At 46.1% G+C, this 57,671-nt stretch carries 49 protein-coding genes, 3 pseudogenes and 1 riboswitch (2 of these 53 only partly in view); of the genes and pseudogenes, 25 read left to right on the forward strand and 27 right to left on the reverse strand.

The window, feature by feature from the left end; genetic code table 11:
* From MHH76_RS21100 to glpT, 3 genes are all read left to right on the forward strand, one after another.
* Positions 1 to 630, forward strand: the 3' portion of a protein-coding gene (locus MHH76_RS21100) for an aldo/keto reductase (protein ID WP_020453549.1). It extends 306 nt beyond the left edge of the window; only the last 630 of its 936 coding nucleotides appear in the window; the start codon falls outside the window, past its left edge; the stop codon is at positions 628 to 630.
* Between the two features lie 244 nt (positions 631 to 874).
* Positions 875 to 1,768, forward strand: a complete 894-nt coding sequence (locus MHH76_RS21105; protein ID WP_020453550.1) for a glycerophosphodiester phosphodiesterase — start codon at positions 875 to 877, stop codon at positions 1,766 to 1,768.
* A gap of 22 nt (positions 1,769 to 1,790) precedes the next feature.
* The gene (gene glpT / locus MHH76_RS21110) at positions 1,791 to 3,149 is read left to right on the forward strand and encodes a glycerol-3-phosphate transporter (RefSeq protein WP_020453551.1); all 1,359 of its coding nucleotides are present in this window, start codon (positions 1,791 to 1,793) and stop codon (positions 3,147 to 3,149) included.
* A 51-nt stretch (positions 3,150 to 3,200) separates the two neighbouring features.
* Here glpT and htpG read toward each other — a convergent pair whose 3' ends face one another.
* Positions 3,201 to 5,081 carry a molecular chaperone HtpG gene (gene htpG / locus MHH76_RS21115; protein ID WP_020453552.1) on the reverse strand — a complete coding sequence of 627 codons (1,881 nt, stop codon included), beginning with the start codon at positions 5,079 to 5,081 and terminating at the stop codon, positions 3,201 to 3,203.
* A gap of 430 nt (positions 5,082 to 5,511) precedes the next feature.
* Here htpG and MHH76_RS21120 point away from each other — a divergent pair, with 430 nt between their 5' ends.
* Complete coding sequence (locus MHH76_RS21120) at positions 5,512 to 7,050, forward strand: ABC-F family ATP-binding cassette domain-containing protein (protein ID WP_020453553.1); 1,539 nt, start codon at positions 5,512 to 5,514, stop codon at positions 7,048 to 7,050.
* Between the two features lie 32 nt (positions 7,051 to 7,082).
* On the opposite strand, the gene yidA is transcribed toward MHH76_RS21120, so the two are convergent.
* The 4 genes from yidA to MHH76_RS21140 all read right to left on the reverse strand — a co-directional run bounded on the left by yidA (position 7,083) and on the right by MHH76_RS21140 (position 10,359).
* Complete coding sequence (gene yidA, locus MHH76_RS21125; RefSeq protein ID WP_020453554.1) at positions 7,083 to 7,895, reverse strand: sugar-phosphatase; 813 nt, start codon at positions 7,893 to 7,895, stop codon at positions 7,083 to 7,085.
* Between the two features lie 155 nt (positions 7,896 to 8,050).
* Positions 8,051 to 9,100 carry an iron-containing alcohol dehydrogenase family protein gene (locus MHH76_RS21130; RefSeq protein WP_020453555.1) on the reverse strand — a complete coding sequence of 350 codons (1,050 nt, stop codon included), beginning with the start codon at positions 9,098 to 9,100 and terminating at the stop codon, positions 8,051 to 8,053.
* Positions 9,100 to 9,750, reverse strand: coding sequence for an MtnX-like HAD-IB family phosphatase (locus MHH76_RS21135; RefSeq protein WP_020453556.1), 651 nt, complete (start codon positions 9,748 to 9,750; stop codon positions 9,100 to 9,102). Before MHH76_RS21135 ends, MHH76_RS21130 begins: the two co-directional genes overlap by 1 nt.
* A 147-nt stretch (positions 9,751 to 9,897) precedes the next feature.
* Positions 9,898 to 10,359 carry a hypothetical protein gene (locus MHH76_RS21140; protein ID WP_026580382.1) on the reverse strand — a complete coding sequence of 154 codons (462 nt, stop codon included), beginning with the start codon at positions 10,357 to 10,359 and terminating at the stop codon, positions 9,898 to 9,900.
* Between the two features lie 173 nt (positions 10,360 to 10,532).
* On the opposite strand from MHH76_RS21140, the gene MHH76_RS21145 reads away from it, so the two are divergent.
* The gene (locus tag MHH76_RS21145) at positions 10,533 to 11,492 is read left to right on the forward strand and encodes an iron-hydroxamate ABC transporter substrate-binding protein (RefSeq protein WP_043054517.1); all 960 of its coding nucleotides are present in this window, start codon (positions 10,533 to 10,535) and stop codon (positions 11,490 to 11,492) included.
* Between the two features lie 24 nt (positions 11,493 to 11,516).
* Here the strand turns inward: MHH76_RS21145 and MHH76_RS21150 are convergent, their stop codons facing one another.
* Positions 11,517 to 11,918, reverse strand: a complete 402-nt coding sequence (locus MHH76_RS21150; RefSeq protein ID WP_020453559.1) for a hypothetical protein — start codon at positions 11,916 to 11,918, stop codon at positions 11,517 to 11,519.
* Positions 11,919 to 12,110: 192 nt separating this feature from the next.
* On the opposite strand from MHH76_RS21150, the gene MHH76_RS21155 reads away from it, so the two are divergent.
* Positions 12,111 to 12,398: a glyoxalase/bleomycin resistance/dioxygenase family protein gene (locus tag MHH76_RS21155; protein ID WP_043054518.1), complete on the forward strand. Its 288-nt coding sequence runs from the start codon at positions 12,111 to 12,113 to the stop codon at positions 12,396 to 12,398.
* 16 nt (positions 12,399 to 12,414) lie between these two features.
* On the opposite strand, the gene MHH76_RS21160 is transcribed toward MHH76_RS21155, so the two are convergent.
* From MHH76_RS21160 to MHH76_RS21195, 8 genes are all read right to left on the reverse strand, one after another.
* Positions 12,415 to 12,567, reverse strand: coding sequence for a FeoB-associated Cys-rich membrane protein (locus MHH76_RS21160; RefSeq protein ID WP_026580385.1), 153 nt, complete (start codon positions 12,565 to 12,567; stop codon positions 12,415 to 12,417).
* A 15-nt stretch (positions 12,568 to 12,582) separates the two neighbouring features.
* Positions 12,583 to 14,595, reverse strand: a complete 2,013-nt coding sequence (gene feoB, locus MHH76_RS21165) for a ferrous iron transport protein B (protein ID WP_020453561.1) — start codon at positions 14,593 to 14,595, stop codon at positions 12,583 to 12,585.
* Positions 14,592 to 14,819 carry a FeoA family protein gene (locus tag MHH76_RS21170; RefSeq protein ID WP_020453562.1) on the reverse strand — a complete coding sequence of 76 codons (228 nt, stop codon included), beginning with the start codon at positions 14,817 to 14,819 and terminating at the stop codon, positions 14,592 to 14,594. The genes feoB and MHH76_RS21170 overlap by 4 nt, the downstream gene beginning before the upstream one ends.
* A 183-nt stretch (positions 14,820 to 15,002) precedes the next feature.
* Complete coding sequence (locus tag MHH76_RS21175; protein WP_020453563.1) at positions 15,003 to 16,091, reverse strand: acyltransferase family protein; 1,089 nt, start codon at positions 16,089 to 16,091, stop codon at positions 15,003 to 15,005.
* A 171-nt stretch (positions 16,092 to 16,262) separates the two neighbouring features.
* Positions 16,263 to 18,149: an ABC transporter permease gene (locus tag MHH76_RS21180; RefSeq protein ID WP_043054519.1), complete on the reverse strand. Its 1,887-nt coding sequence runs from the start codon at positions 18,147 to 18,149 to the stop codon at positions 16,263 to 16,265.
* The gene (locus MHH76_RS21185; RefSeq protein ID WP_020453565.1) at positions 18,124 to 18,888 is read right to left on the reverse strand and encodes an ABC transporter ATP-binding protein; all 765 of its coding nucleotides are present in this window, start codon (positions 18,886 to 18,888) and stop codon (positions 18,124 to 18,126) included. The genes MHH76_RS21180 and MHH76_RS21185 overlap by 26 nt, the downstream gene beginning before the upstream one ends.
* Positions 18,889 to 18,979: 91 nt before the next feature.
* Complete coding sequence (locus tag MHH76_RS21190; protein WP_020453566.1) at positions 18,980 to 19,987, reverse strand: sensor histidine kinase; 1,008 nt, start codon at positions 19,985 to 19,987, stop codon at positions 18,980 to 18,982.
* The gene (locus MHH76_RS21195) at positions 19,984 to 20,691 is read right to left on the reverse strand and encodes a response regulator transcription factor (protein WP_020453567.1); all 708 of its coding nucleotides are present in this window, start codon (positions 20,689 to 20,691) and stop codon (positions 19,984 to 19,986) included. Before MHH76_RS21195 ends, MHH76_RS21190 begins: the two co-directional genes overlap by 4 nt.
* A gap of 181 nt (positions 20,692 to 20,872) precedes the next feature.
* On the opposite strand from MHH76_RS21195, the gene MHH76_RS21200 reads away from it, so the two are divergent.
* Positions 20,873 to 21,259 (forward strand): YxeA family protein, encoded by a 387-nt coding sequence (locus tag MHH76_RS21200; protein WP_020453568.1) that lies wholly within the window; start codon positions 20,873 to 20,875, stop codon positions 21,257 to 21,259.
* Positions 21,260 to 21,287: 28 nt separating this feature from the next.
* On the opposite strand, the gene MHH76_RS21205 is transcribed toward MHH76_RS21200, so the two are convergent.
* Positions 21,288 to 22,973: a HAMP domain-containing methyl-accepting chemotaxis protein gene (locus MHH76_RS21205; RefSeq protein WP_020453569.1), complete on the reverse strand. Its 1,686-nt coding sequence runs from the start codon at positions 22,971 to 22,973 to the stop codon at positions 21,288 to 21,290.
* Between the two features lie 162 nt (positions 22,974 to 23,135).
* Entirely contained in the window at positions 23,136 to 24,560 is a 1,425-nt protein-coding gene (locus MHH76_RS21210) for a sodium:alanine symporter family protein (protein WP_020453570.1), read from the reverse strand.
* 313 nt (positions 24,561 to 24,873) lie between these two features.
* On the opposite strand from MHH76_RS21210, the gene ald reads away from it, so the two are divergent.
* A complete protein-coding gene (ald, locus tag MHH76_RS21215) occupies positions 24,874 to 26,004 on the forward strand; it encodes an alanine dehydrogenase (RefSeq protein WP_020453571.1) in 1,131 nt (376 codons plus the stop codon).
* A 162-nt stretch (positions 26,005 to 26,166) separates the two neighbouring features.
* On the opposite strand, the gene MHH76_RS21220 is transcribed toward ald, so the two are convergent.
* The 6 genes from MHH76_RS21220 to MHH76_RS21245 form a co-directional block, all read right to left on the reverse strand.
* A complete protein-coding gene (locus MHH76_RS21220) occupies positions 26,167 to 27,441 on the reverse strand; it encodes an arabinogalactan endo-beta-1,4-galactanase (RefSeq protein WP_025810526.1) in 1,275 nt (424 codons plus the stop codon).
* Between the two features lie 100 nt (positions 27,442 to 27,541).
* Positions 27,542 to 29,596, reverse strand: a complete 2,055-nt coding sequence (locus MHH76_RS21225; protein ID WP_025810525.1) for a beta-galactosidase — start codon at positions 29,594 to 29,596, stop codon at positions 27,542 to 27,544.
* 35 nt (positions 29,597 to 29,631) lie between these two features.
* A complete protein-coding gene (locus tag MHH76_RS21230) occupies positions 29,632 to 30,471 on the reverse strand; it encodes a sugar ABC transporter permease (RefSeq protein WP_020453574.1) in 840 nt (279 codons plus the stop codon).
* 3 nt (positions 30,472 to 30,474) lie between these two features.
* Positions 30,475 to 31,731: a sugar ABC transporter permease gene (locus MHH76_RS21235; protein ID WP_025810524.1), complete on the reverse strand. Its 1,257-nt coding sequence runs from the start codon at positions 31,729 to 31,731 to the stop codon at positions 30,475 to 30,477.
* Between the two features lie 81 nt (positions 31,732 to 31,812).
* On the reverse strand, positions 31,813 to 33,081 hold the full coding sequence (locus MHH76_RS21240) for an extracellular solute-binding protein (RefSeq protein ID WP_020453576.1): 1,269 nt from the start codon (positions 33,079 to 33,081) through the stop codon (positions 31,813 to 31,815).
* Between the two features lie 143 nt (positions 33,082 to 33,224).
* Entirely contained in the window at positions 33,225 to 34,217 is a 993-nt protein-coding gene (locus tag MHH76_RS21245; RefSeq protein WP_020453577.1) for a LacI family DNA-binding transcriptional regulator, read from the reverse strand.
* A gap of 241 nt (positions 34,218 to 34,458) precedes the next feature.
* On the opposite strand from MHH76_RS21245, the gene MHH76_RS21250 reads away from it, so the two are divergent.
* Genes MHH76_RS21250 through galT form a run of 3 tightly spaced genes read left to right on the forward strand, consistent with a single transcriptional unit; the run spans position 34,459 to position 38,128 of the window.
* On the forward strand, positions 34,459 to 35,628 hold the full coding sequence (locus MHH76_RS21250; RefSeq protein ID WP_020453578.1) for a galactokinase: 1,170 nt from the start codon (positions 34,459 to 34,461) through the stop codon (positions 35,626 to 35,628).
* Between the two features lie 14 nt (positions 35,629 to 35,642).
* Positions 35,643 to 36,644 carry a UDP-glucose 4-epimerase GalE gene (gene galE, locus MHH76_RS21255; protein WP_020453579.1) on the forward strand — a complete coding sequence of 334 codons (1,002 nt, stop codon included), beginning with the start codon at positions 35,643 to 35,645 and terminating at the stop codon, positions 36,642 to 36,644.
* Positions 36,641 to 38,128, forward strand: coding sequence for a UDP-glucose--hexose-1-phosphate uridylyltransferase (gene galT, locus MHH76_RS21260; protein ID WP_020453580.1), 1,488 nt, complete (start codon positions 36,641 to 36,643; stop codon positions 38,126 to 38,128). The genes galE and galT overlap by 4 nt, the downstream gene beginning before the upstream one ends.
* Before the next feature lie 35 nt (positions 38,129 to 38,163).
* On the opposite strand, the gene MHH76_RS21265 is transcribed toward galT, so the two are convergent.
* Positions 38,164 to 39,336 carry an ROK family transcriptional regulator gene (locus MHH76_RS21265; RefSeq protein ID WP_043054520.1) on the reverse strand — a complete coding sequence of 391 codons (1,173 nt, stop codon included), beginning with the start codon at positions 39,334 to 39,336 and terminating at the stop codon, positions 38,164 to 38,166.
* Between the two features lie 152 nt (positions 39,337 to 39,488).
* Here MHH76_RS21265 and MHH76_RS21270 point away from each other — a divergent pair, with 152 nt between their 5' ends.
* The 10 genes from MHH76_RS21270 (at position 39,489) to ahpF (ending at position 51,253) form a co-directional block, all read left to right on the forward strand.
* On the forward strand, positions 39,489 to 39,914 hold the full coding sequence (locus tag MHH76_RS21270) for a MarR family transcriptional regulator (RefSeq protein WP_020453582.1): 426 nt from the start codon (positions 39,489 to 39,491) through the stop codon (positions 39,912 to 39,914).
* A gap of 12 nt (positions 39,915 to 39,926) precedes the next feature.
* Positions 39,927 to 40,319: a rhodanese-like domain-containing protein gene (locus MHH76_RS21275; RefSeq protein WP_020453583.1), complete on the forward strand. Its 393-nt coding sequence runs from the start codon at positions 39,927 to 39,929 to the stop codon at positions 40,317 to 40,319.
* Positions 40,313 to 40,747, forward strand: coding sequence for an EVE domain-containing protein (locus MHH76_RS21280; protein ID WP_020453584.1), 435 nt, complete (start codon positions 40,313 to 40,315; stop codon positions 40,745 to 40,747). Before MHH76_RS21275 ends, MHH76_RS21280 begins: the two co-directional genes overlap by 7 nt.
* Positions 40,748 to 40,933: 186 nt before the next feature.
* Positions 40,934 to 41,665: a GntR family transcriptional regulator gene (locus MHH76_RS21285; RefSeq protein WP_020453585.1), complete on the forward strand. Its 732-nt coding sequence runs from the start codon at positions 40,934 to 40,936 to the stop codon at positions 41,663 to 41,665.
* On the forward strand, positions 41,658 to 43,199 hold the full coding sequence (gene gntK, locus MHH76_RS21290; RefSeq protein WP_020453586.1) for a gluconokinase: 1,542 nt from the start codon (positions 41,658 to 41,660) through the stop codon (positions 43,197 to 43,199). The genes MHH76_RS21285 and gntK overlap by 8 nt, the downstream gene beginning before the upstream one ends.
* Before the next feature lie 21 nt (positions 43,200 to 43,220).
* The gene (locus tag MHH76_RS21295) at positions 43,221 to 44,567 is read left to right on the forward strand and encodes a GntP family permease (RefSeq protein WP_023856844.1); all 1,347 of its coding nucleotides are present in this window, start codon (positions 43,221 to 43,223) and stop codon (positions 44,565 to 44,567) included.
* Positions 44,568 to 44,597: 30 nt separating this feature from the next.
* Complete coding sequence (gnd, locus tag MHH76_RS21300; RefSeq protein WP_020453588.1) at positions 44,598 to 46,001, forward strand: decarboxylating NADP(+)-dependent phosphogluconate dehydrogenase; 1,404 nt, start codon at positions 44,598 to 44,600, stop codon at positions 45,999 to 46,001.
* Between the two features lie 274 nt (positions 46,002 to 46,275).
* Positions 46,276 to 48,879 carry a bifunctional acetaldehyde-CoA/alcohol dehydrogenase gene (gene adhE, locus MHH76_RS21305; protein ID WP_020453589.1) on the forward strand — a complete coding sequence of 868 codons (2,604 nt, stop codon included), beginning with the start codon at positions 46,276 to 46,278 and terminating at the stop codon, positions 48,877 to 48,879.
* Positions 48,880 to 49,146: 267 nt separating this feature from the next.
* Complete coding sequence (gene ahpC, locus MHH76_RS21310) at positions 49,147 to 49,710, forward strand: alkyl hydroperoxide reductase subunit C (RefSeq protein ID WP_043054521.1); 564 nt, start codon at positions 49,147 to 49,149, stop codon at positions 49,708 to 49,710.
* A gap of 13 nt (positions 49,711 to 49,723) precedes the next feature.
* Positions 49,724 to 51,253, forward strand: a complete 1,530-nt coding sequence (ahpF, locus tag MHH76_RS21315; RefSeq protein ID WP_020453591.1) for an alkyl hydroperoxide reductase subunit F — start codon at positions 49,724 to 49,726, stop codon at positions 51,251 to 51,253.
* A 48-nt stretch (positions 51,254 to 51,301) separates the two neighbouring features.
* On the opposite strand, the gene MHH76_RS21320 is transcribed toward ahpF, so the two are convergent.
* On the reverse strand, positions 51,302 to 51,424 hold the full coding sequence (locus tag MHH76_RS21320) for a hypothetical protein (protein WP_257419524.1): 123 nt from the start codon (positions 51,422 to 51,424) through the stop codon (positions 51,302 to 51,304).
* A 127-nt stretch (positions 51,425 to 51,551) separates the two neighbouring features.
* Positions 51,552 to 52,904 carry an amino acid permease gene (locus MHH76_RS21325; protein WP_043054522.1) on the reverse strand — a complete coding sequence of 451 codons (1,353 nt, stop codon included), beginning with the start codon at positions 52,902 to 52,904 and terminating at the stop codon, positions 51,552 to 51,554.
* Positions 52,905 to 53,051: 147 nt separating this feature from the next.
* Positions 53,052 to 53,131, reverse strand: a riboswitch (glycine riboswitch).
* Positions 53,132 to 53,597: 466 nt separating this feature from the next.
* Between MHH76_RS21325 and fbp the strand changes: the two genes are divergently transcribed.
* Together fbp and MHH76_RS21335 are read left to right on the forward strand one after the other, a co-directional pair.
* On the forward strand, positions 53,598 to 55,523 hold the full coding sequence (gene fbp, locus MHH76_RS21330) for a fructose-1,6-bisphosphatase (RefSeq protein ID WP_023856838.1): 1,926 nt from the start codon (positions 53,598 to 53,600) through the stop codon (positions 55,521 to 55,523).
* Positions 55,524 to 55,632: 109 nt separating this feature from the next.
* Positions 55,633 to 56,079: pseudogene (locus MHH76_RS21335) on the forward strand (FAD-dependent oxidoreductase); the annotation flags it as partial.
* A gap of 27 nt (positions 56,080 to 56,106) precedes the next feature.
* Here the strand turns inward: MHH76_RS21335 and MHH76_RS21340 are convergent.
* Together MHH76_RS21340 and MHH76_RS21345 are read right to left on the reverse strand one after the other, a co-directional pair.
* A pseudogene (locus MHH76_RS21340) lies at positions 56,107 to 56,417 on the reverse strand (ATP-binding protein); the annotation flags it as partial.
* Positions 56,408 to 56,548 (reverse strand): annotated as a pseudogene (locus MHH76_RS21345) (flavodoxin family protein); the annotation flags it as partial. The pseudogenes MHH76_RS21340 and MHH76_RS21345, both read right to left, overlap by 10 nt.
* 377 nt (positions 56,549 to 56,925) lie before the next feature.
* Here MHH76_RS21345 and MHH76_RS21350 point away from each other — a divergent pair.
* Positions 56,926 to 57,222: a hypothetical protein gene (locus MHH76_RS21350; RefSeq protein WP_026580399.1), complete on the forward strand. Its 297-nt coding sequence runs from the start codon at positions 56,926 to 56,928 to the stop codon at positions 57,220 to 57,222.
* 93 nt (positions 57,223 to 57,315) lie between these two features.
* Positions 57,316 to 57,671, forward strand: partial view of an iron-hydroxamate ABC transporter substrate-binding protein gene (locus tag MHH76_RS21355; protein ID WP_041817479.1) — the 5' end (the start) only. Its footprint extends 565 nt past the window's final position; only the first 356 of its 921 coding nucleotides appear in the window; its start codon is at positions 57,316 to 57,318; its stop codon lies beyond the right edge, outside the window.

Raw genomic sequence — 57,671 nt, forward strand, 5'->3', positions numbered from 1 at the left:
TTGAAAAAATCCGTTGAAGAAAGTCTGGAGCGTCTGCAAACTGACTACATCGACCTTTTCTATATCCATTTCCCTGATGAGAACACGCCGAAAGACGAAGCGGTTCAAGCGCTCCATGAACTGAAGCAGGAAGGCAAAATCAGAGCGATCGGGGTATCCAACTTTTCGCTTGAGCAGCTGAAAGAAGCGAACAAAGACGGATTGGTGGATGTGCTCCAAGGCGAATACAACTTGCTGAACAGGGAAGCTGAGGCGACATTCTTCCCGTATACACAGGAGCATAACATCTCATTTGTTCCTTACTTCCCGCTTGTCTCCGGATTGCTCGCCGGAAAATACAGCGAAGATACAACGTTCCCGGAAGGCGACCTGAGAAGAGAAATGGAAAACTTCCAAGGCGAACGCTTCAAAGAAAACATTAGAAAAGTGAACCAGCTTGCGCCGATCGCGGAAAAACACAATGTTGACATCGCACATATCGTGTTGGCCTGGTACTTGGCAAGACCTGAAATCGATGTGTTGATCCCGGGCGCCAAACGCGCAGATCAGCTGATCGACAACCTCAAAACGGCAGAAGTCAATCTGTCTCAAGAGGACATTGATTTCATCGACCGGCTGTTCGCCCGCTAAATAATCAGGAAACCTATCTTAAAAGATAGGTTTCTTTATTTTTAAAATCATATTGACAGCGCTTCCATTTTTGGTATGATAGGAAAGAAGTTAATACAAGTGACGGAGAATGGGAGATTCACAATAAGACCCTCTTGTGCCAGGGGTTTTTTTGTGGATCTCTCTTTTTATTCGTCACATAAGGAGGCGAAAAAAAACCGGAAACCAACATTCTGCATACCGACTTGAAAGGGGAAATCATTTGATGAAAAAACTTGTCCGCAGCATCTTCCTTATAACAGCTGCAATCGTTGCCGCCGGTTTTGGACTCAGCGGGCATGCGGAGGCCGCAAGCCATTCCCAGCCGCAGCTCAATCCGAGTCAGCTATTAAATGTCGCACACCGCGGCGCATCGGGTCATGCTCCCGAACATACGCTTTTGGCTTATAAGCTTGGGCAAAAAATGAAAGGCGATTACATAGAAATCGATCTTCAAATGACAAAAGACGGACATTTGGTCGCCATGCACGATGAGACATTGGATCGCACGACCAATGGTACGGGTTTTGTCAAAGACTATACGCTGAAAGAAATCAAACAGCTTGATGCAGGCTCCTGGTTTAACGAAGCATATCCTGAGCGGGCAAAAACGGAGTACGTTGGGCTGAAAGTGCCTACCCTGGAAGAAATCATCCAAACATTCGGGAGAAGCGCGCGCTACTATATCGAAACAAAATCACCGGAAGACTATGATCATATGGAAGAAAAGCTCCTGGACATTCTGAAGCAATACAAACTGACCGGGGCAAACATTCATTCAAGCAAAGTCATCATTCAATCTTTTAGTCCTGAAAGCTTACAAATCATTCATAACGCTAATCCAAACATTCCGCTTGTGCAATTATTATGGTACGACAAACCGGCTGCCATTACTGACGCCGAATTAAAACAATATCAATCTTACAGCGTCGGACTCGGCATGAACTTTGACCGCATTGACCGGGCATACGTGCAAAAAATTCGAAGCACCGGCATGCTGGTCCATCCTTATACCGTGAATGAAAAAGAAGATATGAAGCGGCTGCTCGATTGGGGAGCGACCGGAATGTTCACCAACTTTCCGGACCGGCTGCGCGATGTTTTGCGTGAAAAGAAGTAAATGAATAAAGAAGGGGTATACCATGTTAAAACTGTTTAAACCAGCACCGCCGATTGAGCGGATGCCGGACGATCAAATTGATTCGGAATATAAGAAATTCAGACTGCAAGTTTTTCTCGGCATCTTCATCGGTTATGCGGCATACTATTTAATTCGCAAAAATTTCTCGCTTGCCATGCCTTATTTAATCGAAGAGGGATTTTCAAAGTCGGCGCTCGGCTTTGCCTTATCCGCTCTATCCATCTCTTACGGGCTGAGCAAGTTCGTGATGGCCACGATATCAGACCGGAGCAATCCGCGGATGTTCCTGCCCGCCGGTTTGATCCTTTCCGCTGTCATCAGCTTGTTGATGGGGTTTGTTCCTTTCTTCACCTCATCGATCGCCATTATGTTTATCATGCTGTTCTTAAACGGCTGGTTCCAAGGCATGGGGTGGCCGCCGTCAGGACGCGTCCTTGTCCACTGGTTCAGCGTCAGCGAAAGGGGAAATAAAACAGCCATATGGAATGTCGCCCACAATGTCGGCGGGGGACTGATGGCGCCTATAGCCGTTGCCGGCGTCGCCATCTTCTCAGGCATTACGGGATCTGCTACAGGCTATGAAGGCGTATTTATTTTGCCCGCCTTGGTCGCCATCGCCGTTGCCGTCATTTCTTACTGGCTGATCCGGGATACGCCGCAGTCTGTCGGACTGCCTCCAATCGAGGAATACCGCAACGATTATTCAAGCAAGTCGAAGAAAACATTTGAAACGGAATTATCAACGAAAGAAATCCTCTTTAAATATGTATTAAATAATAAATGGGTGTGGGCGATCGCACTTGCCAACATTTTCGTGTACTTCGTCCGCTACGGCGTTCTGGATTGGGCGCCAACCTATTTAAGCGAAGAAAAAGGCTTTGATATGAGCAAATCAAGTGTCGCTTATTTTCTGTATGAATGGGCGGGGATTCCGGGGACATTGCTTTGCGGCTGGATCTCTGACAAATGGTTTAAAGGGCGCCGCGGACCGGCAGGCTTTGTCTTTATGGTAGGTGTTTTGATCGCGGTGCTTGTATACTGGTTCAATCCAGCCGGCAATCCGATGATCGACATGGCATCATTGATCGCGATCGGATTCCTCATTTACGGTCCAGTTATGCTGATTGGTCTTCAGGCACTTGACTTTGTTCCGAAAAAAGCGGCAGGTACGGCTGCAGGATTGACGGGTCTGTTCGGATACCTGGGCGGAACCTTGACGGCAAATGCGCTGATGGGTGTTATCGTCGATGCATCCGGCTGGAATGCGGGCTTTACGCTCTTAACCGCTTCATGTGCAATCGCAGCACTCATCTTTGCGATGACATGGAATGTGCGGGGACAGGAAGTTGTGAAACATTAACATCAAAAAAAGATACATCTCGCCTAAAGCTGAGATGTATCTTTTTTATTTTTATGCCATCACTTTGCATATATCATTCGTAAATTCAACGGGGTCTTCGATTGGCAAGCCTTCTATCAGCAGCGCCTGGTTGTACAGGATGCCGGTGTACAGCTTGAATTTATCTTTGTCGTTTTCAAAAGCATCCTGCAGTGTTTTGAAGACTTCGTGATTTGTATTGATTTCCAATGCTTTATCAGCCTTTACGTGCTGGTTGTCAGGCATTGCGTTTAAGATTTTTTCCATCTCGATGGTGACTTCTCCGTCAGCGGCAAGGCATACAGAGTGTGTCTTCAGCCGTTTTGACGCCCTTACGCTTTTCACTTTTCCATCCAGGGTCTTTTTCATCTCTTCAAAAAGGTCTTTGTATTGGCTGTCGTCCCCGTCTGATTGATTTTGCTCATCATCGTTTTCGATTCCGAGGTCGCCGCTGGATACCGACTTGAATTCTTTTTCTTGATAATTCGCCAGCATTTTGATGGCGAACTCATCGATGTCCTCGGTGAAATAAAGGATTTCATACCCTTTTTCCGAAACCAGCTCGGTTTGAGGAAGCTTTTCAATTCGGTCATACGAGTCGCCTGACGCATAGTAAATGTATTTTTGATCTTCAGGCATTCTGGATACATATTCATCAAGGGTGACCAGCTTTTTCTCTTTTGATGAATAGAAAAGCAGCAGGTCTTTCAGCATATCTTTATGAGCTCCAAAATCATTGTATACCCCAAATTTAAGCTGTCTGCCAAACGATTGATAAAAAGACTCGTATTTTTCTCTGTCATTTTTCAGCAAGCTTTTCAGCTCATTCTTGATTTTTTTGCTGATGTTTTTGGCAATCAGCTTCAGCTGCCTGTCATGCTGGAGCATCTCCCTCGAAATGTTGAGCGATAAGTCTTCTGAATCGACCATTCCTTTGACAAAGCTGAAGTGGTCAGGCAGCAGGTCCGGACACTTTTCCATGATCAGCACACCGTTCGAATACAGTTCAAGACCCTTCTCAAATTCCTTCGTGTAGTAGTTGAACGGAATATTTTCAGGGATGAATAAAATCGCATGATATCTCACTGCGCCGTCCACGCTTGTATGGACGTGAGCGAGCGGCTTGTCAAAACCGTAACGCTTTTCCGTATAAAACGCCTCGTATTCTTCATCTTTCAGTTCGCTTTTGTTTTTTCGCCAAATCGGCACCATGCTGTTGACTGTCTGTTCTTCCTGAACTTCTTCAAATTCATTTTCAGCGTCTTCTTTCGGCTTGTTAACGGTGACATCCATCTTGATCGGATAGCGGATGAAATCAGAATATGTTTTGATGATCGCTTTTAAGCGATGAACATCCAAGTATTCATCATAGTTTTCGTCGTCTGTATTTTCTTTCAGCTTCAAAATGACATCGGTTCCCGCTGATTCTTTCGCAGCCGGTTCGATCGTATAGCCGTCGGCCCCCGCTGATTCCCATTGATACGCTTCATCGCTGCCATGGGCTTTTGTCATGACGGTGACGGTGTCCGCAACCATAAAAGCGGCGTAGAAACCGACGCCGAACTGGCCGATAATATCGTGCCCGTCTTTTAATTCGTTTTCTTGTTTAAACGCAAGCGAGCCGCTCTTGGCAATGGTTCCAAGATGTTCTTCAAGCTCTTCTTTCGTCATGCCGATCCCGGTGTCCGCAATCGTCAGCGTTCTGTTTTCTTTGTCTGCGGAGATTTTTATGTAGTAATCATCTTTGTTAAACGTCAGTGAATCGTCTGTCAGCGCTTTGTAGTAGATTTTATCGATGGCATCGCTCGCATTGGATATCAGCTCCCTTAAAAAGACTTCCTTTTGGGAATAAATCGAGTTGATCATGATGTCCAGCAATCTCTTGGATTCTGCTTTAAATTCTTTTTTAGCCATCTGTCTCTCTCCTCTTTTGCTCATATGATATACATATATCGTTCGATTCTGTTCACAAATTAAATAACACACTGCCTGCACGATGTCAATTCATATGGCAGCGGTTTGACAACCGGCACTCCGCTTCATATAATGTGTGGTGAAGGTAAATTTGACCAAAACGAGGTGGAAAGGAATGAAAATCTTATCAACTGTTCTTAAAAGAGAATTGGCTTAAAGACGGGAGAAGTCTGCCCTTTTTTAGACAAGCCATCTCGGGAACAGTTTGATATGATTTGACATCCTTTCTTGCTGTATTTTAAATATGTAGCGGGTAAGGTGTAGTTTGCCTTACCCGTTTTTTTTGCCGGACAGGATAGCGAGGCTTCACGCTGTTCTCTTTTGATGGCTTGTTTTTTCAAAAAAAATAAGCCTGAAGGAGAGAATCACCATGAGTATTGTTCATGTCACGAATCTGACCCATATATATGGAGACCGTATTATCTTTCAAGACGCCGGGTTCCGCCTGCTGAAAGGCGAACACGCCGGCCTTGTCGGTGCAAACGGAGCCGGAAAATCGACATTGCTGCGGATTTTGACAGGCAGCCTTCTGCCCGATCACGGAAACATTGAATGGCAGCCAAACATTCGGGCCGGCTTTCTTGAACAGCATGCCAAGCTGACGAAAGGCACAACCATCCTTCAGTACATGGAGCAAGCGTACGACCGGCTGTTTGAAATCGAAAAGCAACTGAATCGGCTTGCCGAAAAAATGGCCGACGCCGAAGACAATCTGGAGGCCATTTTGAAAAGATACGGAGAGCTCCAATCCGAACTGGAGAGTTCAGGATTTTACCAAATCGGAACGAAAATTGAGGATGCCGCTCAAGGCCTCGGCTTTACGGAAATCGGGCTTGATCAGGATGTCGCGGCTTTAAGCGGCGGGCAGCGTACGAAGCTCCTGTTGGCCAAACTGCTGCTTGAAGAACCTGATGTGCTCCTGTTGGATGAGCCGACCAACTATTTGGATGCGGCCCATATTGAGTGGCTGACGGGGTATTTGAAAAACTATAAGCACGCCTTTCTCGTGATCTCACATGACGAACACTTCTTAAATGAGATCACGACGGTGACATTCCATCTGGAGCATCAAACGATCAAACGGTACTCCGGCAGCTATCAATATTTTCTGAAGGAATATGTGCAAAGCAGGGCACAGGCTGAAGCCGCATACGCCAAACAACACAGGGAAATTAAAAAGCTAGAGGGGTTTATCGACCGGAACAGGGTCCGAAAGGCGAAGCAGGCCAAAAGCAGGGAGAAAGCATTAAGCAAAATCAAGCGAATCGAAAAACCGACAGATTCTTATGTCCCCAGCTTTTCATTTAAAACGGGGCGAAATCCGGCGATGACCGTACTCAAAACGGAAAATCTTGAGGCGGGCTACACCGTTCCATTATTTAAGCCTCTTTCTCTGACCGTAAAACGGGGCGATAAAATCGCCATTACCGGAGAAAACGGCGCCGGAAAATCGACGCTCATTAAAACGCTGCTCGGTGATCTCAAGCCTCTTAGCGGCACCGTCACAGCAGGACAGCATTTACAGGCGGCCTATTTCAGACAGGAAAGTCCGGCTTCTCATCATACACCGCTTGAAAAATTGCGGGCGTTCTTTCCTGATCTATCGGAAAAAGACATCAGGCAGACGCTCGCGATATCCGGTTTGACGCCAAAGCATATCAGCCAGCCCCTTGCTACGCTAAGCGGCGGTGAACAGGCAAAGGTCCGGCTGGCGGAACTGATGCTTTCAAACAGCAATCTGCTTGTTCTTGATGAACCGACAAACCATCTTGACACATCGGCAAAGCGTGCGTTAAAGCAAGCGCTCTGCGACTACAAGGGAACGATTTTGCTCGTTTCCCATGAACCGTCTTTTTATGAAGACTGGGTGACTCATATTTGGCGGATTGAAGCATGGCGCCGCAAATAGGTAAAAGCCGGCCTTTCGAAGGGCCGGCTTTTTCATTTGGACAATACAAGCTCATGAATGGCGTGAGCAACGCCGTTTTCGTTATTCGTACGCGTTTCATAATCGGCCGAAGCTTTTACCTCAGGGATCGCATTCCCCATGGCGACTCCGCATCCAGCCCATTCGATCATCGACATGTCGTTTCCGTTGTCTCCAATACAGATCACTTCTTCTTGCGCGATGCCTAATATGTCGGCAAGCTGCTGAACGGCATTTCCTTTACTTGCCGCAGGGTGAAGAATTTCATAAAAGAACGGCGAGCTTTTCACCATTGTATAACGTTCCTTGACGTCTTCCGGTATTGCTGCGATCGTCCGATCCAGCTTTTCCGGTTCATCAATGTACATCGCCTTTGGCGCGAGAAGGTCTTTCGGGATTTCTTCGATCGTCCGGAACCGGAGCGGCACTTTGGTGACGTATGATTCGTGAACAGTATACGGGCTGATTTCCCGGTTTGGCGTATATAAATAAGCAGAATCAAAAAAATGCATCGGCGTATCAAGCTTTTGGCTAAGCTCATATAACGATTTCACATCATCATAGCCCAGTGTCAGCTCTGACACGACTTCTTGAGTGTGCGTATTTTGAACGAGCGCTCCGTTATAGGCGATGACATAATCGCCGTCTTCATTTAGATTCAGTTCTTCCAGATAGCGGCTTACACCGCCGAGAGGACGGCCCGTGCAGAGAACGATTTTGACGCCTTGCTTTTTTGCAGCATGCAGGGCATTCCGAACTTCCTCTGTTACTTCATGAAGATCATTCAACAATGTTCCATCCATATCTATCGCGATTAGTTTGTACATTTTACACTCTCCCTGATCAGAATCGAGCCCTAACGTCGTACTTATGACCCATACCTTCTTTATTGTATCACAGCTTTTCCCCGTCATTTTCGTCTGATGCCCACGGAAAAAACGCCTTACAGCAAATAAGGCGTTTTTCGAGCCGCTTGGCCTGCTTAAAATATTTCCTGCAGAATCGGATCTTCATCAAGGATGCGAAGCGCTTTTTCGCGATAGCCGGCTTCATGCAAGTACGTATAGCGGTTCGGCTTGACAGTGTGCGACAAATTGATCGCTTCGCGAAACTCATCTTTGTTCAGATTCAGTGTTTTCACATATTGAAAAAAGCCTGTTCTCGTAAACACCTTTTCAATCCGCTCAGCCCGGTGATCCTGTACATGAGCCATGATGTAGGTGGCTACCCCGACTTGAATGCCGTGCATCTGCGGTTTTTCCGCAATTTTGTCCAACGCATGGGAAATCAGGTGCTCAGAACCGCTGATCGGCGCGCTGTTTCCGCTGATTTCCGTGGCGATGCCTCCCATTGTCAAAGAGCTGACAAGCTCTTTTAAAAAGATCGGCTGTTTAATATCCTGCATCGGTGTACGGACAAAGCTGTTGACCGCTTTCTTGCTGAGCATCGACGCAAACGCATTTACATCGCTGACCCCGTGCCGCTCTTCAAACTCCCAATCATAAAGTGCCGTAATATTGGACATCAAATCGCCGATCCCCGCCAAAATAAAGTGCTCCGGCGCTTTTTGAATGATACTCAAATCAGCTATGATTCCATACGGAACCCTTGCCGGCACGGTTGTTTTTTTTCCTTCGACTTGAAGCGAGCAATTGCTGCTCGCAAACCCGTCATTGGATGCCGACGTCGGAATGCTGATGAACGGGGTCCGCTTGGAAAAAGCGATGTATTTTCCGCAATCGACAACATACCCGCCGCCCATGGCAATGATGACATCGTAATTCCCGATTGAAAATGCCTGCTTCAAAAGCTCCTGTATGTCCAGGTTGGACGGCAGCAAAACAGCTTCTACTTTGACATGTTGAAAGGCGGCTTTTAATGAGTGCTCATACTGCTGATAGGAAAAATCGTCAAAAAACATGATCGCCTTGTCAAACTGATGCTTTCTCAATATCTCATCCAACCGGCCAAGCACGCCTTCACTAATGTCCAAAACCGCGGGAATGGCTATGCTGGTAACCTGGCGCGGCATTAGACGATCCGCCCTTTTTCTTTAAGATACTGTTCAATGTCTTCAAATGTTTCAACGGCTACAAATGGCACCCCCTGCTGACGAAGCAAATCCTGGAGCGCATCCTTTGCAAATGTTACATCCGCAAATTTAGCCGGGTGGGAATCCGGTTCACTGTCACCTGCAAAATAAATCGTCTCGTACTCTTCTTTCAGCTTCTGAATGACCTTTGATTTATCAATCCCATAGCGCTCAGAGTAATGCCAATGATTCTCATCAATGTCCAAATGAACATTGTCTTCTTTAAAAAAGCCTTTATTTGAAAAGACCTCAACGTCTGTAATCCCGTATTTCTTTAAAATATAATGAATGTAATAATTCGTGCCGGCGCTTAAAATGTAGAAATCGCCGCCGTTTTTCTGGACATGCTGAATGAAGTCTGGCACATATTCATCAATTGGTATGGAATGAATGTCATCAATGATTTTTTGCTCGCTTTGATGAATTGAAGCAAAAACAGTTCCCAAAAACTCGATATCTTTTAATTCTCCGGCCTTCCACTTCTTGAACAATTCACGGCCTTCCGGAAAATATTTATCAATGACCATCCAGTAAAAATCCTGTTTGGAAATCGTCCCATCAAAGTCTGATACAAATGCCCATTTCTTCATACTGCATACCTCTTTTCTATGGTATTTTAAAAGATTAGATTCATTATACAAAAAGTTTGTGAAACATTGAACATAATATTATTTCTTTTTTGTGTACTTTCGTTCACAAGCTGAATCATCTGCCTCTCTGAAAAGAGACATATATGATCATTCTTGATCTGTACGCTGTTTACCTTTTTCCGTCACGGCAAATTTGCGCTTCATCGTTTTAATGTTTTCCGTCTTGCGAAACCTGAGCGCAGACCAATCTTCATCTATTGCAATTTGCCGAACCGGTTCATAGCCTTGGTCCGCAAGCAGTCCGGCTACTGTGTCGCGGCTGCAGTCCGATCCTTTGTAGACTTTCGAAGATTTTTTCGGGTAGCAAAGCCAAAACAGTCCGTCTTCAGCCAGATGACGCTCAGCCTCTTTAGCTAAAGCCTGCAACTTTGCGTTGGTCGCTGCGAATACCTGAACAAAATCGTACCGGTCAGCTTCGGCCTGATGATCGACATGGCCTTGAAATTCAGCCATGATGCCGCTGTATGCCTCTGGCGGATTCACGATCAGTACAGGCTGTCCATTATCCTTGAACTGCAGTTTTTTGATCACCGGGTTCGTTTCTGCCATACTTCATCAATCCTTTTTCTGTTTATAGTAACAAATTAACCAAAACAGCACTAATCATACTTAGCAAAAAAAGTGATAGACGAAAGAGGGATTCATTTGCTATATTTACATTGATAATGCGAATCATTATCACTTAGATAATTTCATATGCTTTATATCAACAGGAGGGTCAAGTGAAAAAGAACTTATTGATAATCGGTTTAGTTATGCTGTTGTGTATCGTGATCAGCGCCTGTGGAGGCGGCAATTCGTCAAACAGCAACAAAGAAAAAGCGTCTGAAGAAACGACAAGAACATATCAATCAACGCGTGGAAAAGTAGACATTCCAACACATCCAAAGCGCATCGTGACAGACTTTTATGCCGGTGAACTGTTCACGGTCGGCGCCAATGTCGTCGGCTCCGGCTCGTGGTCTTTCTCCAATCCGTTTTTAAAGGACCGTATGAAAGATGTGACAGATTTAGGCGACCCAATTAATGTGGAAAAAGTCATGAAACTGAAGCCTGATTTAATTGTTGTCATGAACGATGAAAATTACGACAAACTGTCCAAAATCGCACCGACCGTTGTGATTCCTTATAATACGGCGAAAAATGTTCAGGAAACCGTTAAGATGTTTGGCGACATTGCAGGAGCTAAAGAAGAAGCTGAACAATTCCTTGCCGATTTCGAACAGAAATCGAAATCAGCAAGGAAAAAAATCGCTCAAGTCGTCGATAAAAAGGCTACTTTCGGTATTTATGAAAACACAGAAAAAGGACAATTCTGGGTGTTCAATGACAACGGCGGCCGCGGAGGCCAAGCCGTGTACAACGCGCTCGGCTTAAAAGCGCCTGAAAAGATTCAAAAGGACATCTTCAAAAAAGGCGACATCAAAGAACTATCCTTGGAAGTCGTACCTGAATATGCTGCCGACTACATGTTTGTAACAGACTATAACCCGAACGGCGACAGCAAGACGCTGGACAAACTCAAGCAGTCTTCCATTTGGAAAAACCTTGACGCCGTCAAAAACAATCGTGTCTTTATCAACGACTTTGACACGTTCTACCCGTACGATCCGATCTCTGTCAGCAAACAGGTTGATTTGATTACGGAAATGCTGGTGAAGCGTGAGAAAGAGAATAAGTAAAAAAGCTGGAATTTCCAGCTTTTTTTATTGTTTTCTTTCTTGAATGTTTGAAATCTTAAAAGCAAATTGAAAGATAAAAAAGAAAGGAATGTAGAAAAGAAAAAACATCAATATTTGAAATGATAACCCTTCCAAAGTAAATGGATAAGAAATGTCATGAAACAGAAAAGATAATGCCATCCAAACGACAAAGGCAAACAACCCGGCTTTAAAGCCAAGTCCCCTCTTTTTTCTCAACAGACCTTTGCTCACAAGCCTAATAGAATAATAGCCGCTGCCAATGAAAAAAAGAATGATCAGTAACAGATTGCTCGGTATCTCGTATGAGGTCGTGATAAAGATGGAAATAAAGATGAGTGAAAGAAGAAGCACAAACCCTTCATATCCAACTTTTCTTTCCTGGTCAGCCTTTTGATTTTCACTCATTACGTTCGCCTCCTCTCTACTATTTCCATTTAAACCAACAGAAACCATGTTAACAATAAACATCCATGAAAACAATGATTTAACACGCATGCCCCCCGCTGTTTCACGTGAAACAAAAAACACAGCGAAAAATAGATATTTTGGAATCAATTGCGTAAAATGAAAATAATGACAAAAAAGGGAGGGATCATGATGGGAATCAAAAAGGTTGGACAAATTGGGGTACCGGTTCAAGACCGCGGCGGGCTGCGGCTTCTTCTCAGTCTCCCGGAAAAAGATGAATTTGCTCATGCAAGCTCCGTCATCTATTTTCAAGTTGAAGATTTGCCGGCAGTATATAATGAAATCGCTACAAAAGGCGTTTCTTTTCCAATAGAGCCGCATGTGGCGGCGAAAATCGAGCAAACGGAAACCTGGATGGCCTTCTTTAAAGATACCGAAGGAAATACCCTCGCTTTGATGAGTGAAATGCAAGTCTAAAAAACAGCTGAGCACCTCAGCTGTTTTTCACATCATCACAAGCCGATTGACACGTACGATTTAATTCACAGGCGGCGCATTTTCCTTTCCGGCTTCGTCTGACAAATTTAATAAGCGTCCATGCCGCATAACCGAAGATGAGCGCTCCGATCGTGATATTAAACAACATGCCCTCACATCCTTCCTATGATAACCCAAGCAATCTTCCGCCCTGATAAATCAAGAACGCGATCGCATACGCAATGGCCAGTCCGTAAACAATGGACAGGAACATCCACTTTTTCGAGTTTGTTTCTTTTTTAATCACCGCGACTGTCGCGAGGCATGGTACGTATAAAAGAACGAAAGCCATAAATCCGTAAGCGGCCAGCGGTGTAAATTGCTCAGCCATCATGCCTTGCAGCTGGGCTTCAGGTACGAAATAGATGATGCTCATCGAAGCAACGACAACTTCCTTCGCCAGAAAACCGGTTAATAGTGATGCCGCTGCCTGCCATGTGCCGAACCCCAGCGGCATCAACAACGGTGCGAGCACTCCGCCGATCATTGCTAAAAAGCTGTCATCCATCTCAACGCCCGTTCCACCGGGCCCTGTATACGATAAAAGCCAAATGAGGACAGAACCGCCAAAAATGTAAGTCCCGGCTTTGCGGACGAAACCTTTGCCCTTTTCCCATGTTGCCCGCCACAATGTACGCGCTTGAGGCAAACGATAAGGCGGCAGTTCAATCACGAAAAACGACTTTTCTTCTTTGAGCTTGGATGAGGATAAAAACTTCGCCAGCACCAGCGCCGCAGCAATGCCCAGCACATACAAGGTCAGGACGACGAAAGCCTGATGAGCCGCAAAAAAAGCCCCTGCAAACAAAGCATAAACCGGAAGTCTTGCCGAACAGGACATAAATGGCGTCAGCATAATCGTCAAAAGTCTTTCCTTAGGCTGCTCTACAGTTCGTGCAGCCATGACGCCCGGAACATTGCAGCCGAAGCCGATGATCAGCGGTATAAAGGCTTTACCGTTTAAACCGATCGCCTCCATCAGACGGTCCATCACCATGGCCACACGCGCCATGTACCCGGAATCTTCGAGCACCGAAATGAAGAAAAACAGAATAAAAATCTGCGGGACGAAAACGAGGACACCGCCGACACCGGCAATGATCCCATCGAGAATGAGCGCCTCGATAAACGGGCTGGCTCCCATTGCCGACAGTGCCGAAGCCGTCCATTCCGTCAGCGGTCCGCCGATGAAACCGTCCAGTGTATCAGACAATGGAACACCAAGCCAGTCAAACGTCAGCATGAACATGAGATACATGAACAACAAAAAAATCGGAATGCCAAGCACCGGATGCGTAACGATCTGATCCACGCGTTCAGTCAGCGTCTGTTTTCGATCTGACTGATATTCAACAGAGGATGACATGATGCGGTCAATCCATCGTTCTCTCTCATTGTAAATATGCTGATGCAGCGATTTTGCGGATTGTTCCTGAAGAAGGCGTTTTTCTGTCTCCTCGTAAATTTCCTTTAACCGTTCGCTGTCGGCCGCGTCTTCCAGCTGCTCTTTCATTTTCGAGTTGCCTTCCAAATATTGAAGAGCCATCCACCGTTTTAAAACGCCGGGACGTTCCGGTATGATCGACTCGATCCTGCCAATCGCTTCTTCTACTGTGCTTCCGTAATTGATGACGAGCGGCTTTGTTCTCTTTTCTTTTTCAAGAAGCAAATGCCGGCTCAGTTCATCACACCCTTTGCCGCTGCGGGCAATCACAGGAATCACCGGAACATCTAGCGCTGCAGACAACTTTTGATGATCAATGAAGACGCCTCGCTGTCCTGCGACATCGATCATATTTAAACCGATTGTGAGCGGATGACCAAATTCGAGGAGTTGCACAGTTAAGTGCAAATTCCGCTTTAATTGGGATGCATCGACAATATTCAATATGTCTGAAAATGATTCGTTGAGCAGGAAGTCAGTGACGACCCCTTCATCGCGGGACAGCGGGCTCAATGTATAAACGCCGGGGAGATCGACCATCATTCCTTGTTTATGGCGAAGCAGTCCCACCTTTTTCTCAACGGTCACCCCGCTCCAATTTCCGACATACTCATAGGAGCCTGTCAGCGCATTAAACAATGACGTCTTCCCCGTATTCGGATTTCCGAAAAGGGCAATCTGCCGGCTGTTCATAGTTTTTCAATCCTGATCTTTTTTGCTTCTTCAAGCCGTATGCCGAGGCACTGTCCGCCTGACTCAAACATGAACGGTCCGCCAAACGGCAATTTCCGCTGCACGCAAATTTCAGCTTCTTCTTTCATCCCGAGCTGTATGAGCCTGCGCTGAACAAGTTCATTCACTTCTGAAAAATCTATGATTCTTGCTCTCTCTTTTTGTTTTAATTCAGCTAAAACCATTGTTGAGGCCTCCACCTTATGAAAATGATAATCGTTATCATAATATGATTATAGGCAATAAGCCACCTTCCATTTAAAAGAAGATGTGTCAAAACCGGAACATTTTTGCGAGAATATAAAAAAGCGAAAAGCTCCGGCGGTGCAACCTGCCGTTCTGGCTTTTCGCTCTATCAATCTAAGTCGTTAACCGGCATGATGGCTCACTTTTTGCTCGATTCTCCTCTTTTTCGGCACGTAAATTTTTCCGACAAACATATAGCCGTACTTCAATTTATTTACAGCCCAAGATATGAAAACCGCAACGCCTGTAGAGATCGAAAACAAGAGCAAAACAGCCGAAACCGTACCGATGCTTTCAAAGCTCGTTAAAATGACCAACCCGAAAATCAGGATAAAAGCGTGCAATAAATAAATAGAAAAAGAATAGTTGCTGATCATCATGATCAGCTTCGGCACCGACTTCAGTTTTGAAAACAGGTGAAAGCATAAGAAAATGATGCTTGTTGAATAAAGCAGGATATCCGGACGCTTTGACGTCACTGCGATGTCTTGTCCGAAGTAGGAAACCGCTACAATGAAACATCCGGTCACAGCAGCCGCTGCATATACCGCATGCCTGTATCGTTCCAGCAATGCCAAAAAGCGCTCGTAATTTTTGCCGCAATAATAGGCCAAACAAAAATAAAAGAGCCAGCCGGGAAACGGCACCCATGAAAAAGGAAACGGCGCCTCTTCCTGTACAACCGGAGGTTGAATGAACGTGAAATAGCTCAAATAAGCCGCTGTGACCGCAAAAGAAATCGAAAGCACCCATTTAGGCGACGCCTTTTGCAAAAATGAATGGAAGCACATGTGCAACAAGTAAAATTGAAAAATGACGAGGATGAAATATCCGATGAAATTCCCCAGGAAAATATTCGCCAACAGTTTTTTTAAAATGACCGATGCATGAAATTGCTGCATCATCAGACCAGCGGTCATAAAAGCATCCAAAACAGCGATAAATAGAAAAGGGATGAAAATCGTTTTAAACCGCTTTTTTAAAAACCCTTCCGGAACGCCGCCAGGGTAAGCATGCGCGAGCAAAAATTCGGAAATAAAAATAAACGCAGGCGTACTGAACATCAGAAGCGTCCTGAAAGATTCAACAACCCGGAAAACCGTATCTCCAAGCATGTCCGCCCGCACCATGAGCACCATCGATATCGCATGAAGCAAAACAACGCTTAAGCAGGAAATAAAGCGAATAACAAATATTTCTTTTACCTGCAAATCGATCACTCCTCTTTCAAATTTGAAATAATATCAAATTAACATAATCATCCAAATGAAGAAAGAGGCAAAATACATAGGTCCCAAATTTTCCGGCTGCAAGTATAAAAAAAGCTTGTAGAAAAACACAGGTTTCTCTACAAGCTTCGGTTAGACGCAGTCTAATCTTTTTTAAATCGCCGCTTTTATCTGTTTTGTATAGTAGAAGCGGACAATGAAGTAATATATAACCTGGATGGCGAAGAACACGCCGAGCACCATTGCAGATTCCTTGAAGAGGTTGTACTGAAAGGCATGCGATAAAGCGGTCAGCGCCACAGCTCCATGGACAAGGGCAACAGCGATAGGCGCGAAGAACAGAATGCCGATCTGCCTGTTCAGCACTTTATGCAGTTCCCGGTCTGTTAAGCCCATTTTGGCAATCGATTTGAATTTCTGCTTATCATCGTCCAAATCAGTGTACAATCGGAAGTAGAGAAAACTTCCTGCTGAAACGAAGAAGACGATTCCGATAAACAGTCCAACAAATAATACCGGGCCATACCCTTTGCTTATATCATATACCTCATAATCTACAGCCGCGAAATAAATCCGATCCAGTTTCTTTTGCAGAACCTCCCCGGCTTTCACTAAAGCCATGCCGTCAGATTCTTTTGCCTGCCAGGCATAGAACCGGTTTTCGCTTTTCGGTTTTTTCAACTGTGCGAAATCTTTGTCTGTCACAATATAATAACTGTTTTCAGATAACGCTTTTGAACGGACCGTTTTGTCAGCCTGCAGCTTTTGTCCGGTTGCAAGAGGGATTGATGAAGGGAGCGGCTGGTCGTCTTCTCCCTCTAGGCCAACCTTGACATCATACTCGGCAGCTGCGGCTTTCCCTTCTTCAAGCTTGACGTGGTCGGCCCCGACCAGATCGGCAAACTTGTTATAGTCAGTTTCTTTCACAATCAGCATGTCATGGCCATCGACATCGAAATATTGAAGGACAGCTGATGCTTTGTCAGTTTTGATATTTCGTTCTTTTAGCGTGTCGTTGATGAAAGCCACGTCTTGTTCGGTGTCTTTGTTTGTTTTCGGCGGTTTATACGAGAACGTATGCGGGTTCATATCTTTAATTCCGTTTGTCAGCAGAGTTTGGAAACCATACAGCGTCCCAATCGCACTGAACGCGACAGTAGAGATAATGGCCACCATAAAAAACGTCCGCGCATTGTCTTTCATCCGGTAAGACAGATCAGAAAACAAAATCATATTCGTTTTCCGCCAAAACAGGCTTTCCCGTTTTTTGAGCCTGCGGATCACATAAACACTCAGCTGCGTAAACAGCAGATATGTGCCGATAATGACAACAATCGTCACCGGAACCATCGCCACAAGAACGCCTATTTTCTTGACAATCAAAGCGGTGTAATAGCCTCCGGTAAGCAGAACAGCTGCAACCACTGTAAGCAAGGCAGATGCTTTCGGCTCCCCTTTGGAGATTTTGTTTCCTTTTAGCAGAACAATCAGCTTCTCGCTCCTGAGCACAAATGACACAAGAAAAGAAATAAATAAGAACAGGCCGTTAAAAGAAATAAACGTCACAATGATCGCCATCAACGGAAAATAAAAATCGAGCTTGTTATCAATAATCAGCACATTTTCCGCTGTGAGCAGTATCAATTTGGCGAAGACAAGTCCGAGCACAATCCCGCCGATTGTCGCAAAAAGCCCAATCAGCATATTTTCAAGAAATACCATCATGCGAATTTGGCGCATAGACATCCCTTGGATCATTAAAACGCCGAATTCCTTTTTTCTCGATTGAAGAAACGAACTCATTGAGTACAGCACAAAGAAGAAAGAAAAGACAAAGATAATGCCGCTGGAGACTAACAGGCCAATGGAAACATGCTGCCCGATGCCGGAGGTCAAAGAATCACTTGTCATCACCGGGTGGAAAGCAAAGATCGCGAATGCGAAAAAAACCATCACTGTAAACATGCTGCTGAGAAAATAAGCGGCATACAGCCTTTTGTTGCGAATGACGTTGTTAAACGCGAACTGACGAAAGGTCATTTGCATCCCCTCCCAACAAGGACAGTGTATCGAGAATCTTTTGGAAAAACGCTTGGCGGTTATCGCCGCGGTTGATCTCCGAATACAGCTTTCCATCCTTAATAAAGACGACCCGGTTGCAATAGCTTGCCGCCTGAGGGTCATGCGTGACAAGCATCATGGTCGCTTTTTCGTTGCGGTTGATCGATTCAAGCATTTCCATCACATCTTTGGATGACTTTGAATCAAGGTTGCCTGTCGGCTCATCGGCAAGCAGAAGCTTCGGCGAATGAATCATCGCTCTCGCTACAGCAGCGCGCTGGGCCTGACCGCCCGAAATCTCATATGTGCGCTTTTTCATAATGTGGGTAATTCCAAGCTTTTCAGCTAAATCGTTTGCCCTCCGCTTCATTTCCCTGACCTTTTCACCGTCAAGCGTCAAAGGAAGTACGATATTTTCTTCAACGGTTAATGTCGGCAGAAGATTAAAGTCCTGAAACACAAATCCCAGCTCTCTGCGGCGAAATTTAGCCAATTTTTCTTTTTTGAGAACATGCGGGTTTTGGCCGCTGATCAATATTTCGCCCGTCGTCGGTTCATCGATCGTTGCAATCATATTTAATAGGGTCGTTTTTCCGCTTCCGGACGGCCCCATGATGCCGACGAATTCACCTTTATCAATCGTTAGGTTAATATCCGTTAACGCGCGATACGCAATTTTTCCTTCGTAAATCTTACTGGCTTGTTTGACCTGAAGCATCACAAGATCCCCTTTCACCTTTAACTTTTGATCTGTGATCAGTTTACCTAAATTTCTTGTTGATGAACTATCGATTCTTCTTTCACTTTCATTACATCGATGTAAGGTTTTGTGTAGCCGTGAAAATCAGCCGGATTGTCGTGCCTTGCCCTTCTTGTGAGTCAAGTTCGATTCGGTGTCCAAGCTGGTCAGCCGCCGCTTTTGCCAAATAGAGACCCATTCCGGTTGATTCTCTGAAACGGCGTCCGTTTTCTCCTGTGAAAAACGGGTCGAATACCCGCTTTTGATCTGTATCCGGGATGCCGGCGCCGAAATCTGTCACTTCCAATACCGCCTCCGAATCGTTTTCACCAATAGAAATAATAACCGTATTGCTTTTTCCCGCTGAGTATTTGACCGCATTGTTGACAAATTGGGAAATGATGAAAAACAGCCACTTTTCATCTGTTTCGACTGTGATGCCTTTTTTGACTTCCTTGAACTTAGGATAAACTTGACTGCGAATATAGAAGCGCTTGTTTTCACGATTGACCTCGTGAACGATATCCGCCAATGCGACCGGTTTTATCCGGAAATCCTGCTCGATCGTCCGCAATCTGGCCATATAGAGAATCGTATTGAGGCCCGTTTTCATCCGTTCGGTCTCCTCGCGGATGCTTGATGATTCCGGTTCATCCAAATTTTGAGCCGTCAGTTCGATGACCGACAGCGGCGTCTTCATTTGGTGCACCCATTGATCCATGAAGGTCAAATGCTCTTTTTGTCCAAGCTCCAGCTTCTTTAATTCTTGACGGTATTGCCTGTACTGGCTTTTCAGCAGCTGTTCAAGCGCTTCTGAAAGAGGGGATTGGGGCTGATTCGATTGCCTGAAGGTGTCATCCAATGATTCCAGCCCGCTCGTCATCCGTTTGTAGAACTTCCGGCGCGTATAGTAATGGTAGAAAAGATAGCAGACAAGAAAGAAAAAGCCGAGAAAAACGGCATAAAAAGCCGGCCTGATGTGCTGATACCCATCAAGCCAGTACACCGACAGCATCGTGATAAACTGCAGCACTTGCACGGCAATCAACAAATAGTGTTCTTTGAAAAAAAGCTTCATTCCTCTCCCGCCTTCACCCAGGATATATTCAAGCGGTAGCCTGCGCCCCGCACTGTTTCCACCGCATCTTCAATTCCGAGCTCCTGAAACTTTTTTCTGACGCGTGTAATGTTGACATTAAGCGTGTTTTCATCCACATAGGCCTGATCATCCCACAGTTTGGCCAGCAAATCTTCCCGGCCGGAAATCCTCGGGTGGCGTTCCATTAAGCTTTCGATAATATCGGCTTCTTTTTTCGTCAAAGCAGCCGTTTGACCGCCGAATGTCAGTTCAAGTCTTTCCGGATACAGCCGCAGTCCTTCTTTTTCGAGAAGCCGTTCCTCCGCTTTTGCTGCATACTCCCCGTAAGCTCTGCGAAGCTGGCTGCGTATTTTTGCCATCACGATTTCGGCGTGAAACGGCTTGGTGATAAAGTCATCCCCGCCGTTTTCCAATGCCATGACCTGATCCATTTCGCCCGTCCGCGCCGAAATAAACAAGACAGGGCAAATCGATTCCTGGCGGATTTGCCGGCACCAGTAATAGCCGTCAAAGCTCGGCAAATTAATATCAAGCAGAACAAGATCAGGCGCCGTGCTTCTGAACTCATCGATGACACGGTCAAAGTCTTTCACGACATGAACGTTGTATCCATATTTGACAATATGCGATTTTAACAGATCGGCAATCTTCGGGTCGTCTTCTACAATCATCACTTTTTGCATCTCGGTCTCTCCTTTTGTTTGGATATATTATGACACGAAGCTGTCTGATAAACAAAAGCCGCCGCGATTCGTCCTACCTTACAATCATGTAATTGTACTGTAATATGAATCAATTTCTTCTCCTTGCGCCTTTTTTATAAAATAATACCATTCACAAACTGAATGAAAGAGGAGAAGGTATATGAAGACACGGGCAGGCGGCCTGATTGCCGCGGTTCTGATCGCCGTTGCCGGCGTTTTTATTGCCGGTGTTTTTATCCTGCAGAAAGCGACAGGGGGCCTTGTGCCGCTGGCCGATCATTTCATACAAGGCCAGGGAAAGCCTGAGGCTTATTATCTCAAAGCCGAAGATCATGCAGAAAAGCTGAATAACGGAAAGTACAACTACACATTAACCGGATATGACGCGAGCGGACACAAACAGCAGATTGAAGCAGAGGCGGACGAAAAACTGCGTCCCGGCGCTTTCATCAAAGTATGGGCGTACGGAACGAAAGCCGGAAGCTTGACTGAAGTACACGAAGAGGAAATCCCCGAGGGCGCTATAGCCGCCATGAAAACCAATTAAAACCCCATCGCCTGATGGGGTTTTCTGCTTAATATTTAAATCGATTGATGACGGTTTGAAGTTCTTCAGCCAATTGAGACAGCGATTCTGCTGCATAAGAGATTTCTTCCATCGAAGCCAGCTGCTCCTGAGTTGAGGAAGCAACCGCTTTTGTGCCAGCCGACGTTTCCTGTGATCCGGAAGCTAATGTTTGAATGGTGTTTTGAACCATTTCGACACCTGATGTCAGCTGCTGAGTAGAAGCTGCGACTTCTTGGATTTGAGAAGCAACCTGTTCCACCAAGTTCAAAATTTCGTTGAAATTGCCGGTTGTCTCCTGGGACAGAGCGATTCCGGAGCTGACATTTTCTTGAACGACTTTAATATTATTCACCGTTTCTACCGATTCATTTTGGATCGTTGTGACTAACGATTGAATATGGTTCGCCGATTTATTCGTTTCGTCCGCCAATTTCCGGACCTCTTCCGCCACGACGGCAAACCCTTTTCCTTGTTCTCCCGCTCTTGCTGCTTCAATTGCCGCGTTTAGCGCCAGCAAATTCGTCTGCTCCGAAATATCGGTGATAAGCGAAGAAATGTTGCTGATTTCCGCCGTGCTGGACACGAGCGCCTCGAGGCCGCTGCCGGCTGAGTCGACGGATTTATCAATGAAGTTCATTTGCTCGAGCATTTTATGAACGGATTCGGAGCCGATTTCGGCTTTGTCTCTCATCGAAGACGACAGATCCGCTATGCTGCCTGTATTGGAGGCAACGGATGATAAACGGTCCAGCAATTCATGAATCGATTCCGAGCTCTGTTCTGTCATTTCGCTTTGCGTCATATTGCTGTCAGCAATCGCCTGCATCTCTTCCGAAATCAGTTCGGAGGTCGATTTCGATTCCTCCGCGCTTGCCGACAACTGTTCAGAGGATGCGGCGACTTGCTCAGACGAACTGCTGATCTGCTTCACAATTTGCGTCAGCGACTGAACAAAAGCATTGAAAGAATTTGCAAGCTGGCCGAACTCGTCTTTATTTTTGACGATCACTTTCTTGGTTAAGTCCGCCTCACCGTGAGCGATGTCCCCAAGCTGCTGATTCAGGCTTCTCAACGGTACCAGAATAGACTTCAAGAGCAGCAGACTCAAGACAATTCCAACTATGGCTGATACTGCTGTGACAGTGATGATGACCCATTCGCTCATCGTCCCGTTGGCGCTGATCTCTGCTTTCAGATCTTCCACCTCTTGTTCCAGGCTTTCGACCAGCTGGTTGACAGACGGATCGAGGACTTCTTTTCTTAATGTTCTTTCCTCTCCGAAATGAATCGATTCAGCTTTTTTAGAGCTTGAAGCGTAAGACTGTATAACTTGTTGATTTAAACCCCAATAAGCCTTAAAATTTTCTTTAATTTCTTCGACGTTCGCTTTGTATGTGTCTTCCCGGATCAGTTTTCCTGCGCGGTCAAGACTCTTTAAAACATCGTCGGCCTTGTCCTTCATTCCTTCACTGTATTCATTATCTCCGGTCATAATAAGGCCTCTTTCGTCATTCGACAAACCGGTCAGACGATATTGAATATGCTTAATCTCTTTTTGAAATTCCATCTTGTCCTTAAGTTCTTCATTCTTTTTCACCGTAGAAGAAATCATAAAAACAGAGGAACCTCCGATTCCAATAATGGAAACGACTAAAATTGATATAATTCCCAGCAGTTTTGTTTTTACTTTCATGATGGTGATCCTTTCTCCTTTATGTCATCAATGATAAAATGCAATTTTCAAATTAAAGATCTTCTTCATTTCATAGTATCGACATTTTTCGTCAAAATTTGAGATCTTGTATGATTGTAAACAAAGAAAAAGCTCTGCCTGGAAGGCAGAGCTTTCAATTGATTAATGAATTGGTTTACTTGGCGGACCCGCCGATTTGGTATGTTCATAGAAGTGATGAAAATAATCATTTGTCTCTGCTTTGATAACTTTCCAAAGCAGCAGGATGGCGATCAGGTTTGGAATCATCATCAGCGCATTCGCCATATCGGCAAATGCCCAGACGGTGACGAGGTTGGCGACCGTCCCGATGCCGCAGGCGAGGATGTAGACCAGCCTGTAGCCCGCAATTCCTTTGGAACCGGCCAAATACTCGAAGCATTTTTCTCCGTAAACATACCAGCCGACAATTGTAGAGAACCCAAAGAAAATCACCGACAGCGACACAATATATTCGCCTGCCGCGCCGAGTACTGAGGCAAATGCCGCGCTCGTCAATGCCCCGCCTTCAAGGCTGGCATTATGGGCCACGCCGGATATCAAGCCGCCAGACGGATCCCAGAAACCGGTAATAATAAGGGTTAAACCGGTCATCGTACACACCACGATCGTAACGATAAATGTCCCGGTCATTGCGACGAGCGCCTGTTTTACCGGATGATCTGCACGCGCATTTCCGGCGATTAGCGCAGCCGTCCCAAGGCCTGCTTCGTTTGAAAAAATGCCGCGGGACACCCCGTTCCGAACGGCTTCAGATACGGCAATTCCAAGGAAACCGCCGGCTGCTGCCACAGGGTGGAAAGCATAATAGAAAATCAGCTCAAAAGCCGGAATAATCTTGTCATAATTCAAAATCAGAATCAAGATCGCCCCGCCCATATAAAGAAAAGCCATGATCGGCACAAAGAAGCTGGCAACCGTGCTGATCCGCTGGATGCCGCCGAAGATGATGATGCTGACAAGAATGACGAGAATCAGCCCTGTCACCCAGTTTTCGATACCGAAGCTGTTCTTTGTAATATCGGCAATCGTATTGGATTGGACGCTGTTGCCTATCCCCAAAGCGGCAAAAGCTCCAAACAGCGCAAAAGCGATGGCGAGTCCTTTAAATCTGCGTCCGAGTCCGCGTTCGATATAATACATCGGCCCGCTTGAATATTCCCCTTTTTCATTTTTTACGCGGAATTTAACAGCAAGCAAGGCTTCCGCGTATTTCGTTGCCATGCCCAACAGCCCGACAACCCACATCCAGAAGATCGAACCCGGTCCGCCGAGTGTCAATGCCGTCGCGACACCTGCGATATTTCCGTTTCCGATCGTGGCGGCGAGCGCTGTCATTAAAGCTTTAAAATGGCTCACATCCCCTTCGGCAGCTGCGTCTTTGCTGTCTTCCTTGCCAAATCCGATCTTAAACGCATAGATCAGGCGGCGAAATTGCAGTCCTTTTAAAACAAACGTTAAAAATAAGCCTGTCCCAAATAATAAAATTAAACTGGGCGGCCCCCATAATACCTTATTAATCTTGCCTAGTATTTCTAAGATATCCATATGACTCACTCCCAACAAAGATAACGCTTTCATAGCTGCAAGAGATATTCTATCACAACGAAATATGGTTATGTTTGTGAAACGACACAAAATGTAATCGCTTACATTTGTTTTTTTAACAAAACTATTTTTTAAAGAAAAAAATTTTAATAGATAACTCCTCATATCAATCCTTTCACTTCATTCAACGTTCACCAATTTGTTAAATTTCACAAAAAAGCGCTTACATTTTTAATTTTACACACGATGCTCTTGCCGGTTCAGAGATTTATACTAGCGGTAGAATCATATTTCATTTGAGGGGGACGACATCATGATCATTGGAATTCCGAAAGAAATTAAAAACAATGAGAACCGTGTAGCCATTACGCCGGCCGGAGTAGTCGCGCTTAAAAAAAGCGGTCATCAAGTTTTAATCGAACAGGGAGCCGGACTTGGAAGCGGCTTTGAGGATGCTGACTACAAAGCAGCCGGGGCAGACATTTTGGTTGAAGCGAAGGATGTATGGGCAAAAGCGGATATGGTCATGAAGGTGAAAGAGCCGATCAGCTCTGAATACGGCTATTTCCGAAAAGGACTTGTTTTATTTACGTATCTGCACTTAGCAGCTGAGCCTGAGCTTGCGAAAGCGCTTGTGGACAGCGGCGTCACAGCCATCGCCTACGAAACGGTCGAAGTGAACCGGACGCTTCCGCTCCTGACTCCAATGAGTGAAGTCGCCGGACGCATGGCTTCACAGATCGGCGCGCAATTTCTTGAGAAATCAAAAGGCGGCAAAGGCATCCTGTTATCAGGCGTACCCGGCGTAAAACGCGGCAAGGTTACGATCATCGGCGGCGGAGTAGTCGGTACGAACGCTGCCAAAATCGCAGTCGGACTTGGCGCTGACGTCACTTTGATCGATTTGAGCGCTGAGCGCCTCCGCCAGCTCGATGACCAGTTCGGCAAAGACATTCAAACGCTTATGTCCAACCCGCTCAACATTGCGGAAGCCGTAAAAGACTCTGACCTTGTCATCGGCGCCGTCTTAATCCCTGGTGCAAAAGCGCCGAAACTTGTCACAGAAGAGATGATTCAGTCGATGTCCCCAGGCTCAGTTGTTGTAGACGTGGCGATTGACCAGGGCGGCATTATTGAAACGGTTGATAAGATCACTACGCATGACGATCCGACTTATACGAAGCACGGCGTTGTCCATTATGCAGTCGCCAATATGCCGGGAGCCGTTCCCCGTACTTCAACGATCGGCTTAACAAACGTCACTATGCCTTACGCTTTGCAAATCGCAAATAAAGGCGTTGAACAAGCAGTCGCCGAAAATCAGGCGCTCGCTCTCGGCGTCAACGTTGCAAACGGAAGCATTACCTACAAGGCCGTCGCGCGCGACCTTGGATATGAATACGTATCTGTAGAAGATGCATTTCAAACGGTAACCGCTGGTTAAGCGGACCCTATCTTTCTGTCAATTGAATGAAAACATTTTAATTACGCTTTCTGACTGTCCTTTCACGAAAAAAAGCCGGATATCATCCGGCCTTTTTTCATTCTGCTTTAAACCGCTTTCCGGCAAACGGCGTTCGCCTTCATCCGAGAAATCGGCTGCAAGTCAATTTTTGAATGGTGTTCCCGTATCAACATACTTAAATACATTCAGAGACGGCAATGGACGTCCTTTAAAATCAAACAATGCCTGATTGTCTACGGCGCTGCCGCCAAACCACTTTCCTGCGTCTTCCGGGTCGTATTCAGCGGCATAGCTTGTGGCCCAGCCTGATCCGTATGTCTCCCAAAGCGCTTTATTTTTCTCAAGCTGGCGTGCCGGTCCTACTGGAATCCATGCCGGTTCCCAATAGAAAACGCCGATTCCGGCTTCTCCTACATCGCTGACCGCTTGAATCACATCACGGACCGCGTTCGCCTGTCCTTGAACGGTGACCGGGTAATTGAGCGTTTGACCGTTTTTAGGGGCTGTATTTTCGTGTCCGTCTCCGTCTTCAGCCGTATACGTATAAGATGTCTCGGCTACCATGACCTTTTTGCCGTACGTATCCGCGACGGATGTCAGGACGGATGTTAGATTCTTCAGTGTGCCATGCCAAAATGGATAATACGAGCTTGCAAATACATCATAGTCGACATGGTGCCGGTGAAGCGTCTCGGCAATCCAAGCGTACCTGCCGGACGTCTCCGGATTGGTAAAATGCAAGGCGACTAAAATATTCGAATCCGTCTCCCGGACCGCTTGGCTCCCCGCATTGAATAATTGGCTCATCTTCGCCCAGTCCGTTTCACCGGCAAGACCCCCGTTTGTTTCGTTTCCGACCTGCACCATGCCGACGTTGATGCCCGCTGCTTTCATCGCTTCAAGGCTTTGTTTTGTATATTGGTAAAGCGCCGTTTTTTTATCTTCAAAGTTTAGGTTTGCCCATGCTTTTGGCGCTTTCTGTTTCGCCGGGTCCGCCCAGAAATCGGAATAGTGGAAATCCGCCAGCAGCTTCATTCCGTTGGCAGTGGCCCGTTTTCCGATCTGAATCGCTTTTTTCAGATCATTATTGCCCCCTCCATAGCCATTGCCGTTGGCATCATAGGGATCATTCCAGATGCGCACCCGGACATAATTGACGCCTGCTTCTTTCAGCGTTTTGAATATATCCTGTTTCTTTCCGGATTCATTGTAAAAGGCGACGCCGCTCTCTTCCAAAGCGATGATACTCGAAACATCAACCCCTTTTATAAAATCCTTGTGAAGCCCTGAAACCTTTTCGACAAAAAGGCCGCTTTCTGCCGCCTTGGAACCTCTGGCGGCTTCCGCCGGACCGCCGGTTCCAAGTGCGCCCAAAACAACAATCAGCACCACAAAAACAGCCACCACGTTTTTCATGAATCTCGCTTCTCCCCTTTCATGATTGACACACGCCAAAACGAAAACGCTTTCATTTTTTTAAGAGAAACACCCACATTAAAGCGGATGTCCCCCGGGCTTATTTTTTTGTTTTTACCGCTATTCTGGCTTCATATTTTTCCAATGTGATTTCGCCGGTCAGCGTTTCTCCGGTCAGCATATCTTTAACGGCCGACTCCAACACGACGGGCTGGCGTTTTTCTGTGAAATTCATGATGAAAATATAATCATTTTCTTCATCCTGTCTGACTTGAACGGAGACGCCAGGCTGATGTTTCACATCAAAAGCCGGTTGAATCGATAGCTCTTTGATCAATGTTTCATAAAAATCCCGATGAAATTGACTGCTTAAGCGCGCACCGATATAGTACGTCTTCCCCTGTTTGTATGAATGGCATGTAACAGCCGGCGTGTCCACATAAAAATCGTCCTCATAGAATCCCACGGGATCTGCCGTATCCAGCTTCAGCACGGTCGCATAATCTTTCAGCTCATAGGACCGGTTTTGATAACGGACCCTATTTTTGTCGCCCGGATAGAGCGTATCGGTTTCAACAGGTTCCATGCCAAACATCTCTTGCAGATCTTGCGGCCATCCGCCTAAATAGGTCAGGTCAGATTCGTTGACGATTCCGCTAATATACGTCATCACCAATGTGCCCCCGTTTGCAGCAAAGGCTTTTAAACGCGCGATTGTTTCTTCACTTGCTAAGTAAAGCATCGGAACGATCAGCAGCCGGTACGGCGAAAAATCCTGTTCCTTCGTAATCACGTCGACTGGAATATCACGCTCCCAAAACGCGCGGTAGTGCTCGTGCAAGGTTTGGGGATACCGCTTGGTTTTCATCCCGAATCCTTGTGCATCTTCGAGCGCCCAATGGGTTTCCCAATCATAGAGGATCGCGACATTCGCGGGCCGGGTCGTTCCGACGACTTCAGACAGTTCATCAAGGGTTTGCCCCACTTTTGCCACTTCTTTAAATACGCGGTTCTCGGAACAATTGTCATGGCCGACAACCGCACCGTGAAATTTTTCCGATGAGCCGCGGGATTTCCGCCATTGAAAATAGAGAATGCTGTCAGATCCGTGGGCGATCATCTGCATAGAAGACAAGAGATGCATCCCCGGCCGTTTCGCTTTATTAAAATTGTGCCAATTGACAGCGCTTGGCGTCGATTCCATTAAAAGAAACGGCTGCTGTTTCAGGCTGCGGTACAAATCATTGATAAAGCCGACTTTCATGGCCAAATCAGCTGTGCTTTCCCAATCATTGTGCCAGGCGGGATACGCGTCCCAGCTGATCACGTCCAGATGCTTGGCAAACTTGCTGTAGTCCAGCCCTTGAAATGGAATGAGATCATGCGTGTCAGCCATAAAGTTGGTCGTAATCGGAATATTCGGCGTGATTTCCTTCAACGGAACGATTTCATTTTGAAAGAAAGAGATCGTCTGATCAGTGACGAAGCGGCGCCAGTCCAAACTCAAGCCGTGCACCGCATTTTCACCGATCGGAGACGGCGATTCAATCTGTGACCAATCGTTGAAGGTATGGCTCCAAAAAGGCGTCCACCATGCATCATTCAAAGATTTAAGATCATTGTTGTACTTCTTTTTCAGCCAGTCTCTAAAAGCGTGCTGGCATTGATGACAATGGCATTCTCCTCCGTATTCGTTGGAGACATGCCACATCAAAAGGGCAGGATGGCTGCCGTACCTTTCAGCCAGCAAGCGGTTGATCTTTCTCGTTTTTTCACGGTATACGTATGAAGTGAAGCAATGATTGTGCCTTCCGCCATGCAGCTGTTTGACACGTTCCGCATTGACGCGCAGCACTTCCGGATATTTTTGCGACAGCCAAGCAGGACGGGCGCCGCTCGGTGTCGCCATTATAATCCGTCCGCCGTTCCGGTGAATGTTCTCAAACATATCATCCAGCCATTCAAACGTATAGACGCCTTCCTCCGGCTCAAGAGCGCTCCATGAAAAAATCCCCACTGAAAATGTATTCGTATGGGCAAGCTTCATCAGCTTGATATCATCTGCAAGAATATCCGGACGGTCAAGCCATTGATCCGGATTGTAGTCTCCCCCGTGAAGCATGTATTTTGCTTGTGTCGTATAAATTTTTGGCATAATACTCTCCTTTTTTAGACCATATTCTTCTCCGACTATCCTTTCGTTCCGCCTGCGGTCAACCCTGATACAAAGTTCTTTTGCAGCATGATAAAGATGACGGCTACCGGAATGCTGATCAAAATGGCGCCGGCGGCAAACGTCGTATAGCTGGCTCCCATGACTTCATTGACTAAATTGTATAAACCGATCGGCAATGTATACGACTCTGGCGTCCGCAATATGGTCGAAGACAAAACGAAATCCCCGAGCGGTCCGGTGAATCCGTTCATGGCGACGACCGCGATCATCGGTTTGGATAGCGGCATAATAATCTGCAGAAAAATCCTTGTATTGCTAGCGCCGTCAATCTTAGCGCTCTCATCCAAATCGATGGGAATGGAATCCATATACCCCTTCATCAAATACGTGTTCATCGGTATAAGCCCGCCGATGTACAGCAAAATCAGCAGCCAATGGCTGTTCATCATTCCGAGCATCTGCGCTAAAACGAAGAGCGCAACCAAAGCCGAAAATTGAGGAATCATTTGCAGCAGCATGAATAAAACTAAAGCGTTTTTTCTACCTTTAAAACGAAACCGTGAAAAAGCATAAGCTGTAAAAGAAACACTGATGATTGATCCGATCATCGTAAAGATGCTGATTTTCAGCGAGTTTATATACCATTGCCCGTATTGAAGGCTCTCTTTTCCTGCAAATAATTCTCTATAGTGATCCAATGTCGGATTTGCCGGAATGATAGAAGTACTGACCAAACTGTTGCCGGGATTAAAGCTGGCTCCCACCGTCCAAAGCAGAGGATATATGATAACGGCTGTCATAAAAACCAACAGAGAATAGGTCAGAAGGAGCCGAAAGAATCTTCTTTTCTTCATATGTTAAGCCCCCTCTTTGAAAGAATTTGTCCGTCTGAACTGCCACAGCGCGATCGAGATGACAAAGACCGACAGCAGGATCGTCAATGCGGCGGCTAAAGAGTACTGGCTCGACTGCATCGTCAATTTGTAAATCCAGGACACCAGAATGTCGGTTCCTCCCGCTGTTGACCCGGGAACAGCCGGACCGCCTCCATTGAATAGATAGATAATGTTGAAGTTATTAAAGTTAAAAGTGAATTGCGTGATGATAATCGGCGCCATTGCGATTAAAATCAGCGGCATTGTGATATGCCTGAATTTCGAAAACGCGGACGCGCCGTCAATTGTCGCCGCTTCATACAGGTCGTCCGGAATCGACTGCAGAACACCGGTCGTCACAATAAACACATAAGGAAAACCGAGCCACCCCTGCATGAGGATAAGCGCCAGCTTCGTCCAATTGGCATTCGTCATCCAAGGAATCGGATCGATGCCGAATGCGGCGAGGATTTGATGATTGAATGCACCGAAGCTGTCATTAAAGAGGCCGGCAAACACAAGAATGGTAACAAAGCCGGGCACGGCCCAAGGCAAAACCAGAATCGTCCGGAAAAATTTCTTGAAGCGGACTTCCTTCTGATTGACGACAACCGCCAACAAAATTCCCAACCCGACTTGGAGCGTGGAAGCGACAAGCGTCCAGACAATGGTCCAAGCTAAAACATCCAAAAAGGTCGACCGCCAAATATCAACGGTGAAAATTTCGGAAAACGTTTTAAGCCCTACCCAATCGACAAGGTGGGCAGGCGGAGAATGGTAGAGGTTATAATTTGTAAAAGCTAATGCAAAGCTGAACAAAATCGGAAAAACAACGGCGAAAATCAAAATGAACAGTGATGGTCCGCTGATGAGATACGGATATCCCTGAGCCATTAAATTATGATATTGTTCCTTGAGTGAACTGAGCTCCTTTTGTTCATCGCGCCGCTTTCCGTTTTGGTAGGCATCCCGCAAATTGGCGTAATAGACAGCCAGCCCAAAACCGGTGACAATCACGGCGATGATGCCTTCTGCCAATAGAAAAATCGAGTTATCGCGCGGCACTTCGGTTCCAAGCGTAAACAGGCCCCACAGCCCCATATTCAGCAAATCGCCAAAAACCGCAAAGAACGAGACGCCTAAAAGAAGGAATAACAGACCCTTTATCCATTGTTTATTGTAGAATTGGCCCAAACCGGGAATGATTGATAATAGTAAAGCTTTTTTGCGATGCTGCACCTTCTCTTTCACCTCTTTATATGGACGTCCTGATCATAAATGGCGCCAAACTTAAGACAAGTTTGACACCAATGCTGCGGCTTATTTGCTGCCGCTGTGCTTCGCTTTGATCTGTCCTTGTATCGTTTCCGCGGCTTGATCAAGCGCTTTTTTCGGTTCCGCTTTTCCGGTTGCGATCGTTTGCAGAGCCGCATCCGCCGGCGTCCATACTTCATTCATCTCAGGAATATTCGGCGTCAACTCTGAGTACTGAGATTGCTCGGCAACAGCTTGAGCCGCTTCGCTTTTTGTGACGGCAGGATCATCCGCCAGTTCTTTGACAGCGGGAACTTCTTTTGTGATCTCATATCTCTTCTTTGAGTTTTCTTTATTGGCGAGAAAGACGGCTAATTCTTCCGCTAGATCGGCATTCTTCGAATAAGCGCTTACATTGTAGCTCTTCACGCCGACAAAAGAACTCATATGTTTGCCGTTGGACAGCTTAGGCAGCTTGGCAACCCCGTAGTCGATGCCCGCTTTTTTGAACGGTTCCAGATTCCACGGACCAGAAATAATCGCTGCTGCTTTTCCTTCCGTAAACAGCGATTCCAGCACATTGATGCCTTGCTCCCCAATAATTCCGGCAGGGAACAGCCCTTCTTGATAAAACTTCTGAATGTACTCGGCTCCTTCAACCGCACCTTTGTTATTCAAGCCGAGATCAGCCGGATCATAAGTGCCGTCTGCATGGCTCTTAAAAATGTAGCCGCCGTATCCTCCCATGACGCTCTGTGCATAATAAATCTGGTCAAACAGCGCCAGGAAGCCGAATTTTTTGCCGTCAGCCGTTTTTTTCGAATACTCATACCATTCATCCAGCGTTTTCGGCAGTTCTTTTTCAGAAATCAAATCTTTATTATAGTAGAGCATCGTCGTTTCGACCGCTTTCGGCAGGCCGTAGACCTTACCGTTTGTCACCTGGGATCTCATTGCTGGTTCCGTATAGATCGATTGGATCTCTTTGTCCACCTTTAATTCCTTGATCAAACCTTCCGTTACCGCTGTTCCGATTTGATCTCCAGGCATCGTTAACACATCAGGCCCCGTTCCTGCCGGTCCATCCATCCGCAAATCTTCGATCTGCTTTGCGTAAGGCTTTTCCACGACTTTGACAGATACGCCGTGCTCTTTTTCAAACTGGGCAACGGCATCTTTAATGCCTTCGCCTTTTTCTTTATCTTCCCAGACCACGAGTTCCTTTTGCTTCGCGCCTGATGCTTCATTGCTGCTCTCTTTAGGTCCGCAGGCAGTTAAAGACAAACTGAGAGCAATCACACTGCTGATTCCAACATATTTTTTCATATTCATCATTTGTCTCATTCCTTTTATTGGATTGAAAGCGTTTCACAAAAACAATATAGCATGTCTAAGAAAAAGTGTAAACAATTATTTTACCGACTATAGTAAAATGTTTTACGAAAAAGGCGCGGCTTATGAACAGCCCGCGCCTTTTTTTAATTGGTGCTTTTCCTGACCACCAGTTCTGCACCGATATATAGCGTTTTTACAGCTTTTCTCTTTTCAAGTATTTGTTCAAGAAGCAATTCAATGGCGTTTTTGCAAAGTTCTTTAATATCGATATGGAATGTCGTCAGCGGCGGAGATACGTATTTCGCCACACTGATGTTGTTGATGCTGATGACGCTCACCCTGCCCGGGATGGCGACCCCTTTTTCATTTAAAGCCTGAAGGCAGCCTACGGCGATCGGATCCGCCGCTGTAAAGAAGGCCGTCGGCAGCTTTTCGCCCAATGTTTCAACCGCTTTATCCATCAGATGGTAGCCGTTTTCCACAGAAAATCCCCTGCGGCAAAAAATAAAGCCTTCCTCCAAGAGCCCTTTTTCCCTCATATAATCGCGAAACGTTCGTTCCCTTACGTCCATTTCGTCTTCATCGGTATTGGGATTGTGGTACGTGCCTCCGATAAAGCCGATCTTTTCATGCCCTTTTTCGATAAGAAAGTCCACCGTTTTCCTCGTCATCTGCTTTAAGTCCGGCCTGACTGAATCAAAATGATTCGGATCCGGCGTCGAATCGATAAATACTCCGTGAGGCGTCATCTGCCTTAACCGGGTTAATTCATCATCTGAAAATGATCCGACCGCAATGAATCCTTCAATGTTTTCGGGGATGGCGTCAATACCCCCCGAAATTTTATACGTCGTCAGTTCAACGTTGAATTGCTTTGCGAGCTTCTCGATTTCCAGCCTCATCGTTTTAAAATACACGTCTTCGAGTTCCTCTTTATCCGTCAGCCAGTACAGAAACGCGATGTTTTTTACCAGTGTTCTGATCGTTTTTTTGCGGTAGTTCAGGCTTTCCGCCACTTCAAATATTTTCTCCCGCGTCTCATCGGGTACGGACAGGCTTTCGTCGTTATTTAATACGCGGGAAACCGTCGAGATGGAATACCCCGCCTTTTCTGCAACATCTTTTATCGTCGCCACGATTGCAAAACCTCCATGAACATCTTTCATATTTTTTAGTAAAATATTTTACTAATTTAACGTTGATTTTTGTAAAAGTCAAGTGCTGATTGCCCTATCCCCGCCAATAAGGATTTTACATGAAAACGTTTCATTTGAAAAAACACTTTTTATTGCACCAATTGAAAACCCGTAGTAAACTGGGGTTAAACTTAATTAAATTAATTTATTAAGTCTGCACGTCAAACGAATGGGAGGATATATGAATACTGCAGCCGCTTTATCAAACGACTTTCGCTCTATTTTTAAGACAGAACAGACACCGCAAACCTTTTTTGCTCCGGGAAGAATCAACTTAATCGGCGAACACACGGATTATAATGGAGGGCATGTTTTCCCCGCTTCGATTTCATTTGGCACCTATGCCCTTGGCGTGAAACGAGATGATCAAATGATCCGTTTCTATTCAAAGAACTTCCCTGACAAAGGCATAATTGAATGCAGCTTGAGCGATTTAGCCTTTGACCGGTCTGACGGCTGGGCCAACTATCCGAAAGGAATGTTCCTTTTGATGAAAGCAGCAGGCCACCAAATCGTTCACGGCGCCGATATTTTGTATTACGGAAATATTCCGCACGGGGCGGGCCTCTCTTCTTCCGCATCGATTGAACTTGCGACAGGCGTTCTTTTAAAAGGGCTTTATGGTTTGCAGACAGACACGATCTCCATGGTTAAGCTTGGACAAAAAGTCGAAAACGAATACATCGGCGTAGGCAGCGGCATTATGGACCAATTTGCGATCGGCATGGGGAAAAAGGATCACGCGATTTTGTTAGACTGCCAAACACTTCATTACACATACGCTCCCTTCGTATTGAAGGAACACGATGTGATCATCATCAATACAAACAAACAGCGGACGCTGGCCGGATCTAAATATAATGAAAGGCGTGCCCAATGCGAAGAGGCGCTCCGCGATCTGCAGCAGGAGTTACCGATTGCAAGCCTGGGCGAAATGACGGCGGAAGCATTTGAAGCTCATCAGCACCTCATCCGAGATGAAATTAATCGAAAACGTGCCAGACATGCGGTGTACGAAAATGCCCGGACGCTGAAAGCGCTGGAAAAACTTCGCGGGGACGACCTCGCCGGGTTCGGCAAGCTGATGAATGAATCTCATATGTCTTTAAGGGATGATTATGAAGTGACAGGGCTGGAGCTTGATACCATTGTCCAGGTGGCTTGGGAACAAGACGGCGTCCTGGGTGCACGCATGACCGGCGCCGGGTTCGGCGGCTGTGCGATTGCGATTGTAGAAAAAGACCGGACAGACAGCTTTAAAGAACGCGTGAATGCCGTCTACCGCGAAACGGTTGGCTATGATGCCGCATTTTATACTGCGGCGATAGGCGACGGCGCCAAAGAAATATAGAAAGGGGAATGGATATGAGTGTGTTGGTTTTGGGCGGTGCCGGCTATATCGGTTCACACGCCGTGTATCAATTATTGGACAGGGGCGAAACCGTCGTTGTCGTTGACAACCTTGAGACCGGCCAAAGACAGGCCGTACATCCTGAGGCAGTCTTTTATGAAGGGGATGTGCGCGATCGCGACTTCCTCCGCACTGTTTTCAAAAAGGAACGTATTGAAGAAGTGATCCACTTCGCCGCCAGTTCACTTGTCGGCGAATCAATGAAAGATCCGCTTAAATACTACGACAACAATGTATCCGGGACACAGGTTTTGCTTCAGACGATGCTTGAGCACGATGTGAAAAAAATCGTATTCTCCTCGACGGCGGCCGTCTACGGAGAGCCTGAATCGGTGCCGATCACAGAAGTCATGCCGACGCGGCCGACAAGCACCTACGGGGAAACGAAACTGATCATGGAGAAGCTCATGAAGCGGACTGAAGAAGCCCATGGAGTCAGCTTTGTGTCTCTCAGGTACTTTAATGTCGCAGGAGCAAGGGAAACGGGAGAGATCGGAGAAGACCATCATCCGGAAACACACCTGGTCCCCATCATCCTGCAAACCGCTCTCGGACAAAGACCGCATATTACGATTTTTGGGGATGACTATGATACGCCCGACGGCACGTGCATCCGCGACTATGTTCATGTCGAAGACCTGATTGACGCTCATCTGTCGGCTTTGGACTATTTAAGAGAAGGCGGCAAAAGCGATATATTCAACCTCGGCAGCAGCGAAGGATTTTCGGTGAAAGAAATGATTGATGCGGCGAGAAAGGTCACCGGCAAAGACATTCCCGCCGAGATCGGCAAGCGCAGAGCCGGCGACCCGAGCATCCTGATTGCCGGCTCTGACAAAGCAAAGCAGGTCCTAGGCTGGAGGCCTTCGCGCACTTCTGTAGCAAAGATCATTGAAGACGCCTGGAAGTGGCATTCATCACATCCAAACGGGTACAGGAAGGAAGTGTCAACATGATTGAACAAGACATAGCCGGACTCATTCAAAAAGCGCTTGAAACAGGGTTAATCGAACCGGATGACGTGAACTACGCACGCAACCAAGTGATGAACCTGCTGGGTCTGGACTCGTTTCCCGAAGAAGCCCCTGCGGCTTCCGGCGACTCCATCCCCGACCTTTTGGAAAGACTCGCCGCTTATGCAATTGAACACGGCGTCATAACCGACGACGCAGACGCGAAAGACATGCTGGCGGCAAATGTGATGAATTGCTTTGTTGTAAGACCTTCTGTCATCAATGCCGTGTTTCAGCAAAAATACGAGCAATCGCCGCTGGAGGCGACCGCCTATTTTTATCAGCTCAGCAAAAACAGCAACTATATCCAGACAAGACGAATTGAAAGAAATATTTCGTATCAGGCGGATACACCTTACGGCACTATGGATATTACGATCAATTTGTCAAAGCCGGAAAAAGACCCTGAGCAAATCAAACGGGAGCGCGCCGCTGCAAAACGAGCACGCAGCTATCCGACGTGCCTGCTGTGCAAAGAAAACGAAGGGTATGCAGGACGAATCGGGTATCCCGCCCGGGCGAACCACAGGATTATTAAAGTCCCGCTCGCCGGAGAAAACTGGTATTTTCAATATTCTCCATATGCTTACTATAACGAGCACAGCATTTTATTTTCTGAGCAGCATCGGCCGATGAAAATTGATAAGCTTGCCTTTCACAGGCTGCTTGTTTTTACAGAGCTGTTTCCGCATTATTTTATCGGATCGAATGCCGATTTGCCGATCGTCGGCGGGTCTATTTTAAGCCATGACCATTATCAAGCCGGACGATATGAGTTTGCGATGACGCGCGCAGAAGACGCGTTCTCCTTTCAAATCAAACAGCATCCGGACATCGAAGCCTCTGTTTTAAAATGGCCGATGTCTGTCATCCGCCTGAAAGGAACGGCGATCAACAGCCTTGTCGATGCGGCGGATCATATTTTTCAGACTTGGAAAAACTACTCGGATCAACAAGCGGATATCACGGCTTTTACAGATGAAACGCCTCATAACACGATTACGCCTATTGCAAGAAACGTGAGCGGTGTTTTTGAAATCGACCTTGTGCTCAGAAACAACCGGACATCTGCCGAGCATCCATACGGCATATTCCACCCGCATGCTGACGTTCACCATATTAAGAAAGAAAATATCGGCTTAATCGAAGTGATGGGCCTGGCCGTTCTTCCTCCCCGCTTAAAGACCGAACTGGCAGGTGTCCAAGAATTCCTGCTCGGTCAGTCAGATGCCGTTGAAGCGCATCACCGGGAATGGGCCGAACAGCTCAAAACCGAATACGGAGAGCCGTCCGGGCCGAAGCATGCTGAATCAATTGTACGAAAAGAACTTGGCCGGAAATTTGTTAAAGCCCTTGAGGATGCCGGGGTATTCAAAAACCGCGAAGCTTTCATGCGCTTCATCCACACGGTCAATCGTCAGGGGTAAGGCTTCACCGGTGTTAAAACAGGCGAAAAAAAGGCTTATTTTAACACCGGATCAAACAGCTCCGCCAACAGCAATGAAACGGCTCCGTAAAGCGTCGCTTCATCGCCGAGCTTCGTTATCGTCACCTCTGTCTGCCTCGCTTCGGCTGTTAAGGCTTTCTGCTGTATCGTTTCTCGTATCGCCGGCAATATGAACCTCCCGCCTTTCATCACTCCGCCGCCCAGCACGATTTTGCCCGGATTGACAAGATGAATGAAGTTGGTCAGCCCGATTCCGATCATCACACCGGTTTCCCGAAAGAGTTCGATACACGTTTGGCAGCCGTTCTCGGCCATTTCAAACAAATCTTTGGCTGTCAGTCTATCCGGACTTTCTTTTAACCGTTTGTTTCCCCGCTTGGCAATCGCTTTACCGCTCACAATCGTCTGCAGGCAGCCCCGGTTGCCGCACTCGCACTTTTCTCCATTAATATCAATGATCATATGGCCCAGTTCCCCTGCGATTCCTTCCGCTCCATGGTACAGTTTTCCGTTGATGACAATCCCCGCACCGACACCGTGGCCGACGTTTACGGCCGCCATACTGCCTGCATCATCGCGGCCGCCGAACCACGATTCGCCAAGCGCCATCGCCCTGGCATCGTTTTCAACTCTGACCGTTAAGTTGAATTCTTGTTCCAGCACATCTTTAATGGGAATATTGGTTAGGTTTAAAATCGGGGCGATGCGTGACATTCCCGTTTCAGCATCGACGACCCCGTGCATTGCGATGCCGATCCCGATGATCTTTTCCTGATTGACATCGGCCCGTCCCAAAATCGCATAAACATTTTCTTTTAAAACATCAATGAACGTCTCGTTTGTCAGCGGTTTTTTCAGCAGGCTGGATGTCCGCTGCAGTATCCCTCCGGCTAAATCGGTTAAGATGCACTCCACCGTCTCAGGCCCGGCATCAATGCCAATGACATAATAGGCACCTGTGTTGATGTGCAGCATTGTCGGCTTCCTTCCGCCGCTCGAATGGCCGAGCGTGCTTTCTTTCACGAGCCCTTGTTCGATCAGCTCTTTGACAATGCTTGAGACCGTGGGAGGGGTAATCTTTGTTTCCTTGGCGATCTCGGCTCTCGAAATCGGCTCTGAAGTTCTGATTTTATTAAGAATGATCGATTTGTTCACCGATTTCATTAATTGAAATGTACCGCGTTGCATGTGAAATCCTCCATTTACACCATATCGTAGGTTTTATTGTACCACGGTTAATTAATTAAATTAACAAACGAAAACAAGAAGGCTTGCGTTCAAAAATATAATCAGTTATACTGACTATATAGTTTGGTGATTATTTTAGGTGGTGATGATTTTTGAAACAGTTAAGTCAATTTTACGGATTTTTGCTAGGAAAGGTTCTTCAGCAAATGGAGGATCAATTTGCTGATGTTCTCGCTCCGTATAGCTTGAATGCCAGGCAATTCGGAGTACTTGTATTTATTGAAGAAAACCCTTTTTCTTCTCAAAAACTGATTTCTGAACAACTGCAGATCGACCGTACGACAATGGTGAGCCATGTTGACCATTTAGAAGCTTCAGGCTTTGTGGAAAGGACAAAAAACGCAAGTGATCGCAGGGCATACAGCCTAATCCTTACTGAAAAAGGCAGCGATGTACTGTCATCATGCAAACAGGTTTTAGTACAGACAGAATATGAGGTTTTATCCCCTCTGACTGACAATGAAAAAAAATTATTTAAAGATTTGCTTTTAAAAGTATGGAAAAAGTATAAAAACTAGGAGGCATACCCTATGAATTCACTCGATTTTTTTAATGCACGTTTAGAAGCCACCATTAGTCCAATGGATTATTTTAAATCTTCAAAGAATCACCCTGAAAAATATTTTTTAATAGATGTAAGAAACGGGCCAAGCGAAGTCAGGAGTTTGACGATAAAAGGTGCTCAAGCGATACCTGAACACGATCTCCCTCATCGATTAGAGGATATTCCAAAAGATAAAGAAATCATTGTGTACTGCTGGGATGTCTGGTGCAATACGGCAGCTAAAGCAGCTAAATTTTTATTAGAAAAAGGCTATCAAGTGAAAGAGCTGACCGGAGGGATCGCGGCATGGAGAGAAATGAATTTTCCTGTGTCAGCATGCACCGAAGGGGATACTGACAAGGATGCTTGCGGATGCTGAATGGAATGAAAAGAAGGTATTGGATCGGCGTAGCTTCGCGCGATCACGTCTTGAAAGGTGTATCCGGGGGCTTTGCTCAACTTTGCCACGGAAAAGAGGCGCCTTTAAAAAGAATGAATCCCGATGATTGGATCATTTATTACTCGCCAAAACAAAATCTCAAAGATGATGCGCCCTATCAAAAGTTTACAGCTGTAGGGGAAGTGAGTGATAACAGAGTTTACAAGGTTCATGCGGGAGAAGGATTCTCACCTTACAGAAGGAAGATCAACTTTTTAAAATGCCGGGAAACGCCGATCCACCCATTCATTCCCAACCTCTCTTTCATCAAAAACAAACGGCACTGGGGTTATTCCTTTCGATTTGGGCACATAGAAATTAGCGAACATGACTTCAAACTCATCGTTAAACAAATGGTCAAAATATAAAGGGCAGCTGCTCCCTTTATATTTTTTTGCTTTAGTGGAGTATTTCGAGCGCATTGGCAAAACAAATCGTTTTATAAATGGAAAAAATTTTTCGGAAAATTTGAAATGAAAGTGTTTGCATAATCAAAATAATCGCGTTATCATACTTGTATACAAGTATACTCGTATAACTAGGAAGGTGAGTGTATGAGCCAATCTAAAAATCTTTTATATCCGGAGAAGTGGCTTTCAAGAGCTTCAACAGGTGTTCGCGTCGCATGCGAGCTGAGAATGCGCATTATTTCCGGCTTGATTGAAAGCGGTACCATTTTATCTGAAAATAAATTGGCTGCGGAATTCTCGGTGAGCCGGTCTCCCATCCGCGAGGCTTTAAAAATACTGGCATCGGAAAAAATCATCCGTTTGGAACGGATGGGCGCCGTTGTCATCGGTTTAACCGAAAAAGAAATTGGAGAAATTTATGATGTGCGTCTGGTGATGGAAACATTCGTATTCGAACGGCTTGGACGGGCCAATGTCGACGAACTGGTAACAGACCTCAGCAAAATATTGGAGATGATGAAAGTCTCCATCAAATACAAAGATGCCGACGAGTTCTCATTTCAAGACGTCTTATTTCACGAAACGATTGTCCGCTCCATCAATCATTCTTACATTTTGATGATATGGAACAATCTCAAACCTGTGATGGAAAGCTTTATTCTTTTATCCATGCGGGCCCGCTTAAAAGAAAAATACGAAGACTTTGAACGAATTCTCGATAACCATGAACTTTATATCAAAGCGATCAAAACGAAAGACAGGGATCTGATGCTTAAATCCCTACATCAAAATTTCGATGACGTGCAAGGTAAAGTTGAAGATCTGTGGCTGTCGCAACAAATGCTGGCGAAAGGGGCCGAACAAGAAAATGACTAGTTATATGTTAGGCATAGATATCGGTACGACAAGCACGAAAGCGGTTTTATTCAGTGAAAAAGGGGACGTGATCCAAAAGGAAAGCATCGGCTACGCGCTTTACACACCGGACATCTCGACCGCTGAGCAAAACCCGGATGAGATTTTTCAGGCCGTCATCCAGTCAACGGCGAAAATCATGCAGCAGCATCCTGACAAACAGCCGTCATTCATTTCATTCAGCAGCGCGATGCACAGCGTGATTGCGATGGACGAAAACGACAAGCCGCTCACCTCCTGCATCACTTGGGCAGACAACAGAAGCGAAGGCTGGGCTCATAAAATCAAAGAAGAAATGAACGGGCACAATGTCTATAAACGGACGGGAACGCCGATTCATCCGATGGCGCCGCTAAGCAAAATCACATGGATTGTAAACGAGCATCCTGAAATCGCTGTCAAAGCAAAAAAATATATCGGAATCAAGGAATATATTTTTAAAAAGTTATTTGATCAATATGTCGTCGATTACTCCTTAGCTTCGGCGATGGGAATGATGAATCTCAAAACATTGGCCTGGGATGAAGAAGCACTTGCCATTGCAGGCATCACACCTGACCACCTATCAAAGCTCGTTCCGACAACAGCCATTTTCCATCACTGCAATCCGGAACTGGCGGCGATGATGGGAATTGATCCGCAAACGCCATTTGTCATCGGTGCCAGCGACGGCGTGCTTTCCAACCTCGGCGTCAACGCGATTAAAAAAGGCGAAATCGCCGTCACTATTGGGACAAGCGGTGCGATTCGCACGATTATCGATAAACCGCAAACCGATGAAAAAGGCAGAATTTTTTGCTATGCCTTAACTGAGAATCATTGGGTCATCGGCGGGCCAGTCAACAACGGCGGGATCGTCCTTCGCTGGATCAGAGATGAATTTGCATCATCAGAAATTGAAACGGCAAAACGTCTCGGCATTGATCCGTACGATGTCTTGACCAAAATTGCCGAACGCGTCAGACCGGGTGCCGACGGACTGCTGTTCCATCCATACCTCGCAGGCGAACGGGCGCCGCTCTGGAATCCGGATGTGCGCGGTTCATTCTTCGGCCTCACCATGTCGCATAAAAAAGAACACATGATTCGCGCGGCATTGGAAGGGGTTATTTACAATCTGTACACCGTCTTCCTGGCGTTGACAGAATGCATGGACGGTCCAGTTGCCCGAATTCAGGCGACCGGAGGTTTCGCAAGGTCTGACGTATGGCGGCAAATGATGGCCGATATTTTCGAATCGGAAGTCGTCGTGCCGGAAAGCTATGAAAGCTCTTGTCTCGGAGCCTGCATTTTGGGGCTGTACGCGACAGGGAAAATCGATTCATTCGATGTCGTCTCCGACATGATCGGAAGCACGCACAGACACGCGCCGAAAGAAGAATCGGCCAAAGAATACAGAAAATTAATGCCGCTTTTTATCAACTTATCTCGAGCACTTGAAAACGAATATACACAAATTGCAAATTATCAAAGAAGCTTATCCAGCAAAAAATAGGGGAGAATTGGAGGCGTTATCATGCCATTACTGATCGTAGCAATCGGGATTGTCGCATTATTGCTTTTGATTATGGGGTTAAAACTGAATACGTTTGTTTCCTTGATTATCGTATCGTTCGGGGTTGCATTGGCGCTTGGAATGCCGCTTGACGACATCGTCAAAACGATTGAAGAAGGCCTTGGCGGAACGCTCGGCCATATCGCATTGATCTTCGGGCTCGGCGCCATGCTGGGCAGGCTGATCGCGGATTCAGGGGGCGCTCAGCGCATTGCGATGACCCTCGTCAACAAATTCGGAGAGAAAAACATCCAATGGGCGGTCGTCATCGCCTCCTTTATCATCGGGGTAGCATTATTCTTCGAAGTCGGATTGGTATTATTGATTCCAATTGTATTCGCCATTTCAAGAGAATTGAAGATATCTATTTTATACCTTGGAATTCCAATGACGGCGGCCTTATCCGTCACACACGGCTTCCTGCCCCCGCATCCGGGACCGACGGCTATCGCGGGAGAGCTCGGCGCCAATATCGGGGAAGTGCTGCTCTACGGTATCATTGTTGCAATTCCAACCGTTCTTTTGGCCGGACCTTTATTTACGAAACTGGCGAAAAAAATCGTCCCGCAATCATTTGAGAAAATGGGCAGCATCGCTTCACTCGGTGAGCAGAAAACGTTCAAGCTTGAAGAGACGCCCGGCTTCGGCATCAGCGTCTTCACAGCTATGCTTCCGGTCATTATCATGTCTATTTCGACTGTTATTACGCTTATTCAAGAAACGATGGGCCTTGCAGACAACAGCCTGCTGGCAGCGGTTCGTTTAATCGGGAATGCCTCGACTTCGATGGTCATCTCCCTGTTGGTCGCGATCTATACGATGGGGATCGCCAGAAAGATCCCGATCAAACAAGTGATGGATTCCTGTTCAACCGCCATTACACAAATCGGAATGATGCTCTTGATCATCGGGGGCGGCGGCGCCTTCAAACAAGTCTTGATCAATGGCGGAGTAGGCGACTATGTAGCTGAATTATTCAAAGGAACAGCCATGTCGCCGATCTTGCTCGCCTGGGTCATCGCCGCAATTCTGCGCATCTCCTTAGGATCCGCGACAGTTGCTGCATTAAGCACAACCGGACTCGTTCTTCCGATGCTCGGACAAAGCGATGTCAATCTTGCGCTGGTTGTGCTTGCAACAGGGGCCGGAAGTGTAATCGCTTCCCATGTCAATGACGCAGGCTTCTGGATGTTCAAAGAGTATTTCGGACTAAGCATGAAAGAGACATTTGCCACCTGGACACTGCTTGAAACCATTATCGCGGTGGCCGGATTAGGATTTACTTTATTGTTAAGCCTATTTGTATAAAAAAGTCTTAAATGAAGGAGCAGGTATTACATGCGCAATACAATCGGTGTCATAGGTTTGGGAGTCATGGGGAGCAATATCGCCCTGAACATGGCAAGCAAAGGCGAACAAGTCGCCGTCTATAACTACACAAGGGATTTAACCGATCAACTCGTCCAAAAAACGGGAGGCCAAACAGTCAAGCCGTACTATGAACTTGAAGATTTCGTACAGTCTTTAGAAAAACCGAGAAAAATCTTTCTTATGGTCACAGCAGGCAAACCGGTTGATTCTGTTATCGACTCGCTCGTTCCTCTGCTTGAAGAAGGGGATGTCATCATGGACGGCGGCAACTCCCACTACGAAGATACGGAACGAAGATATGACAGTTTGAAAGCGAAAGGTATCGGCTACTTGGGAATCGGCATTTCCGGCGGCGAAGTCGGCGCTTTAAAAGGCCCATCCATTATGCCCGGCGGAGATCGGGACGTCTACGAAAAAGCAGCTCCGATTCTCACAAAAATCGCCGCCCAAGTAGAAGGAGATCCATGCTGTGTCTACATCGGTCCAAAAGGCGCGGGGCATTTTGTCAAAATGGTGCACAACGGCATCGAATACGCAGACATGCAGCTTATCGCTGAAGCGTATACATTTTTAAGAGAAAAGCTTCTTTTGCCGATAGATGAAATCGCTGACATTTTCGACACGTGGAATCAAGGAGAGCTGAAAAGCTATTTAATCGAAATCACGGCAGAGATCCTGAGGAAAAAGGATGAGCGAACGGGCGCTCCGCTCATCGACGTCATCCTCGACAAAACCGGCCAAAAAGGCACGGGCAAATGGACGAGCCTGCAGGCCATCGACAACGGCATTCCATCATCAATTATCACGGAATCCCTGTTTGCCCGTTACCTGTCATCATTAAAAGACGAACGGACAGCTGCCGAAAACGTATTGGCCGGGCCTGAAACAGAAGAACGGCCCCTGGATCAGAACGTGTGGATCGACCGCGTCAGACAGGCGTTATACATGGGGAAAGTCTGCGCCTATGCCCAAGGCTTCGCTCAATATAAAATGACGTCTGATCTGAACGGATGGCACCTGCCGTTAAAGGACATCGCCCTCATCTTCCGCGGCGGCTGCATCATCCGCGCACAATTTTTAAATCTCATCAGCGAAGCTTTCGACAAACAGCCGGACCTGTCCAACCTGCTGGTCGCACCTGACTTCGCTGAAAAACTAAAAGAATACCAGTCCGGCTTGCGAAAGGTCGTCTGCGAAGGCATCAGCTCAGGCATCTCATTCCCGTGCCTGAGCACCGCCCTCTCCTATTACGACGGCTACCGGACGGGCCGCTCAAACGCAAACCTACTGCAGGCGCAGCGCGATTATTTCGGCGCTCACACGTATGAGCGGACGGATATGGAAGGCGTGTTTCATACGGACTGGTATTAAAAGCTGCACCCCGGACCTCGGGGTGCATTCTTATTTTACTCAAGAATGAATTTCATACTTTGTTCAACATTTCACAAACTCATACTTCAAATTCGTGATATGATAAATTCAGCCACAGAAAAGGAGGACTGATACCAAAATAAACCAGATATCCGCTTCAGGGATAAAATTTTTTAACTCCACTTGTGAAATGTTTCACAAACAATGTCCGCATCATTCATCCCTGAACATCCTGTTGTAATCAAATTCCTATTCATTCACTGGAGGGTTTACAATGGCAATCGAAGAAAAGGAAATGAAACAAAAGCAAAATGCCTCAACCATGGTTGATCAGCTAGTCGAAAAAGGCCTAAAGGCATTGGAAGAATTCCGCAGCTTTGATCAGGAGCAGATTGATGAGATCGTCAAACAGATGGCGCTTGCCGGCCTTGATCAGCACATGCCTCTCGCCAAACTTGCCGTCGAAGAAACGAAGCGCGGCGTTTATGAAGATAAAATCATTAAAAACATGTTTGCCACAGAGTATGTCTACCATCATATCAAATACGATAAAACAGTGGGCATCATCAATGAAAACGAACACGACGGAGTCATTGAAATCGCGGAGCCTGTCGGTGTCATCGCCGGCGTGACGCCGGTGACCAACCCTACTTCCACTACAATGTTCAAGTCCCTGATAGCGATCAAAACAAGAAACCCTATCGTGTTTGCTTTCCATCCATCGGCCCAAAAATGCAGCCGCGAAGCGGCGAGAATCCTTCGGGACGCAGCCGTCAAAGCAGGAGCACCCGACAACTGTATCCAATGGATTGAAACGCCTTCGCTGAATGCAACTCAAGCCTTAATGACCCATCCGAACGTTTCCCTGATTCTCGCAACAGGGGGCGCCGGCATGGTGAAATCAGCGTACAGCTCCGGAAAACCGGCCCTTGGCGTCGGACCTGGAAACGTTCCGTGCTACATCGAGAAGTCTGCCAACCTGAAGCAAGCCGTCAATGATCTGATCTTATCCAAAACATTTGACAACGGCATGATTTGCGCATCAGAGCAGGCCGTCATCATAGACAAAGACATCTACTCAGACGTCAAAGTCGAAATGACAAGAAACAACTGCTATTTCTTAAATGAAACCGAAAAATCAAAGGTCGAGAAATTGGTCATCAATGAAAATACTTGCGCGGTAAACGCTGATATCGTCGGCATGCCGGCATTCAAAATCGCTGAAATGGCCGGTGTCAAAGTGCCTCAAGATACAAAAATCCTCATCGCCGAATTAGAAGGCGTAGGTCCGGATTACCCGCTTTCCAGGGAAAAACTGAGCCCTGTTTTAGCGTGCTACAAAGTCAGCGGAATTCAAGAGGGATTAAAACGCGCCGAAGACATGCTCGCGTTCGGTGGAACCGGCCACTCGGCGGTAATTCATACGAACGATCAAGAAGCCGTTAAAGAATTCGGATTACGGATGAAAGCCGGGCGGATCATCGTCAATGCACCGTCGTCACAAGGGGCGATCGGCGACATTTACAACGCCTATATGCCTTCTTTAACACTCGGATGCGGCACATATGGCGGAAACTCCGTCTCGTCAAACGTTGGAGCTGTTCATTTAATCAACACGAAAAAAGTGGCGAAAAGGAATGTCAATATGCAGTGGTTTAAAGTTCCTCCAAAAATCTATTTTGAAAAACACGCAACCCAATATTTAGCGAAAATGCCTGACATCTCAAAAGCGTTGATTGTGACTGATCCGGGGATGGTGAAACTCGGATATGTAGACCGCGTCCTACACTACTTAAGAAGGCGCCCGGATTACGTTCATTGTGAAATTTTTTCTGATGTCGAGCCTGATCCTTCAATCGAAACGGTGATGAACGGCGTCGACATGATGGCCAAATTCCAGCCGGATGTCATCATCGCCCTCGGCGGAGGTTCTGCAATGGATGCCGCAAAAGGAATGTGGTTGTTCTATGAGCACCCGGATGCTGAATTCTTTGGATTAAAGCAAAAATTCCTGGACATCCGCAAGCGCATTGTCAAATACCCGAAACTGGGCGAAAAAGCAAAATTCGTCGCGATCCCGACGACATCAGGCACAGGCTCTGAAGTCACTTCATTCTCTGTCATTACAGACAAAGAAACGAATACGAAGTATCCGCTGGCCGACTATGAATTAACGCCGGACGTCGCGATCATTGACCCGCAATTTGTCATGACCGTGCCGAAACATATTACGGCTGACACAGGAATGGACGTATTAACTCACGCAATTGAATCATACGTATCGTGCATGGCTAACGACTATACAGACGGCTTGGCCATGAAGGCCATCCAGCTGATCTTCGAATACCTGCCTAGAGCATACAAAAACGGCAGCGACGAGCTGGCCCGCGAAAAAGTGCATAATGCATCAACGATTGCCGGAATGGCGTTTTCCAATGCCTTCCTTGGCATCAACCACAGCTTAGCCCATAAGCTTGGCGCGGAGTTTCACATCGCTCATGGACGGGCAAACGCCATCCTTCTGCCGCACGTGATCCGCTATAATGCAGAAAAGCCGAAAAAGTTCACGGCATTTCCTAAATACAGCCACTTCATAGCCGATCAGCGCTACGCGGAGATTGCCAGAACGCTCGGCCTGCCTGCAAAAACAACTGCAGAAGGCGTTGAAAGCCTGATCCAGGAGATTATCTCGCTCGCCAAAGAGCTTAAAATTCCGATGAGCATTAAACAAAACGGCGTGGATGCTGCCGCATTCGAAAGCAAAGTGGATCTCATGGCCGAACGCGCCTTTGAAGATCAGTGTACGACAGCCAATCCGAAGCTGCCGCTCGTTTCGGAGCTTGCTGAGATTTACCGTTCCGCATATAAAGGAGTTTAGCCAAAGAAGCCGTCATTCCGACGGCTTTTCGTTTTCAATTAGGACTCTTCATTCTCACTACTCTACCATTTGTGCCAATCATACTATATGAAAGTTACGAAACTCCAACTCTTTTCTTTAGCTGAAATACTTAACAAAAAATTAACGGGCTTTCCCCTTGACAAAAAATATTTATTACTTGATAATTTGTATATAATTATAATAATTACAGAGAAATAAAGTTTACAATTTTTATTTCTCTTAAACTACATTCAGGAGGACGATATTATGTCTCTAATCGGAAAAGAAGTACAACCATTCGCAGCGAAAGCTTACAAAAACGGTGAGTTTATCGATGTTACACACGAAGATCTGAAAGGCCAATGGAGCATTTTCTGCTTCTATCCAGCAGATTTCTCATTTGTTTGCCCGACTGAGCTTGAAGACCTTCAAAACGAATATGCTGCCCTAAAAGAACTTGGTGTCGAAATATACTCTGTTTCTACAGACACTCACTTCGTACATAAAGGATGGCATGACAGCTCTGAGAAAATCGGCAAAATCACTTACGCGATGATCGGCGACCCGTCTCAAACGATCTCCCGCAACTTTGAAGTGCTGAACGAAGAAGAAGGTCTTGCTGACCGCGGAACATTCATCATCGATCCGGACGGTGTGATCCAAGCTGTTGAAATTAACGCAGGCGGTATCGGCCGTGATGCAAGCACCCTGATCAACAAAGTAAAAGCGGCTCAATACGTCCGCCAAAACCCAGGCGAAGTTTGCCCGGCTAAATGGGAAGAAGGTTCTGAAACACTGACACCAAGCCTTGACCTAGTAGGCAAAATCTAAGGAGTGCATTCAATTGGTACTTGAAGCAAATATCAAAGCACAATTAAACCAATACATGCAGATGATTGAAAATGACATCGTCCTTAAAGTCAGTACAGGCGATGACAGTGTCTCTAAGGATATGCTGGCTCTTGTAGAAGAGCTGGCTTCCATGTCATCAAAAATCACTGTTGAAAAGGCGCAGCTCGACAGAACGCCAAGCTTCAGCGTCAATCGTGCCGGAGAAGAAACAGGCGTCACATTCGCCGGAGTTCCGCTCGGTCACGAATTCACATCTTTGGTGCTGGCACTCTTGCAAGTAAGCGGCCGACCGCCGAAAGTCGATCAAAAAATCATCGATCAAATCAAGAACATCAGCGGCGAATACCGCTTCGAATCTTATATCAGCCTCACATGCCACAACTGCCCGGACGTTGTGCAGGCATTGAACATGATGAGCGTGCTCAACCCGAACATCACGCACACGATGATCGATGGTGCGGCATACAAGTCAGAAGTCGAAAGCAAAAACATTATGGCTGTGCCGACCGTATACTTGAACGGCGAATCCTTTGGAAGCGGCCGAATGACGCTTGAAGAAATTCTTGCGAAAATGGGCAGCGGCACAGATGCATCTGAGCTTTCTGATAAAGATCCGTTCGATGTACTCGTTGTCGGAGGCGGACCTGCCGGTGCAAGCGCAGCAATCTATGCGGCGCGCAAAGGCATCCGCACAGGAATCGTTGCCGAACGCTTCGGCGGCCAAGTCCTTGACACGATGAGCATCGAGAACTTCATCAGCGTGAAGCGCACCGAAGGGCCGAAGCTTGCGGCAAGCCTTGAAGAACACGTGAAGGATTACGAGATCGACGTCATGAACCTGCAACGCGCAAAAGGTCTCGAGAAAAAAGATCTTTTCCATCTTGAACTCGAAAACGGCGCTGTTCTGAAAAGCAAAACCGTCATTCTGTCAACTGGCGCACGCTGGCGCAATATCGGCGTACCTGGCGAACAAGAGTTCAAAAACAAAGGTGTCGCATACTGCCCTCACTGTGACGGACCGTTGTTTGAAGGCAAAGACGTCGCCGTCATCGGCGGCGGAAACTCCGGTATCGAAGCAGCGATTGACCTTGCAGGTATCGTCAACCACGTGACTGTTCTTGAGTTCGCACCGGAGCTGAAAGCAGACGAAGTTCTGCAAAAACGTCTCTACAGTCTCCCTAACGTGACTGTCGTGAAAAACGCCCAAACAAAAGAAATCACGGGTGATGAAAACGTAAACGGCATCACTTACGTTGACCGTGAAACAGGAGAAGAAAAACACGTCGAGCTCCAAGGCGTCTTCGTCCAAATCGGTCTTGTGCCGAACACGGAATGGCTCCCTGAAACCGTCGAACGCAACCGCATCGGCGAAATCGCAGTCGACAAACGCGGCGAAACAACCATCCCTGGCCTATTCGCTGCCGGCGACTGCACAGACGGACCATATAACCAAATCATTATTTCAATGGGATCGGGGGCAAATGCCGCATTAGGGGCGTTTGATTATTTGATCCGGAACTAACACGAAAGGCGCTATGCTGCTTAAACGGCAGTATGGCGCTTTTTTATGTTATAACCCATATAAATAGGACTTCACATCATGGCCGACAAACGCTTTCCATATGATCAAATTGTACGGATAGGACCAAGCGGGATATTGCGATTGTCCATTCATGTATGAATTGTATTCCATGACTCCATTCCTCTCGTTCTCATGTCTACATTAAATATAAACCTATAAAAGGAAACGGTTAATCAAAAATAAAGACGGCATACTGCATGCAGTACACCGTCTTTTTCAAGAGATTTAATTTGACTCATCATGTTCTTTTTGTCCTGTTTTTTTTCATCCAAAATAAAATAAACAATACAATAAACCATAGAGGAGTCAGCAGCAAGGCCGGGCGAGTCGCATCCGCATACAGCATAATCATGAGAATGACCGCAAACATCGCCAGGACAACATAATTGATAAACGGCGCGAATGGCGCTTTGAATGTTGATGCTGCGTGTAAGTGCGGACGGGTTTTCCTGTATCTAATATGGCTGACAAGAATCACACCCCACACCCATATGAAACAAATCGCGCTGATGGTTGTCACGATCCCAAAGGCTTGTTCCGGTATCAGTTTGCTTAATAGCGCTCCTGCTGACAGGACAATGGTTGATACCCATAACGCGTGACTCGGCACATGGTTTTTATTCAGCTTCGCAAAATTGGCCGGGCCCTGTTTCGTTTTACTTAAATTGTACAGAATCCGGCTTGTTGAAAACATCCCGCTGTTACAAGCAGACGCGGCTGACGTTAATACAACAAAATTAATGATTCCCGCGGCAAGCGGGATGCCGACTAAGCTGAAGGTTTTCACAAAAGGACTTTCCGCTGCATTCAGTTCCATCCAAGGGTTAATACATAATAAGACGATAAGCGCGCCGACGTAGAAAAATAAAATCCGTAAAGGAATTTTATTAATAGCCGATGGAATATTTTTTTTCGGGTTCGACGTTTCCGCCGCCGATACACCTACTAATTCCACACCGACATATGCAAAGATCACCATTTGGAAAGAAAGCAAAAAGCCTGAAAATCCGTTTGGAAACAAACCGCCATGCTCCCAAAGGTTGGTAACCGAAACCGTTCCTGTATGCGTCTTAAACCCGATCACCAGCAAAATAACACCGATGACAATTAACGCAAGAATCGTGATCACCTTTATTAAAGCGAACCAAAATTCCAATTCTCCAAAAAGCTTGACAGTCAACAGATTGAGCCCTAATAAAATGAGTAAACAGATAAGTGCAGGGACCCACTGCGGAATATCAAACCAATATTTCACATAGACACCGACGGCAATCACATCCGCCATAGCCGTCATAATCCAGCAAAACCAATAGGTCCACCCGGTGACAAACGCCGCACGCGGCCCCAGATACTCCTCGGCAATATCGGTTAACGATTGATAACCCGCTTTAGATAACAGCAATTCTCCCAGCGCCCGCATCACGAAAAAAAGCGCAATACCTACAATGAAATACGCAAAGATGATAGAAGGACCCGCCAATTGAATCGCCTTACCGGAGCCTAAAAACAACCCGGTGCCAATCGTCCCGCCAATAGCGATAAGCTGTACGTGCCGATTGGATAAGTCCCTCTTTAATTCCCGCTGTTCCACATCAAACTCCTCCTTACCTCTCTAGTGAACGACGAGCAGTAAAAAAGCCCATAAAAAAAGAGATTGGATGTCCTCCAATCTCGCGGTCATAAGAATATCAAAATATATTTGTGCCGCTGACAATCATCAGCACGACAAATACATATTCGGTACTCTTCTGTCCTTTTGCCTGAGATTGTGAACCCTTCGGCGCCGCAGAATTCCGCGGTCTCTCCAGAAGCTGCTCCTGCTGTAGTTCGACCCACAGCAATCATAGCTTGCATGTATTGAGTTTTTCGATAGAGATGATTACTATCGGATAACTTTTAATTTTAATAGAGGTTGAGTGATTTGTCAATGGTTCTATTTATAGTTAACGCTAGTATTCTTAAACTCACCTATACTAGCGATAATATATTCCTCTCATTTCTGAAAACGAGACAATGCTGGGATAGAAAGAAATCAATTCCATGAAAGTGACCAAGCCAAAGCCGGGTTACTCTGAAATGCGGTGTCCGATTAATGTTAAAGAAGCTTTCTCTCCGCTCTCTCAGCGCCTCTTTCCCTCGTTTTGATTGTCTCAAAAAGGAGTTATGCGGTACTATCATATAAAGGTCAATTATTTAAAAATAATGTCATACTTTTAAAATCACCTTATCATGCAAATGCTCGTACATAGGGGGAACTCCTATTCTAAAAAGGGGATGGACGATTTTGGAAACCAAATATTTAGATTTACTCGCACAAAAATACGATTGTGAAGCAAAAGTGGTAACGGAAATCATTAATTTGAAAGCGATACTGAACCTGCCGAAAGGCACCGAGCATTTTGTCAGTGATTTGCACGGGGAATACCAGGCATTCCAGCACGTGCTGCGGAATGGTTCAGGAAGAGTAAAAGAGAAGATACGCGATATTTTCAGCGGTGTCATTTATGATAGAGAAATTGATGAATTAGCAGCATTAGTGTATTATCCGGAAGACAAACTGAAGTTAATAAAACATAATTACGATACGAAAGCATCGTTAAACGATTGGTATAAAGAAACGATTAATCGAATGATTAAGCTTGTATCTTATTGCTCTTCCAAGTATACCCGCTCCAAATTACGCAAAGCACTGCCCTCTCAGTTTGCTTATATTACGGAGGAGCTGCTGTATAAAACAGAAGAAGCTGCCAACAAAGAACAGTATTACTCCAAAATCGTAGATCAGATCATTGCGCTTGGCCAAGCTGATAAGCTGATCACCGGTCTTGCATATAGCACGCAGCGATTGGTTGTGGACCATCTGCATGTTGTCGGCGATATTTACGACCGCGGACCGCAGCCGGATCAGATTATGGAAGAACTAATCAACTATCATTCAGTCGATATTCAGTGGGGAAATCACGATGTCCTTTGGATAGGCGCTTATTCAGGCTCTAAAGTATGCCTGGCAAATATTATCCGCATCTGTGCCCGCTATGACAACTTGGATATTATTGAAGACGTGTACGGCATCAATCTGAGACCGCTCTTGAACCTTGCCGAAAAATATTACGATGATAACCCATCTTTCCGTCCGAAAGCAGACGAAAACAGACCGGAAGATGAGATTAAGCAAATCACAAAAATTCATCAAGCGATTGCGATGATCCAATTCAAGCTTGAAAGCCCGATTATCAAGAGACGGCCGAACTTTAATATGGAAGAGCGGCTGTTATTAGAGAAAATAGATTACGACAAAAACGAAATCACGCTGCACGGAAAAACATATCAGCTGGAAAACACCTGCTTTGCGACAGTGAATCCGGAGCAGCCAGATCAGCTATTAGAAGAAGAAGCAGAAGTCATAGACAAGCTGCTATTCTCTGTCCAGCATTCCGAAAAGCTGGGCCGCCATATGAATTTTATGATGAAAAAAGGCAGCCTTTATTTAAAATATAACGGCAACCTGTTGATTCACGGCTGTATTCCAGTTGATGAAAACGGCAATATGGAAACGATGATGATTGAGGATAAACCGTATGCGGGCCGTGAGCTGCTTGATGTATTTGAACGATTCTTGCGGGAAGCGTTTGCCCACCCGGAAGAAACCGATGATCTGGCGACAGATATGGTCTGGTATTTATGGACAGGCGAGCACTCCTCCCTTTTTGGAAAACGCGCTATGACGACCTTTGAGCGGTATTTCATTAAAGAGAAGGAAACACATAAAGAGAAGAAAAACCCGTATTACTATTTGCGTGAAGACGAGGCAACCTGCCGAAACATCCTGAAAGAATTCGGCCTCAACCCGGATCATGGCCATATCATCAACGGCCATACACCGGTAAAAGAAATCGAAGGAGAAGATCCGATCAAAGCAAACGGAAAAATGATCGTCATCGACGGCGGCTTCTCCAAAGCCTACCAATCGACAACAGGTATCGCCGGCTACACGCTGTTATACAACTCCTACGGCATGCAGCTCGTCGCCCATAAACACTTTAATTCCAAGGCGGAAGTGCTGAGCACCGGAACTGATGTCTTAACGGTGAAGCGATTAGTGGATAAAGAGCTTGAGCGGAAGAAAGTAAAGGAAACGAATGTTGGTGAGGAACTCTTGAAGGAAGTAGCTATTTTGGAGAGATTGCGGGAGTATCGGTATATGAAGTGAGGAAATGTGGAGTTCAGGGATCATTCTCTGGGCTCTTTTTTACGGTTTTCCACTTCGTACAGCAAATTGCTAACAAGGTCTGGTTTTCTGCTCGTTCATAGATAAGTAAGCGGCAATTGATCTCGCAGGCATCGTCAACCATGTCACTGTTCTTGAGTTCGCACCGGAGCTGAAAGCAGAGGAAGTCCTGCAAAAACGCCTCTACAGCCTGTCAAACGCGACTGTAGTGAAACATGTACAAACGAAAGAAATTACAGGTGACCTAAACGTAAACGGCATCACTTACATGGATCGTGAAACAGGCGAAGAACAACACGTTGAACTCCAAGCTGTCTTCGTCAAAATCGGTCTCGTGCCAAACACAGAGTGGTTAGACGGATCAGTCGAGTGCAACCGCATCGGCGAAATCGCAGTCGATAAAGGCGGCCAAACAAGCACCCCCGGCTTATTCGCGGCCGGCGACTGCACAGACGGCCCGTACAACCAAATCATTATTTCGATGGGATCGGGGGCAAATACCGCATTAGGGGCGTTTGATTACCTGATTCGCAACTAATCTATCAAAAAAGCTATTGCTGAGTTTTCAGCATAGCTTTTCTCTTTCCAAGGGAAGCCATCCTTCCAGCAGCGCGCCTCCTTCAGGATCATTTCCCGCCGTCAGATCGCCTCCGTGCCGTCTCATGATCCTTTGTGAAATCGTCAACCCCACTCCGGCTCCTCCGGTCGACCGGCTTCTTGATGCTTCCCCGCGATACAAGGGCTCAAATACACGGCGAAGCTCCTCCGGGGAGAGTCCCTGCCAAGTATCTCGAACCGTGAAGATGACGTTGTCACGATCCTTATCAACTGAACAACAATCTCGCCAGCGCCGGGTATATGTCTAACCGCATTTTCTTGATTCCTATAAAGTGAAACACCGCTCTTTTCATCAACACTTTGTGACTGTTATTCAACAGAAACAAAGGGTACTTCTCAGGGCCTTTCATAGTCGAAATACAGACGACCGACTTTCCTTTCAAAAGCCCTCCTTGTATAATGATTTTGACCTGACGTCGCACTTAGAAAAAATGAGTATCAATTCTATTTTTTCATTCAATACCCCACTGTTGGATCAACGGTCAATCCATTAACATCCCAAATTATTTTCTACAAATAAACAAGGATTTCCCCGCCAAGTTTCGGCCAATATTCAATTAGCTTCATCTCTCTTAACCCGCTATAAAAGGTTGAATATCATCCTGTTGATTCATCACCGTTCACTCCCAAACATCATTCGTAATTGATTATCAATGATAAGTTATTAAACTTGTTTTCATCATAATTAATTTTTTCTTTCTAAAAGTTTTCACTTTCATGAGGGTACTATGATAAGGACACAATTTTTACATTGACATATTGAAAAATGAAATATATATTTATTGTTGATATTGATAATCATTATCGTTTATTTATTTTCATTCTGCGGTTCATACAGCTATTTACTGAAGAATTAAATACTGGCTCTGGAGGACGTTTAATTGTAAAAAATCTCTGTGTAACGATTCCAGATAAAAAGGAACAACCATATCCTGAGGTCAGCGCCAATGGAATTGCTATGGCGCTTGTACGGGAGACGGACATGATTTACATCGAGCTGCTCGTTTTTTTCGGATTATATCATTGCATTAAAGACGGCGAAGTCGTGAAGCTGGGCTTGTGAAGAGGCGAGTACTGCGGGAAGTCTTTCAAATTGGCCCGAGAACAAATAAACCGAAGTGTGTTACTTACAATTTATTAAGAGGTGAAAATGAGCATGAAGAAACTATTAATCCCGTTTATGCTACTGCTGACGCTTATGATTAGTGCATGCGGCAATGAAGAGTCAGCAACAAAGGATAGCGGCTCAGCAAAAAAAGAATCTAAAACGATTACATACCAAGCGGAAACAGGACCAATCGAAGTTCCAGCCGATCCGCAAAGAGTTGTTATGCTTTCAGGGTACACCGGAAATGTGTTAGATTTAGGAGTCAACGTTGTCGGTGTAGACACTTGGTCTAAAAACAATCCAACCTTTAAAGAAAAGTTAAAAGATGTTCAAGAAGTTTCAGAAGATGACCTAGAAAAAATTATTGAATTAGAGCCAGATTTAATCATCGCGTTATCAACGGT

Source organism: Bacillus sp. FSL L8-0193, from assembly GCF_037976065.1.
Lineage (GTDB): Bacteria > Bacillota > Bacilli > Bacillales > Bacillaceae > Bacillus > Bacillus paralicheniformis.

What these genes read in the sequence shown, in the direction of transcription:
- MHH76_RS21105 (WP_020453550.1), top strand. Translation starts at nt 875, where the DNA reads ATGAAAAAACTTGTCCGCAGCATCTTCCTTATAACAGCTGCAATCGTT.
- glpT (WP_020453551.1), top strand. Translation starts at nt 1,791, where the DNA reads ATGTTAAAACTGTTTAAACCAGCACCGCCGATTGAGCGGATGCCGGAC.
- htpG (WP_020453552.1), bottom strand. Translation starts at nt 5,081, where the DNA reads ATGGCTAAAAAAGAATTTAAAGCAGAATCCAAGAGATTGCTGGACATC.
- MHH76_RS21120 (WP_020453553.1), top strand. Translation starts at nt 5,512, where the DNA reads ATGAGTATTGTTCATGTCACGAATCTGACCCATATATATGGAGACCGT.
- yidA (WP_020453554.1), bottom strand. Translation starts at nt 7,895, where the DNA reads ATGTACAAACTAATCGCGATAGATATGGATGGAACATTGTTGAATGAT.
- MHH76_RS21130 (WP_020453555.1), bottom strand. Translation starts at nt 9,100, where the DNA reads ATGCCGCGCCAGGTTACCAGCATAGCCATTCCCGCGGTTTTGGACATT.
- MHH76_RS21135 (WP_020453556.1), bottom strand. Translation starts at nt 9,750, where the DNA reads ATGAAGAAATGGGCATTTGTATCAGACTTTGATGGGACGATTTCCAAA.
- MHH76_RS21140 (WP_026580382.1), bottom strand. Translation starts at nt 10,359, where the DNA reads ATGGCAGAAACGAACCCGGTGATCAAAAAACTGCAGTTCAAGGATAAT.
- MHH76_RS21150 (WP_020453559.1), bottom strand. Translation starts at nt 11,918, where the DNA reads ATGAGTGAAAATCAAAAGGCTGACCAGGAAAGAAAAGTTGGATATGAA.
- MHH76_RS21155 (WP_043054518.1), top strand. Translation starts at nt 12,111, where the DNA reads ATGGGAATCAAAAAGGTTGGACAAATTGGGGTACCGGTTCAAGACCGC.
- MHH76_RS21160 (WP_026580385.1), bottom strand. Translation starts at nt 12,567, where the DNA reads ATGTTGTTTAATATCACGATCGGAGCGCTCATCTTCGGTTATGCGGCA.
- feoB (WP_020453561.1), bottom strand. Translation starts at nt 14,595, where the DNA reads ATGAACAGCCGGCAGATTGCCCTTTTCGGAAATCCGAATACGGGGAAG.
- MHH76_RS21170 (WP_020453562.1), bottom strand. Translation starts at nt 14,819, where the DNA reads ATGGTTTTAGCTGAATTAAAACAAAAAGAGAGAGCAAGAATCATAGAT.
- MHH76_RS21180 (WP_043054519.1), bottom strand. Translation starts at nt 18,149, where the DNA reads ATGACCTTTCGTCAGTTCGCGTTTAACAACGTCATTCGCAACAAAAGG.
- MHH76_RS21185 (WP_020453565.1), bottom strand. Translation starts at nt 18,888, where the DNA reads ATGCTTCAGGTCAAACAAGCCAGTAAGATTTACGAAGGAAAAATTGCG.
- MHH76_RS21190 (WP_020453566.1), bottom strand. Translation starts at nt 19,987, where the DNA reads ATGAAGCTTTTTTTCAAAGAACACTATTTGTTGATTGCCGTGCAAGTG.
- MHH76_RS21195 (WP_020453567.1), bottom strand. Translation starts at nt 20,691, where the DNA reads ATGCAAAAAGTGATGATTGTAGAAGACGACCCGAAGATTGCCGATCTG.
- MHH76_RS21200 (WP_020453568.1), top strand. Translation starts at nt 20,873, where the DNA reads ATGAAGACACGGGCAGGCGGCCTGATTGCCGCGGTTCTGATCGCCGTT.
- MHH76_RS21205 (WP_020453569.1), bottom strand. Translation starts at nt 22,973, where the DNA reads ATGAAAGTAAAAACAAAACTGCTGGGAATTATATCAATTTTAGTCGTT.
- MHH76_RS21210 (WP_020453570.1), bottom strand. Translation starts at nt 24,560, where the DNA reads ATGGATATCTTAGAAATACTAGGCAAGATTAATAAGGTATTATGGGGG.
- ald (WP_020453571.1), top strand. Translation starts at nt 24,874, where the DNA reads ATGATCATTGGAATTCCGAAAGAAATTAAAAACAATGAGAACCGTGTA.
- MHH76_RS21220 (WP_025810526.1), bottom strand. Translation starts at nt 27,441, where the DNA reads ATGAAAAACGTGGTGGCTGTTTTTGTGGTGCTGATTGTTGTTTTGGGC.
- MHH76_RS21225 (WP_025810525.1), bottom strand. Translation starts at nt 29,596, where the DNA reads ATGCCAAAAATTTATACGACACAAGCAAAATACATGCTTCACGGGGGA.
- MHH76_RS21230 (WP_020453574.1), bottom strand. Translation starts at nt 30,471, where the DNA reads ATGAAGAAAAGAAGATTCTTTCGGCTCCTTCTGACCTATTCTCTGTTG.
- MHH76_RS21240 (WP_020453576.1), bottom strand. Translation starts at nt 33,081, where the DNA reads ATGATGAATATGAAAAAATATGTTGGAATCAGCAGTGTGATTGCTCTC.
- MHH76_RS21250 (WP_020453578.1), top strand. Translation starts at nt 34,459, where the DNA reads ATGAATACTGCAGCCGCTTTATCAAACGACTTTCGCTCTATTTTTAAG.
- galE (WP_020453579.1), top strand. Translation starts at nt 35,643, where the DNA reads ATGAGTGTGTTGGTTTTGGGCGGTGCCGGCTATATCGGTTCACACGCC.
- galT (WP_020453580.1), top strand. Translation starts at nt 36,641, where the DNA reads ATGATTGAACAAGACATAGCCGGACTCATTCAAAAAGCGCTTGAAACA.
- MHH76_RS21265 (WP_043054520.1), bottom strand. Translation starts at nt 39,336, where the DNA reads ATGCAACGCGGTACATTTCAATTAATGAAATCGGTGAACAAATCGATC.
- MHH76_RS21275 (WP_020453583.1), top strand. Translation starts at nt 39,927, where the DNA reads ATGAATTCACTCGATTTTTTTAATGCACGTTTAGAAGCCACCATTAGT.
- MHH76_RS21280 (WP_020453584.1), top strand. Translation starts at nt 40,313, where the DNA reads ATGCTGAATGGAATGAAAAGAAGGTATTGGATCGGCGTAGCTTCGCGC.
- MHH76_RS21285 (WP_020453585.1), top strand. Translation starts at nt 40,934, where the DNA reads ATGAGCCAATCTAAAAATCTTTTATATCCGGAGAAGTGGCTTTCAAGA.
- gntK (WP_020453586.1), top strand. Translation starts at nt 41,658, where the DNA reads ATGACTAGTTATATGTTAGGCATAGATATCGGTACGACAAGCACGAAA.
- MHH76_RS21295 (WP_023856844.1), top strand. Translation starts at nt 43,221, where the DNA reads ATGCCATTACTGATCGTAGCAATCGGGATTGTCGCATTATTGCTTTTG.
- gnd (WP_020453588.1), top strand. Translation starts at nt 44,598, where the DNA reads ATGCGCAATACAATCGGTGTCATAGGTTTGGGAGTCATGGGGAGCAAT.
- adhE (WP_020453589.1), top strand. Translation starts at nt 46,276, where the DNA reads ATGGCAATCGAAGAAAAGGAAATGAAACAAAAGCAAAATGCCTCAACC.
- ahpC (WP_043054521.1), top strand. Translation starts at nt 49,147, where the DNA reads ATGTCTCTAATCGGAAAAGAAGTACAACCATTCGCAGCGAAAGCTTAC.
- MHH76_RS21320 (WP_257419524.1), bottom strand. Translation starts at nt 51,424, where the DNA reads ATGGAATACAATTCATACATGAATGGACAATCGCAATATCCCGCTTGG.
- MHH76_RS21350 (WP_026580399.1), top strand. Translation starts at nt 56,926, where the DNA reads ATGAAATATATATTTATTGTTGATATTGATAATCATTATCGTTTATTT.